This is a genomic window from Streptomyces sp. NPDC050164, from assembly GCF_044459945.1.
Taxonomy (GTDB): Bacteria; Actinomycetota; Actinomycetes; order Streptomycetales; family Streptomycetaceae; genus Streptomyces; species Streptomyces coeruleorubidus_A.
In genome coordinates, this window is the sequence record NZ_JBITJK010000023.1 from 29,647 (window position 1) to 87,317 (window position 57,671).

43 protein-coding genes, 2 tRNA genes and 4 pseudogenes are annotated in these 57,671 nt (G+C 71.7%); 31 read left to right on the forward strand and 18 right to left on the reverse strand.

The window, feature by feature from the left end:
• Window positions 1–142: 142 nt before the first annotated feature.
• The 3 genes from ACIBNA_RS26950 to ACIBNA_RS26960 all read right to left on the reverse strand — a co-directional run bounded on the left by ACIBNA_RS26950 (window position 143) and on the right by ACIBNA_RS26960 (window position 1,585).
• On the reverse strand, window positions 143–370 hold the full coding sequence (locus ACIBNA_RS26950; protein WP_031114311.1) for a DUF3107 domain-containing protein: 228 nt from the start codon (window positions 368–370) through the stop codon (window positions 143–145).
• Between the two features lie 135 nt (window positions 371–505).
• Window positions 506–1,153: a TetR/AcrR family transcriptional regulator gene (locus tag ACIBNA_RS26955; RefSeq protein WP_351410959.1), complete on the reverse strand. Its 648-nt coding sequence runs from the start codon at window positions 1,151–1,153 to the stop codon at window positions 506–508.
• A 207-nt stretch (window positions 1,154–1,360) separates the two neighbouring features.
• Window positions 1,361–1,585, reverse strand: a complete 225-nt coding sequence (locus tag ACIBNA_RS26960; RefSeq protein ID WP_399167711.1) for a hypothetical protein — start codon at window positions 1,583–1,585, stop codon at window positions 1,361–1,363.
• Window positions 1,586–1,899: 314 nt separating this feature from the next.
• On the opposite strand from ACIBNA_RS26960, the gene ACIBNA_RS26965 reads away from it, so the two are divergent.
• From ACIBNA_RS26965 to moeZ, 7 genes are all read left to right on the forward strand, one after another.
• Window positions 1,900–2,946 carry an alpha/beta fold hydrolase gene (locus tag ACIBNA_RS26965; protein ID WP_399167713.1) on the forward strand — a complete coding sequence of 349 codons (1,047 nt, stop codon included), beginning with the start codon at window positions 1,900–1,902 and terminating at the stop codon, window positions 2,944–2,946.
• 8 nt (window positions 2,947–2,954) lie between these two features.
• The gene (locus ACIBNA_RS26970) at window positions 2,955–4,625 is read left to right on the forward strand and encodes a DUF3152 domain-containing protein (RefSeq protein ID WP_399167715.1); all 1,671 of its coding nucleotides are present in this window, start codon (window positions 2,955–2,957) and stop codon (window positions 4,623–4,625) included.
• 467 nt (window positions 4,626–5,092) lie between these two features.
• On the forward strand, window positions 5,093–6,814 hold the full coding sequence (locus tag ACIBNA_RS26975) for a DUF3492 domain-containing protein (RefSeq protein ID WP_399167717.1): 1,722 nt from the start codon (window positions 5,093–5,095) through the stop codon (window positions 6,812–6,814).
• Window positions 6,811–8,034, forward strand: coding sequence for a hypothetical protein (locus tag ACIBNA_RS26980; protein WP_399167718.1), 1,224 nt, complete (start codon window positions 6,811–6,813; stop codon window positions 8,032–8,034). The genes ACIBNA_RS26975 and ACIBNA_RS26980 overlap by 4 nt, the downstream gene beginning before the upstream one ends.
• A 120-nt stretch (window positions 8,035–8,154) precedes the next feature.
• Window positions 8,155–9,114, forward strand: a complete 960-nt coding sequence (locus tag ACIBNA_RS26985) for an NAD-dependent epimerase/dehydratase family protein (protein ID WP_399167720.1) — start codon at window positions 8,155–8,157, stop codon at window positions 9,112–9,114.
• On the forward strand, window positions 9,102–9,851 hold the full coding sequence (locus ACIBNA_RS26990; protein ID WP_399167722.1) for a spherulation-specific family 4 protein: 750 nt from the start codon (window positions 9,102–9,104) through the stop codon (window positions 9,849–9,851). Before ACIBNA_RS26985 ends, ACIBNA_RS26990 begins: the two co-directional genes overlap by 13 nt.
• 63 nt (window positions 9,852–9,914) lie before the next feature.
• Window positions 9,915–11,093, forward strand: a complete 1,179-nt coding sequence (gene moeZ / locus ACIBNA_RS26995) for an adenylyltransferase/sulfurtransferase MoeZ (RefSeq protein ID WP_399167724.1) — start codon at window positions 9,915–9,917, stop codon at window positions 11,091–11,093.
• A 92-nt stretch (window positions 11,094–11,185) separates the two neighbouring features.
• Here the strand turns inward: moeZ and ACIBNA_RS27000 are convergent, their stop codons facing one another.
• From ACIBNA_RS27000 to ACIBNA_RS27010, 3 genes are all read right to left on the reverse strand, one after another.
• The gene (locus ACIBNA_RS27000; protein WP_399167726.1) at window positions 11,186–12,655 is read right to left on the reverse strand and encodes an alpha/beta hydrolase; all 1,470 of its coding nucleotides are present in this window, start codon (window positions 12,653–12,655) and stop codon (window positions 11,186–11,188) included.
• Window positions 12,656–12,791: 136 nt separating this feature from the next.
• The gene (locus tag ACIBNA_RS27005; protein ID WP_399167728.1) at window positions 12,792–14,339 is read right to left on the reverse strand and encodes an alpha/beta hydrolase; all 1,548 of its coding nucleotides are present in this window, start codon (window positions 14,337–14,339) and stop codon (window positions 12,792–12,794) included.
• Window positions 14,340–14,412: 73 nt separating this feature from the next.
• Complete coding sequence (locus ACIBNA_RS27010; protein WP_399167730.1) at window positions 14,413–17,241, reverse strand: lysylphosphatidylglycerol synthase domain-containing protein; 2,829 nt, start codon at window positions 17,239–17,241, stop codon at window positions 14,413–14,415.
• A gap of 186 nt (window positions 17,242–17,427) precedes the next feature.
• On the opposite strand from ACIBNA_RS27010, the gene ACIBNA_RS27015 reads away from it, so the two are divergent.
• The 6 genes from ACIBNA_RS27015 to ACIBNA_RS27040 all read left to right on the forward strand — a co-directional run bounded on the left by ACIBNA_RS27015 (window position 17,428) and on the right by ACIBNA_RS27040 (window position 28,327).
• A complete protein-coding gene (locus ACIBNA_RS27015; protein ID WP_399167732.1) occupies window positions 17,428–17,850 on the forward strand; it encodes an MGMT family protein in 423 nt (140 codons plus the stop codon).
• Window positions 17,851–18,116: 266 nt separating this feature from the next.
• Window positions 18,117–21,533 (forward strand): ATP-dependent helicase, encoded by a 3,417-nt coding sequence (locus ACIBNA_RS27020; protein WP_399167734.1) that lies wholly within the window; start codon window positions 18,117–18,119, stop codon window positions 21,531–21,533.
• A gap of 91 nt (window positions 21,534–21,624) precedes the next feature.
• Window positions 21,625–25,170, forward strand: a complete 3,546-nt coding sequence (locus ACIBNA_RS27025; protein WP_399167736.1) for a UvrD-helicase domain-containing protein — start codon at window positions 21,625–21,627, stop codon at window positions 25,168–25,170.
• 10 nt (window positions 25,171–25,180) lie between these two features.
• Window positions 25,181–26,584 carry a dipeptidase gene (locus ACIBNA_RS27030; protein ID WP_399167738.1) on the forward strand — a complete coding sequence of 468 codons (1,404 nt, stop codon included), beginning with the start codon at window positions 25,181–25,183 and terminating at the stop codon, window positions 26,582–26,584.
• Between the two features lie 155 nt (window positions 26,585–26,739).
• On the forward strand, window positions 26,740–27,684 hold the full coding sequence (gene nudC, locus ACIBNA_RS27035) for an NAD(+) diphosphatase (RefSeq protein ID WP_399167740.1): 945 nt from the start codon (window positions 26,740–26,742) through the stop codon (window positions 27,682–27,684).
• A 13-nt stretch (window positions 27,685–27,697) separates the two neighbouring features.
• Entirely contained in the window at window positions 27,698–28,327 is a 630-nt protein-coding gene (locus ACIBNA_RS27040) for a class I SAM-dependent methyltransferase (protein ID WP_399167741.1), read from the forward strand.
• A 74-nt stretch (window positions 28,328–28,401) separates the two neighbouring features.
• On the opposite strand, the gene ACIBNA_RS27045 is transcribed toward ACIBNA_RS27040, so the two are convergent.
• Window positions 28,402–28,641: a mycoredoxin gene (locus ACIBNA_RS27045; protein ID WP_059417293.1), complete on the reverse strand. Its 240-nt coding sequence runs from the start codon at window positions 28,639–28,641 to the stop codon at window positions 28,402–28,404.
• Between the two features lie 127 nt (window positions 28,642–28,768).
• Between ACIBNA_RS27045 and ACIBNA_RS27050 the strand changes: the two genes are divergently transcribed.
• The 5 genes from ACIBNA_RS27050 (at window position 28,769) to ACIBNA_RS27070 (ending at window position 32,731) form a co-directional block, all read left to right on the forward strand.
• Complete coding sequence (locus tag ACIBNA_RS27050) at window positions 28,769–31,021, forward strand: ATP-dependent DNA helicase UvrD2 (RefSeq protein WP_399167743.1); 2,253 nt, start codon at window positions 28,769–28,771, stop codon at window positions 31,019–31,021.
• A gap of 164 nt (window positions 31,022–31,185) precedes the next feature.
• A complete protein-coding gene (locus ACIBNA_RS27055; protein WP_399167745.1) occupies window positions 31,186–31,512 on the forward strand; it encodes a hypothetical protein in 327 nt (108 codons plus the stop codon).
• 174 nt (window positions 31,513–31,686) lie between these two features.
• Entirely contained in the window at window positions 31,687–32,055 is a 369-nt protein-coding gene (locus ACIBNA_RS27060; RefSeq protein ID WP_010047663.1) for a WhiB family transcriptional regulator, read from the forward strand.
• A complete protein-coding gene (locus ACIBNA_RS27065; RefSeq protein WP_399167747.1) occupies window positions 32,052–32,375 on the forward strand; it encodes a hypothetical protein in 324 nt (107 codons plus the stop codon). Before ACIBNA_RS27060 ends, ACIBNA_RS27065 begins: the two co-directional genes overlap by 4 nt.
• A 137-nt stretch (window positions 32,376–32,512) precedes the next feature.
• Entirely contained in the window at window positions 32,513–32,731 is a 219-nt protein-coding gene (locus tag ACIBNA_RS27070) for a hypothetical protein (protein WP_399167749.1), read from the forward strand.
• 38 nt (window positions 32,732–32,769) lie between these two features.
• Here ACIBNA_RS27070 and ACIBNA_RS27075 read toward each other — a convergent pair whose 3' ends face one another.
• Both ACIBNA_RS27075 and ACIBNA_RS27080 read right to left on the reverse strand, forming a co-directional pair.
• Window positions 32,770–34,140, reverse strand: coding sequence for an ABC1 kinase family protein (locus ACIBNA_RS27075; RefSeq protein WP_399167751.1), 1,371 nt, complete (start codon window positions 34,138–34,140; stop codon window positions 32,770–32,772).
• Window positions 34,133–35,347: a TOMM precursor leader peptide-binding protein gene (locus ACIBNA_RS27080; protein ID WP_399167753.1), complete on the reverse strand. Its 1,215-nt coding sequence runs from the start codon at window positions 35,345–35,347 to the stop codon at window positions 34,133–34,135. The genes ACIBNA_RS27075 and ACIBNA_RS27080 overlap by 8 nt, the downstream gene beginning before the upstream one ends.
• Before the next feature lie 304 nt (window positions 35,348–35,651).
• On the opposite strand from ACIBNA_RS27080, the gene ACIBNA_RS27085 reads away from it, so the two are divergent.
• The 4 genes from ACIBNA_RS27085 to ACIBNA_RS27100 all read left to right on the forward strand — a co-directional run bounded on the left by ACIBNA_RS27085 (window position 35,652) and on the right by ACIBNA_RS27100 (window position 39,720).
• Entirely contained in the window at window positions 35,652–36,260 is a 609-nt protein-coding gene (locus ACIBNA_RS27085) for a M48 family metallopeptidase (RefSeq protein ID WP_399167754.1), read from the forward strand.
• 219 nt (window positions 36,261–36,479) lie between these two features.
• Complete coding sequence (locus ACIBNA_RS27090; RefSeq protein WP_399167756.1) at window positions 36,480–38,255, forward strand: TerD family protein; 1,776 nt, start codon at window positions 36,480–36,482, stop codon at window positions 38,253–38,255.
• A gap of 11 nt (window positions 38,256–38,266) precedes the next feature.
• Window positions 38,267–38,947, forward strand: a complete 681-nt coding sequence (locus tag ACIBNA_RS27095) for an AIM24 family protein (protein WP_399167758.1) — start codon at window positions 38,267–38,269, stop codon at window positions 38,945–38,947.
• A 17-nt stretch (window positions 38,948–38,964) separates the two neighbouring features.
• Window positions 38,965–39,720 carry an AIM24 family protein gene (locus ACIBNA_RS27100; protein WP_399167760.1) on the forward strand — a complete coding sequence of 252 codons (756 nt, stop codon included), beginning with the start codon at window positions 38,965–38,967 and terminating at the stop codon, window positions 39,718–39,720.
• 166 nt (window positions 39,721–39,886) lie between these two features.
• Here the strand turns inward: ACIBNA_RS27100 and ACIBNA_RS27105 are convergent, their stop codons facing one another.
• The gene (locus tag ACIBNA_RS27105; RefSeq protein WP_399167762.1) at window positions 39,887–40,414 is read right to left on the reverse strand and encodes an NUDIX hydrolase; all 528 of its coding nucleotides are present in this window, start codon (window positions 40,412–40,414) and stop codon (window positions 39,887–39,889) included.
• Complete coding sequence (locus ACIBNA_RS27110) at window positions 40,411–41,868, reverse strand: zinc-dependent metalloprotease (protein ID WP_399167764.1); 1,458 nt, start codon at window positions 41,866–41,868, stop codon at window positions 40,411–40,413. The genes ACIBNA_RS27105 and ACIBNA_RS27110 overlap by 4 nt, the downstream gene beginning before the upstream one ends.
• Before the next feature lie 192 nt (window positions 41,869–42,060).
• On the opposite strand from ACIBNA_RS27110, the gene ACIBNA_RS27115 reads away from it, so the two are divergent.
• From ACIBNA_RS27115 to ACIBNA_RS27130, 4 genes are all read left to right on the forward strand, one after another.
• On the forward strand, window positions 42,061–43,182 hold the full coding sequence (locus ACIBNA_RS27115; protein WP_399167766.1) for an SDR family oxidoreductase: 1,122 nt from the start codon (window positions 42,061–42,063) through the stop codon (window positions 43,180–43,182).
• 94 nt (window positions 43,183–43,276) lie between these two features.
• Window positions 43,277–43,735 (forward strand): molybdenum cofactor biosynthesis protein MoaE, encoded by a 459-nt coding sequence (locus ACIBNA_RS27120; RefSeq protein WP_399167768.1) that lies wholly within the window; start codon window positions 43,277–43,279, stop codon window positions 43,733–43,735.
• A 164-nt stretch (window positions 43,736–43,899) separates the two neighbouring features.
• Window positions 43,900–44,064: a hypothetical protein gene (locus ACIBNA_RS27125; RefSeq protein WP_190049437.1), complete on the forward strand. Its 165-nt coding sequence runs from the start codon at window positions 43,900–43,902 to the stop codon at window positions 44,062–44,064.
• A 102-nt stretch (window positions 44,065–44,166) separates the two neighbouring features.
• Window positions 44,167–45,258, forward strand: a complete 1,092-nt coding sequence (locus ACIBNA_RS27130; protein ID WP_399167770.1) for a PDZ domain-containing protein — start codon at window positions 44,167–44,169, stop codon at window positions 45,256–45,258.
• Window positions 45,259–45,300: 42 nt separating this feature from the next.
• Here ACIBNA_RS27130 and ACIBNA_RS27135 read toward each other — a convergent pair whose 3' ends face one another.
• Window positions 45,301–45,843, reverse strand: coding sequence for a PPA1309 family protein (locus ACIBNA_RS27135; protein WP_274819313.1), 543 nt, complete (start codon window positions 45,841–45,843; stop codon window positions 45,301–45,303).
• A gap of 163 nt (window positions 45,844–46,006) precedes the next feature.
• Here ACIBNA_RS27135 and ACIBNA_RS27140 point away from each other — a divergent pair.
• The 4 genes and pseudogenes from ACIBNA_RS27140 to ACIBNA_RS27155 all read left to right on the forward strand — a co-directional run bounded on the left by ACIBNA_RS27140 (window position 46,007) and on the right by ACIBNA_RS27155 (window position 51,307).
• Window positions 46,007–49,022 (forward strand): annotated as a pseudogene (locus ACIBNA_RS27140) (UPF0182 family protein).
• Window positions 49,000–49,073: transfer RNA gene (locus ACIBNA_RS27145), tRNA-Met, on the forward strand. Before ACIBNA_RS27140 ends, ACIBNA_RS27145 begins: the two are co-directional and overlap by 23 nt.
• A gap of 234 nt (window positions 49,074–49,307) precedes the next feature.
• The gene (locus ACIBNA_RS27150; RefSeq protein ID WP_399167772.1) at window positions 49,308–51,131 is read left to right on the forward strand and encodes a tetratricopeptide repeat protein; all 1,824 of its coding nucleotides are present in this window, start codon (window positions 49,308–49,310) and stop codon (window positions 51,129–51,131) included.
• A gap of 102 nt (window positions 51,132–51,233) precedes the next feature.
• Window positions 51,234–51,307 (forward strand) — tRNA-Met (locus ACIBNA_RS27155).
• A 48-nt stretch (window positions 51,308–51,355) separates the two neighbouring features.
• Here ACIBNA_RS27155 and ACIBNA_RS27160 read toward each other — a convergent pair.
• The 4 genes and pseudogenes from ACIBNA_RS27160 to ACIBNA_RS27175 form a co-directional block, all read right to left on the reverse strand.
• Window positions 51,356–52,495, reverse strand: a pseudogene (locus tag ACIBNA_RS27160) (ABC transporter substrate-binding protein).
• A pseudogene (locus tag ACIBNA_RS27165) lies at window positions 52,492–53,314 on the reverse strand (ABC transporter permease). The pseudogenes ACIBNA_RS27160 and ACIBNA_RS27165 overlap by 4 nt, the downstream one beginning before the upstream one ends.
• Window positions 53,311–54,107 (reverse strand): annotated as a pseudogene (locus ACIBNA_RS27170) (ABC transporter ATP-binding protein). The pseudogenes ACIBNA_RS27165 and ACIBNA_RS27170 overlap by 4 nt, the downstream one beginning before the upstream one ends.
• A 47-nt stretch (window positions 54,108–54,154) precedes the next feature.
• Window positions 54,155–54,571 carry a Fur family transcriptional regulator gene (locus tag ACIBNA_RS27175; RefSeq protein WP_399167774.1) on the reverse strand — a complete coding sequence of 139 codons (417 nt, stop codon included), beginning with the start codon at window positions 54,569–54,571 and terminating at the stop codon, window positions 54,155–54,157.
• Between the two features lie 127 nt (window positions 54,572–54,698).
• Between ACIBNA_RS27175 and ACIBNA_RS27180 the strand changes: the two genes are divergently transcribed.
• A complete protein-coding gene (locus ACIBNA_RS27180) occupies window positions 54,699–56,168 on the forward strand; it encodes a catalase (protein ID WP_399167776.1) in 1,470 nt (489 codons plus the stop codon).
• Window positions 56,169–56,239: 71 nt separating this feature from the next.
• Here the strand turns inward: ACIBNA_RS27180 and ACIBNA_RS27185 are convergent, their stop codons facing one another.
• Complete coding sequence (locus ACIBNA_RS27185) at window positions 56,240–56,632, reverse strand: cyclic nucleotide-binding/CBS domain-containing protein (protein ID WP_399167778.1); 393 nt, start codon at window positions 56,630–56,632, stop codon at window positions 56,240–56,242.
• A gap of 129 nt (window positions 56,633–56,761) precedes the next feature.
• A complete protein-coding gene (gene hisN, locus ACIBNA_RS27190; protein ID WP_399167780.1) occupies window positions 56,762–57,562 on the reverse strand; it encodes a histidinol-phosphatase in 801 nt (266 codons plus the stop codon).
• Window positions 57,563–57,671 lie beyond the last annotated feature (109 nt).

Genomic DNA, 57,671 nt, shown 5'->3' on the forward strand with positions numbered 1-57,671 from the left:
GTGCGTAACCAATCCCCTTGGGGGGGGCCAACGGGGGCCACTGGGGGGTGGAACCGGGGCGCCGCCGGGGGGGCCGCGCGCCGGGGGCGCGGGGGCGGGGGGGGGGGGGCCCCCCCCCCCCCCCCCCCGTCCGCACATGTGCCTACAGAGCGCCGAAGCCCACCTTGCGCGGGGCCGGCTCGCCGATCTCGACGTACGCGAGACGGTCGGCCGGGACCAGGACCTTGCGGCCGTGCTCGTCCACGAGGGTCAGCAGCGGCGACTTCCCGGCCAGCGCCTCGGACACCGCCCGCTCGACCTCCTCGGCACTCTGACCGCTCTCCAGAACGATCTCGCGGGGCGCGTGCTGCACGCCGATCTTGACCTCCACGGCTATGTCCCTCCGACGGTCAGTGATGTGCGCGACCTTCCGCGCCGTACGCAGCACACATTAGCCCGGTGAGGGGACCGGCATGCTCCGCCCGAGAACGCCACGAGCGAACAGCGGGCGGGAACAAAGCGGCCGTCAGTGGTGCTGCTGGTCGGTTCCGTGCAGCGGGAAGCCCGCGATGCCGCGCCACGCCAGCGAAGCGAGCAGCTGTACGGCCTGGTCGCGCGGCACGCTGCGGTCGCTGTTCAGCCAGGACCGGGCCACCACCTGGGCGAGGCCGCCGAGGCCCGAGGCGAGCAGCATCGACTCCGCGCGCGACAGGCCCGTGTCCTCGGCGATGACGTCGCGGATCGCCTCCGCGCACTCGTTGGTGACCTTGTCGACGCGCTCGCGCACGGCCGGCTCGTTCGTCAGGTCCGACTCGAAGACCAGGCGGAAGGCGCCGCCGTCGTCCTCGACGTAGGCGAAGTAGGCGTCCATCGTCGCCCGGACGCGCTGCTTGTTGTCGGTCGTCGACGCCAGCGCGTTGCGTACGGCCTGGATGAGTGACTCGCAGTGCTGGTCCAGCAGCGCCAGATAGAGGTCGAGCTTGCCCGGGAAGTGCTGGTAGAGCACCGGCTTGCTGACGCCGGCGCGCTCGGCGATGTCGTCCATCGCGGCCGCGTGGTAGCCCTGGGCCACGAAGACCTCCTGGGCGGCGCCCAGGAGCTGGTTCCGTCGGGCACGGCGTGGCAGGCGTGTGCCCCGCGGGCGAACCGCCTCTGTCTGCTCGATGGCTGTCACGCCGCCTCCCAAAGTCGTCCACGTGCGGATCTGGCCGCGTCGCCATCGTACTTTTCGGTAACCGTGGTGTGCGCGGTGAGAGCGCAGAATTTCACGGACCGGACGGTTACGAAAGCGGCTGAGAAGGTTTCAAACAGGGTCAGAGCGGGCAAAATGCGGCTCCTTTCCTGCTCGGTGATGCTCCTTGTCGCCACCCGGCGGCGTGCGTCACCGGTAGTCGTCCTCGTCGAGAGAGACGATCCGGGACTGCTCCACCAGGTCGGCCTCGTTGGCGCGGTCGGGGTCGACGCGGGTGAGCGGGTCGTCGCGGTTCGGTGCGACGTCCGTGTGCTGCTCGGCCGCGTCGACCTCGGGGGCCTCGACGTCGTACTCCGGCGTCTCCTGCGCCTCCTCGGCCTCGAACGTCTCCGGGTCTGTGGGGTCTACGGCCATGCTGGGCTCCCTTCCTACGAACGTCCCTGGGATGCAGGGACCACACGCGGGTGCCCTCTCTACGAGCCTAGGAGACACCCGATCCGGACGCTATGCGATCCGCGTCCGGGATGTGACGCAGCGCGCATCCCGTCGACTGCTTCTCATGTGCCCTGCCTTCATGTCCTGTCTTTCCCGGGTGCCTCGCCCTGCTCGGGTGGCTTTCCGTTCTCCGCGTCTTCCCCCGTGTCTGCCCCATGTGCCCGCCCCACATGGCCGATTCCTGTGACGGCGAACACACGGGCCACTACGTGATCGTCTCGTAACATTGCCGCATGTCTTCGACCGAGCTGCCGTTCGTGCCGCCCGCCAATGTGCTGCCGAAGGTGGGGACCGTCCGGGTCGCCGAGGGCGAGCGGCTCAGGTCGGTCGAGCTGCCCGGGGTCACGCTGACGGTGCGGTCGAGGCGCCCTGCGCGCAAGGGGGCGGCCCCCGCGCTGTACGTGCACGGGCTCGGAGGTTCCTCGCAGAACTGGTCGGCGCTGATGGCGCTGCTGGACGACGTCGTCGAGAGCGAGGCCCCCGATCTGCCGGGCTTCGGCGACTCCCCGCCGCCGGACGACGGCAACTACTCCGTGACGGGGCACGCGCGCGCGGTCATCCGGTACCTCGACGCCACCGGTCGTGGCCCCGTGCACCTGTTCGGGAACTCCCTCGGTGGCGCCATCACCACCCGTGTCGCCGCGGTACGGCCCGATCTGGTCCGTACGCTCACACTCGTGTCGCCTGCTTTGCCCGAAATCAGAGTGCAGCGCACCGCCGTGCCCACAGCGCTGCTGGCGGTGCCCGGTGTCGCCCCGCTCTTCACCCGGCTGACCCGGGAGTGGACGGCGGAGCAGCGCGTCCGTGGCGTGATGGCGCTGTGTTACGGGGATCCGGGGCGGGTGACGCCGGAAGGATTCAGCAACGCCGTGGAGGAGATGGAGCGGCGGCTGCGGCTGCCGTACTTCTGGGACGCGATGACGCGGTCCGCGCGCGGGATCGTCAACGCGTACACGCTGGGCGGCCAGCAGGGACTGTGGCGCCAGGCCGAACGGGTTCTCGCGCCGACCCTCCTCGTCTACGGTGGCCGTGACCAGCTCGTCGGCTTCCGGATGGCCCAGAGGGCGGCCCGGGCGTTCCGCGACTCGCGGCTGGTGACGTTGCCGGACGCGGGGCACGTGGCCATGATGGAGTACCCGGAGACGGTGGCCATGGCGTTTCGTGAACTCCTCGAAGATGCCGGGGAGTTGGGCGAACGACGAGCGAGGAAGGCTCGCGCGGACGAGGCCGTCGACGCAGCAGGCACCGGAGCAGACACCGACGAGAGCATGGGGGGCTGAGGCGCGACGTGGGACGCCACAGCCGCCGTGGGCCGGTCGCCAAGAGCGACACCGCGGACACAACCGCAGTACGGGACGGCCGGGCCGGGTCGGGACAGGGACCGGGGCAAGGGCAGGGACAGGCGCCGGACACGAGCCGGGGAGGCCGGACGGCCCCGCCCCGCGACGCGCCGCAGGGCGGCTGGCCGCCGCCTGGTGCCGGCCCTCGCCGGACGCCGGGGCCTCGGCCCGCGCCGGTGGACGGGACGCCCGCGCACGGGATGCCGCGTCTTCCGGACGGCTGGCTGCCGGACGGCACGCCCGTGCACGGCGTTCCGCGCCTGCCTGACGGCACCCCGGCGCGGGGGCTGCCCCGCTTTCCCGACGGCACGCCGGCGCGCGGTACTCCGCGGCTGCCGGATGGGACTCCCGGGCAGGGCGTTCCGAGGCTTCCTGACGGGACGCCGGCGCGGGGCGTTCCGCGGTTTCCGGACGGGACTCCGGCGCAGGGCTTTCCGCGACTTCCGGACGGTACCCCCGCGCGCGGAGTGCCGCGGTTGCCCGACGGCACTCCCGCGCACGGCTTCCCACAAGCGCGTGGAGGGCATCCCGAGCAGCGCGAAGCCGGGGGTGGCTGGGGCGAGTTGAGGGGCGGCGGTGCTCCCATACCGGGGCAGCGGCGGGCGTCCGTGCCCGGGCCGCGGCAGGAGTTTCTCGACGCCTTCGACGAGGAGGACGACGTCTTCGCACCCCGTACGCCCGCCTCCGCACACGCGGCGGACGCCTACGCCTCCGTCACGGACTGGAACGCCGGCGCCCCGGCAGGCATCCGCTCCGACGACGACGACGACGATGACGACGGCGCGGCGCCCACCGGCACGCCCGCGCCGGTCAAGGGCGCCAAGGGCCGTACGTTCACCGGCATCGCGGCCGCCGCCGTCACGACCGTGCTGGCCGTGGTCGTCGCCGGTCAGGTCACCGACGACCCCGGCGGCGCCGACGTGCAGTCGCGGTCCGCCACCGACCAGGCCCGCGACATCCGGGACCCCTCGGCCCACGCGGACGGGCGGGCACCCGCACCGGCTCCCGGCGCGAAGGCGCTGACGTACGACGAGAAGATGGGCAGGACGTACCCGCTCGGCGCCACGTTCAAGGGCTCGGGGAAGTTCGACGCCGTTCCCGGCATCGCCGAGGCGCCCGGTGCGGGGCAGAAGCTCACCTATCGCCTGGACGTGGAGCAGGGGCTCGGGCTCGACGCCGAGCTGTTCGCCGAGGCCGTGCACAAGACGCTCAACGACCAGCGCAGCTGGGCCCACAACGGCGCGCGCACCTTCGAGCGGATCCACTCCGGCACGCCCCGCTTCGTGATCACGCTCGCCAGCCCCGGCACGACCGCCGACTGGTGCGCCAAGTCCGGTCTGGACACCACCGTGGACAACGTCTCCTGCGACTCGGCCGCCACCGAACGCGTGATGATCAACGCCTACCGGTGGGCGCAGGGCTCGCAGACGTACGGCGACAAGATCCATGCCTACCGGCAGATGCTGATCAACCACGAGGTCGGCCACCGCCTCGGCTACGGCCACGTCACCTGCGACAAGGACGGCAGTCTGGCCCCGGTCATGCAGCAGCAGACCAAGTTCCTCGAGCGCGACGGCATCCGCTGCCGGGCCAACCCCTGGCCGTATCCCGGAAGTTGACAGGCACCACAGGGGTCGGCCCACGCAACGCGTCGACATGGCGACGAGTTCAGCGGCGGGCAGCGCCGACGCGTCGGTGTCGCCCGGGCGCTCGACCCGTACACCAGGCAGCCGCCGGCCGCCGTACCGGCGCTCGACCCGGAGGCCGTCGCGCGACGCCGGGCGGAGCGACGGGAGTTGGCCGCGGTATGACGATCCGTGTCCGGTTGCTCTCCTAGCGCGACGGAACGCGATCTGCACGGGAAAGTTACGACCGTTCACCCCTTTTGGTGGGGGGGGGGGGGGCGCGGCCCCCCCCCCCCCCCCCCGGCACCCCCCCCCCCCCCCCCCCCCCCCCCCCCCCCGCGGGGGGGGCCCCCCCCCCCCCCCCCCCCCCCCCCCCCCCACCGCCTTGTCCGCATACGTTCGTCCCGCTGCGAGCCGCCGGGCAACGGCGGCTCCTGATACGGGAGATCGGGGGTGCACTCGTGCGCATCGGACTGCTTACGGAGGGTGGCTATCCGTACGTGAGCGGTGACGCCAGGCTCTGGTGCGACCGGCTGGTGCGCGGGCTCGGACAGCACGAGTTCGACGTCTACGCGCTCAGCCGCAGCCAACACCAGGAGGACGAGGGCTGGATCCCGCTGCCGCCGAACGTCCGCAGGGTGCGCACCGCACCGTTGTGGATGGCCGAGGGCGACGAAGTGGTCCTGGGCCGCCGCGCGCGCCGGCGGTTCACCGAGTGCTTCGGCGAACTGGCAGCCGTGCTGAGCGGGTCGTCCGGGGGTGCGCCGACCGCCGCCGAAGGGCCTTCCGAGGGTACGTCGGCCCCTGAGGCGGACCGTTTCGGCAACGCTCTGTACGGGCTCGCCGAACTCGCCCGCGAGACGGGCGGGCTGGTAGGGGCACTCCGTTCCGAGACCGCCGTACGCACCCTGGAGCGCGCCTGTCGTGCGCCGGGCGCCCACCGCGCGGCGCGTGAGGCGCGCGTCCCGGATCTGCTCGCCGTTGCCGCACACCTGGAACGCGCCCTGCGCCCCCTCTCCCTCGACTGGTACGAGGACAACGGACTCGGCGCGGTCGACCTCTGCCACGCCGCCTCCGGCGGCCCGGCTGCCCTGCCGGGCCTGCTCGCCCGCCACTTCACCGGCGTGCCCCTGCTGGTCACCGAGTACGGCGTACGCCTGCGCACCCACTACCTGACCGCCCCGGGCGCCCCGCCCGCCGTACGGTCCCTGCTGGCGGCCTTCCAGGGCAGGCTCGCGGCCGAGGCCTACGCACGGGCCGAGGTCGTCACGGCCGGCAACACGCACGCCCGCCGCTGGCAGGAGCGCTGCGGCGCCGACCGCGAGAAGCTCCGCACGGTCTCCCCCGGCATGGACGCCCGGCCCTTCGCCGAGGTCGGCGAGTCCCCCGAGTGCGCCGACCCGGACACGCTCGTCTGGGTCGGACGCGTCGAGCCCGCCAAGGACCTGGTCTCGCTGCTCCACGCCTTCGCGCAGATCCGCAAGCGGCAGCCGAAGACCCGCCTGCGCATCGTCGGCGCCCCCGCCGGTGCCGAGGGCACGGCCTACCTCGGCCACTGCCGGACCCTGGCCGCACAGCTCTTCCCCGACGAGGCCGAGGGCCCGCACGCCGACGGCGACAACCCGGTGTCCTTCGAGGAGATCGGCGGTCCCGAGCTCCCGGCCCTCGCCGACGCCTACGCCTCGGGCGCCGTGACCGTCCTCTCCAGCGTCGTCGAGGGCTTCCCGATCAGCCTCGTCGAGGCCATGCTCTGCGGACGCGTGACGGTGTCGACGGACGTCGGCGCGGTCGTGGAGGTCATCGGCGGCACCGGGCTCGTCGTGCCGCCGCGCAACCCGCGGGCGCTCGCCGAGGCGTGCGTGGCGCTGCTGCGCGACCCCGAGCGCCGTGCGCGCCTGGGTGCCGCCGCCCGCGCCCGTGCCCTCGAGCTGTTCACGGTCGAGCAGAACATCAAGGCATTTCACGGCATCTACCTGGAGATCGTCTCGCGCACGCCGGTCCGCCGCGTGGTCCTCGACGAAGCGGGGGCGCCGCTGCCCTTCGCGGTTCCCGCCGAGGATCACGTCCCGATCCGCTGGGCCGCCCCGTCACCCAGCCTCGTCGCCCGCGGCGGCCCCGGCTGGGCGACGAGCAGACCCGTACGCGCGACCACTGCCGTCCCCGCCCCGGAGGGCGCGCGATGACCGGCTTGGGCGAACTGGACCGCCCGGAGACCCCGGCCGGCTCGGGGGCGGCGTGGGACGCCCGCTCGGAGCGGGCGCCGCGCACGCCCGCGCCCGCCCCGGAGGCGGCCGCCGACCGCAAGCCGTCCGCCCCACGGCGCGGTGCCGCCGACCCCGTGAAGGGGCTGATGCACCGTCACCGGGAGCTCTGCGACCGCGCGGTGGACCCCCTCGAGATCGCGGCGGGCCTGGAGGCGCACGGCATCACCGACCGGACCGCCGCCCGCTTCCGCCACCGGGACGTCTTCTCCCTCGCGGAGGAGATGTACGCGCGGGTCCCCCGGGACGCGGACGCACCCCCGCCCGCCGCGCCCGCCACGCCACGGGCACGCGTCGACTGGGCCCTGCTGACGCTCCTGCCGGGCACGCTGTGCGCCGCCGCCGTGGCCGCCGTGCACCTCACCCACGGCCGGTCGCGCCTGTTCGCGGCGGCAGCCGGCACCCTCGCCCTGGCCCTGGCCCTGCGCGCGGCCCTGCGCCGAGGCCCCCTGAGCAGACCCGACCGCACAGCCCCCGGCAGGGCCACGACCTGGACCACATGGCTCGTCGCCTACGCCGTCCTGGGCGACGGCCTGCTCGACAGCGCCGTCGCCGGAGGTCCCGACGGCCTGCCCACCGGCACGGCCGACGGCCCCTGGCCCCTTGCCGCCATCCCCGTCCTGGCCCTCGCCCTGGCCTGCGCGCCCGCCGCCTGGACCGCCCACCTCTTCACCGTGCGCGCCCGCCGCAAACTCGCGGCCAGCCGCGGCCTGGAGGACTTCGCCGCCGCCGTACGCCCCCTCCTGCTCGGCGCGTTCGCCCTGTTCCTGGGCGCCCTGGCGGCCCTGCTCACCCTCTGCGCCGCGGTCCTCGACGAACCCGCGGCCTACGCGCAGGCCCTCACCCTGGGCGCCCTCCTCTTCCTGGCCCGCCTCCTCACCACCCACGGTTTCGCCTACGCCCCGGCCGTGGTCCTCACCGCCACGGCCACGATCCAGGCAGCCGCCCTCGCCGCGGTCTTCACCTCCCGCCTCCCCGGCTGCGGCTTCCTGGCCACCCCCGTCGAAACCCTCGTCACCACCTGGGGCGCCGGCAGCGTCCCCACCCTCGCCTGCGGTGCGGCGGCCCTGGCCCTCCTGATCCACGCGATCCGCAAGCTGACCAGGGCCTCGGCCCACGCACCGCCGGAGCCCTCCCGGTGACCGCCGCTGCCACCGGCCCCGTCGCCGCCGGCAGTACCCGTCACATCCCTCCCTTCCCGCCTCAAGGAGAACCCGCATGACCACCCGCCCAGCAGCCCCGGCAGCCCCGGGAGCCGCGCGATGAGAGTCCTGCTGATCGGAGCCAACGGCTACATCGGGCGCTTCGTCGCCGACCGCCTGCTCGCCGACCCGGCCGTGCAGCTCACCGCCCTCGGCCGCGGCGACGACGCCGACGTCCGCTTCGACCTCGCGTCCGGCAGCCCCGGCGCCCTCACCCGCTTCCTGGACGCGGTCCACCCGGGCGTCGTCGTCAACTGCGCCGGTGCCACCAGGGGCGGTGCCCGCGAGCTCACCCGCCACAACACCGTCGCCGTGGCCACCGTCTGCGAGGCCCTGCGCCGCAGCGGCTGCGGCGCCCGTCTGGTGCAGATCGGGTGCAGCGCCGAGTACGGCCCGAGTCAGCCCGGCTCCTCCACGGCGGAGGACGCCGTCCCCCGGCCCGGCGGCCCGTACGGCGTCAGCAAACTCGCCGCCACCGAACTGGTCCTCGGCTCCGGCCTGGACGCCGTCGTCCTGCGCGTCTTCTCACCGGCCGGGCCCGGCACCCCCGCCGGCTCCCCGCTGGGCCGGCTCGCCGAGGCCATGCGCCGTGCCATGCAGTCCGGCGACGGCGAGCTGAAACTCGGCGGCCTCGGCGCCCAGCGCGACTTCGTCGACGTCCGGGACGTCGCCCGCGCCGTCCACGCCGCCTCGCTGTCCGCCGCGCAGGGCGTCATCAACATCGGCTCCGGCCGTGCCGTACGGCTGCGCGACGCCGCCGCGGTCCTCGCCCGCGTGGCCGGATACGGCGGCGCCCTCCACGAACTCGACGGCCCTCCCGGCGCTCTGCGCCCGGCCATCGGCCACCCCCGCCCCGACCCGGACCACGCGCACCCGGTCGCGTACCCGTACCCGGACGGCTGCGGCAGCTGGCAGCAGGCCGATGTGCGCACCGCCCGCGACCGGCTCGGCTGGCGCCCCAGGATCGGCCTGGAGGAGTCCCTCGCCGACATCTGGATGGAGGCGGCATGCCGCATCTGACCAGCACCCGACCACGCACCTCCGGCACGGAACTGCGCCCCGGCGTCGGCGTCCCCGGCTACGCGCACCCCCTCCTCGCCCCCACCGAATGGGGTGAACTCACCCGCCCCGGCACCCCGCTGCACTGGGTGGTCCTCAACGTGGCCGACGGCCCCGGCGCCCGCCCCGACCCGCACTGCCTGGAGGCGGCCGGCCGCCTGCGCAACGCGGGCATCCGCGTCCTCGGCCACCTCGACACCCGCTACGGCACCCGGAACTTCGGCGAGCTGATCTCCGATGCCCACCGGTTCGTCGACTGGTACCAGGTCGACGGCTTCCTGCTGGACCGCTGCCCGGCGGACCACGTCGGGCTGCCCGAGGTGCGCCGTACGGTCGCCACGCTCCGCGTGATCCGTGACGATGCCCACATCGTCCTCGGCCACGGCATCCACCCGCACCCCGGCTATGCCGAGCTCGCCGACCAGCTGGTCACCTTCTCCGGCCCGTGGAGCGACTACCGCTGGTCGCAGGTGGCCGAGTGGACCGCCGACCATCCGCCCGAGCGCTTCTGCCACTTCGTCCACGGAGTGCCCCGCCCGCACCTGGGGGAGGCGCTGCGCATCGCCCGCTGGCAGGGCGTCGCGACGGTCTGGTTCACCGACCACACGGACCACGGCGGCCGCACCGACCCCTGGGAGGCCATGCCCGGCTACTGGGACGACATCGTCTCGCTGGTCGGAACAGGTGTCTCGGAATGAAAAAGCACATGGCACTGTTACGGGGAGAACAACCGTAGTGATTGACCGACCAACGGAGTCCCCGTGTCGCTGCCACCCCTGGTCGAGCCGGCTTCCGAGCTCACCGTAGACGAGGTCCGCAGGTACTCCCGCCACCTGATCATCCCCGATGTCGGGATGGACGGGCAGAAGCGGCTGAAGAACGCCAAGGTGCTGTGTGTGGGCGCTGGCGGCCTGGGCTCGCCGGCGCTGATGTACCTGGCCGCCGCAGGCGTCGGCACCCTCGGCATCGTGGAGTTCGACGAGGTCGACGAGTCGAACCTGCAGCGTCAGATCATCCACAGCCAGGCCGACATCGGCCGCCCCAAGGCGGAGTCCGCCCGCGACAGCGTCAAGGGCATCAACCCGTACGTGAACGTGATCCTTCACGAGGAGCGGCTCGAGGCCGACAACGTGATGGACATCTTCAGCCAGTACGACCTGATCGTCGACGGCACGGACAACTTCGCGACCCGCTACCTGGTCAACGACGCCTGCGTGCTGCTGAACAAGCCGTACGTGTGGGGCTCGATCTACCGCTTCGACGGCCAGGCCTCCGTCTTCTGGTCCGAGCACGGCCCCTGCTACCGCTGCCTGTACCCGGAGCCCCCGCCCCCCGGCATGGTCCCCTCCTGCGCCGAGGGCGGCGTCCTGGGCGTGCTGTGCGCGTCCATCGGCTCCATCCAGGTCAACGAGGCCATCAAGCTGCTCGCCGGCATCGGTGAGCCGCTGGTCGGCCGACTGATGATCTACGACGCCCTGGAGATGCAGTACCGCCAGGTCAAGGTCCGCAAGGACCCCAACTGCGCGGTCTGCGGCGAGAACCCGACCGTCACCGAGCTCATCGACTACGAGGCCTTCTGCGGCGTCGTCTCCGAGGAGGCCCAGGCGGCGGCCGCCGACTCCACGATCACTCCCAAGCAGCTCAAGGAGTGGATCGACGACGGCGAGGGCATCGACATCATCGACGTCCGCGAGCCGAACGAGTACGAGATCGTCTCCATCCCGGGCGCCCGGCTGATCCCGAAGAACGAGTTCCTCATGGGCACCGCCCTGGAGAGCCTCCCGCAGGACAAGAAGATCGTCCTGCACTGCAAGACGGGTGTCCGCAGTGCGGAAGTCCTCGCGGTCCTGAAGTCCGCGGGCTTCTCGGACGCGGTCCACGTCGGTGGCGGCGTGATCGGCTGGGTCAACCAGATCGAGCCGGACAAGCCGGTGTACTGACCGGACGAGCCGGCATACCGAGCCGTATCCGGCCACCCTTCGCAAGCGGCGGGGGCTTCGCGCACCGCGGGTGCTCGGAGCCCCCGCCGTCGTCATGAGCAGACCTTGCCGTCCTTCGGCACCGTCCCGTCCAGCAGATACGCGTCCACCGCGGAGTCGACACAGTCGCTGCCACTGCCGTACGCGCCATGTCCCTCGCCCCGCCAGGTGAGCATCACTCCGACGCCCTTGCCCAGTTCGTCGGCCATCCTGCGGGCCCCCTCGTACGGGGTGGCCGGGTCGCCGGTGTTGCCGACCACCAGGACCGGTGCCGCGCCGGGGGCGCTCACCTCCGGGGTGTCGTGCTGACCGGGCACCGGCCAGTCGTGGCACCAGCCGGCCGTGTCCCAGCCGAGGAACGTCCCGAAGACCGGGGAGATCCTCTCGAACTCCGGCAGCAGCTTCCTGGTGGTCGCCGCGGTCGGCCGCTGCCTGTCGTCCAGGCACGATATGACCCGTTGCGCGTGGGTCGTCGTGCCGTAGCGTCCCGACGGATCACGCTCGTTGTAGCCGTCGGCGAGGACCAGCAGCTCCGATCCGTCTCCCCGCTCGGCCGCGTCGAGGGCGCTGGTCAGCGTCGGCCAGCTGTCCTTGCTGTACAGCGGCAGGATGATGCCGGTGGCCGCGAGCGTCTGCGTCAGCTTCCGCCCGGGCGTGCCCGTCGGCAGGGGCCGGGCGTCGATCCGCCGCAGCAGGTCCGCGATCTTCCGCGAGCCCTCCGCCGGGTCCTGGCCCGTGGACTCGAGGTAGCCGTTCAGCGCGCGCTGGAAGCCCCTGGCCTGGTTCTTGGCATGCCCCAACGTGTCGGCGCCGGGGTCGACGACCGCGTCCAGGGTCATCCGACCCACCTTCTTCGGGAACAGGTGCGCATATGTGCCGCCCAGTTCGGTTCCGTAGGAGATGCCGAAGTAGCGCATCTTCTCGTCGCCGAGGACCTCCCGGATGCGGTCCATGTCGCGGGCAGAGTCGGCGGTCGACACGTGTGCCATCAGCTTCCCGGCGTCCTTCTGGCAGCCCTTGCCGAAGTCGGCGGCGTCCTGGAAGTACACCTTCTCCTCGGCGGGCGTGTCCGGGGTGACGTCCACCGACTCTGCCGCCTGGATCTGTTTGTCGCCGCGGCAGCGAACGCCCTCGCTGGCGCCGACCCCGCGAGGGTCCCAGCTCACCAGGTCGTAGCGCTCACGCAGCCGGGAGACGGTCGGGGCGTACGACGGCATCATGGACACGCCCGAGGCGCCGGGGCCGCCGAAGTTGAACAGGAGCGAGCCGACGCGGTCGCCACCGCGGGCCTTGGCGCGGATCAGCGCCAGCCCGATCTTCTCGCCGTCCGGCTTCGACCAGTCCAGCGGCACCTTCAGCGTCGCGCACTGCCAGTCGCTGCTCGGCGCGGGGGCGTCGGCGGTGGCCTTGCAGCGGCCCCAGGAGAGCCCGCCCTTGTCGTCGTCCGACGAGCCGCCGCTGCATCCCGCGGCGAGCAGTGCCGAGGTGACCGCCAGAGCGGTCCACCGTGCGAAACGCGTCATGTGCCCATCCCCCCTCGTAGGCCGTCCGCACCGTGCCGCGGATGGCGGTCAGGCCATGGTAGGCAGATCCGGCGCCGGCCGTCGCAGCCTGTGGATAACCCTCTGACCTGTGCGTTTGCCAGACCACAGGCTGATCTCAGGTGCAGACGGTCCCTGCCCGCGGCACTTTTCCGTCCAGCAGATAGCCGTTCACCGCGTCCTGCACGCACTTGTTCTTGCTGTCGTACGCGCCGTGCCCCTGCCCCCGGTACGTCAGCTCGACGCCGACCCCCTTGCCCAGCGCCTCCGCCATCTGCCGCGCGCCCTCGTACGGGGTGGCCGGGTCGCCGGTGTTGCCGACCACCAGGATCGGCGCCGAGCCCGGCGCGCTCACGACCGGGTGGTCGGCGGCGCCCGGCACGGCCCAGTCGGTGCAGGCGATCATGCCCCAGGCCATGTAGTCGCCGAACAGGGGGGAGGCCGCCCGGAATTCGGGCAGCTTCCGCTCCACGAAGGCGGCGTCGTAGCGGGGCTTGTCGTCCGCGCAGTTGATGGCGGCGTTGGCGGCGGCGATGTTGCTGTACTCGCCGTTCTCCTTGCGTCCGTTCATCGAGTCGGACAGCAGCATCAGGATGCTGCCGTCGCCGTCGTACGCCTGTTGCAGGCCCTCGGTGAGGTACTCCCAGAAGTCCTGCGAGTACAGCGCCTGCAGGATGCCGCTGGTCGCCGCGGTCTGGGTCAGCTCGCGCGGGAAGACACCCGGGATCGGAGTGCGGTCGAGGTCCCTCAGCAGTCCGGCGATACGGTCCTTCACGTCCTGCGCGCTGTTGCCGACAGGGCATTCCTCGGCCTTCGACACGCAGTCCTCGGCGAAGTTGTCCAGCGCGAGCTGGAAGCCCTTGGTCTGCCCGAGCGAGCCCTGTTCGGCGTTCTGCGTGGGGTCGACGACGGCGTCGAACACGGCGCGGCCGACCCGCTCGGGGAACAGGTGGGCGTAGACGCCGCCGAGTTCGGTGCCGTAGGAGATGCCGAAGTAGTGCAGTTTCCCGTCGCCCAGGACCTGGCGCATCAGGTCCAGGTCGCGGGCCGCGTCGGTGGTGCGTACGTGCGGCAGGATCCGCTCGGAGTTCTGCTCGCAGGCTTCGTTGAACTCCATGGTGTTCTCCAGGAGTTCGGTGCGCTCGGCAGTGTCGTCGGGCGTGGCGTCCTGCTGGAAGTACGCGTCGAGCTGCTGGTCGTTCTGGCAGATCACGGGGGTGCTGCGGCCGACTCCGCGGGGGTCGAAGCTGACCAGGTCGTAGCGGGTGCGCAGGGTTTCGTAGTCCTCCGCGAAGGCCGGCAGCGAGGTGACGCCCGAGCCGCCGGGGCCGCCGAAGTTGAAGATGAGCGAGCCGATGCGTGCGCTGTCGTCGCCGCTGCTCCGGGCCCGGATCAGTTCGAGGCCTATGGTGTCGCCCTTGGGGTCGTCCCAGTCGAGCGGCGCCTTCATGGTGGCGCACTGCCACTCGCCGCCGTCCGGCAGCGGTGAGGGCGCGGCGCCCCCTCCCTGGGCATCGGACGGGGTCGGGCAGTCCTCCCAGCTCAGCTCCTGCTTCGTCAGGTCCTCGTCCTCGGCGTCGTCGTCACCGCAGCCGGCCAGCACGGTGGACAGCAGCACGGCGGTGGCGGTCAGTGCGGCGGCGCGCAGCCGGAGGAGGGATGGCATGGTTCCATCCTGCGGCGGTCCGGGGCGGGGCGCTCGGGACGCGTGCCGTACGAGGTAAGAGGGTTCAGTGAGGCTAAAGGGCCTGCTTGCGAGTCAGATGGTTGAAGGCCAGCCAGCCCGGCAGCACGGGCAGCCACAGCGTCAGCAGCCGGAACAGCAGGACCGCCGGTGCCGCGACCTCCTTCGGCAGCCCGACGGCGATCAGACCGACCGTCAGGGTCGCCTCGACCGCGCCCACACCACCCGGGGTCGGCGCCGCGGACCCCAGGGCGTTGCCCGCGAGGAAGACGACGGCGACACTGGCGAGGCTGATCGACGTGGACTCGTCGCCGAACGCGCGGATCGACGCGTCCAGGCACATCACGAAGCAGGCGGTCAGCAGCAGCATGCCGCCGATGCCGGTGACCAGCTTCTGCGGCCGCTGGAGCACGTCCAGCATGCGCGGCACGACACCCGCGAACAGCGACCTCACGCGCGTGACGACGAACTTCCGCAGGAACGGCACCGAGGTCACCACGAGCACGAGCACCGCCACCGTCAGCAGACCGGCGATGACGGTCCGGGACGGCGACAGCGACGGCGTCTTCTCGGTGCCGGTCAGATAGCCGAAGGCCAGCAGCATCAGGATGTGACAGCCGAGCCCGAACAGCTGCGACGCTCCGACGCTCGCCACCGCGAGCCCCGGCCGCACTCCCGCGCGCTGGAGGAAGCGCGTGTTGAGGGCGACACCGCCCACCGCCGCCGGGGCGACGATCTTCACGAACGACCCGGCGACCTGCGCCGCCACGGTCCGCACGAACGGCACCCGCTCGGGCACGAACCCCAGCAGAGCCATCGCCGCCGCCACGTAGCTGCCCATCGAGAACAGCACGGCCGCGGCGACCCAGCCCCATTCGGCGTTCGCGATGAGCGGCCCGAACTCGATGTGCGTGAGCTGCGTCAGCAGGAAGTACGCGCCGATCGCGCCCGCCATGAAACTGATCAGCGTGCGCGGCCGCACCCGCTCCAGCCGGGCCGGCTCGACCGGTGCCTGTGGCCTGATCCGCAGCACCTCGTGCCGGATCTGCGTGAGCAGGTCCTCCTCGCGCGCATCCTCGAGGGCCTCGTCGATGGCACGCTTCTCGGCCCGCTGCTCCGCCCGTACGGCCTTTTTGTCGAGTTTCTCCAGCACCGGCACGGCGTCGTCCGAGGCGTCCTCCAGGCGCGCCTGCTTGGCCTGCCGGGACGCTTCCAGGACCGCCTCGCGCTCGCGCTGTGCCCGCTCCCGGGCCAGTCTGCGCAGCGTCGCGCGCGTGGAGCGGCTGAGCGCGATGGGCTGGAGCATCGGCAGACAGTCCGCCACCGCGTCGGGGCCGAGCACTTCCACCGCCGAGGCGACCGCCCGCTCGGCGCCCACCCGGAGGCCGAGGGTCACCAGCAACTGGGACGTGTCCATGCGCAGCAGCAGGTCGCCGGCCGCGATCTCGCCGACGCGCAGGTCGGTGAGGATCACCGTGCCGGAACGATCCACCAGAATCGCGTCGCCGACCAGCCTGCGGTGCGCGATGCGCCGGGACTGGAGAGCCTTCACCTGGTGCCAGGTGTCGCTCAGCAGGTCGTCGGTGATCTCCTCGTCCGGCAGCGAGTCCAGGGTGCGGCCGCCGCTGTGCTCGTAGACGAGCATCACCGCGTCGGGACCGAGCTCGGAGGTGGCGATCAGCTTGGGCGCGTTGGCACCGGCCGCGATCGCCGCGTACGCCAGCAGCGCCTCCTGCTCCAGGGCCTGGCGCAGTGACTGGAGGCTGCTGCGGGTGGCGAAGCCGCGCAGGGTCAGATTGCGCCAGGTGCGGTAGAAGAAGCCCTGGGCCTGCTGCTCCCGGTCGACCACCGTCACGTCCAGCGGCGGGCCGTCCTCGAGCGTGACGAAGTAGCGGCGGCCCCGGTCACCGGTGTCCGGGTTGTCCGAGGTGTCCTCGCGGGACGCGCTGACCGGGCGGAAGCCCACGGTCCGCAGGCCCGCCATCAGTGTCTGCCCGGTGGGCCGGACGTTGGGCGAGCCGACCGCGTAGAGCGTGCCGTAGGCCACGGTCCAGCCGATCAGCACGGTCAGGATGATCGAGAACGGTGTCGTGTACCCCGTCACGAGCATCGAGAAGGCGTCGAGGAGCAGCACGACCCACAGCACCGTGCGCCATCTGGGTCTGCGCGACATGCCGACGGCCGTCATGTACGCGATGACCGGGGCCAGATAGCCGTGCACGGGGTCGGTCAGCGCGTGGATGTCGCCGGGGGAGGGCTGGGTGAGCGCCTCCTGGATCGAGCCGGGGGCGGCGCGGGCGACCCACAGGTCGGTGGCGAGGGTCACGCCGTGGGCCAGGACAGCCGCGAGCACGCCGTCGGCGATTCTGAGCCCGTCCCGTTTGATCAGCCGCTCGATGGCGAAGGCGACCGGCACCAGCAGGATCGCGATGCTGGAGGCCAGCCCCGCGATCTTGATGAGCAGGTCGGGCGCCTGGCCCGTGCCCTTGTTGATGTCCTGTTCGAGGCCCGAGGTGGTGCCGTGCGCGAACGCGGCGATGCCGATCAGCAGTGCGACGGCGAGCACGCCCACCAGGAGCCGCATCAGATCGGACGGGCGGTGCACGCGCGCGGGGAGCAGCGGTTCGTCGCCCTCCACCTCGTCGATGTACACAGTGTCCTCGTCCTCGGCTGCCGTCGGGGCCTTCTTGCCGGACTTCTCGGGTGCTGTCGGTGCCTTCTCGCCGGACCTCTCGGCTGCCGCCGGAGCCTTCTCGCCTGACCCCTCGGCGGCCGTCCTCGCCTGGTCAAGGGCCGGCTCCGGGCCGTCGTCCGGGGTGCCCGGGCGCGCTGAAGCGTCAGAGGTGCCCTCCACGTCCTCGGGGTGCGCACCCTGCTGCTTCATCGTCTCTTCTTGGTCTCGTATCACCGGTCACCGCCCGCACGATGGTGGCATGCCGCACCGACACACGGGGGCATCAGGGTGCACATGCGGGGGCGGACAGTCTGCCCGACGCGATCCTGCCGGACGAGGGAAACGCTCCGGAGCACGCCCGTCCCGTTGTCGGTGGGATGGGGCAGGATGGGGCGGATGAGTAAGGAGAGTCTTCCGGAGGACGCCGGCGCGCAGGACACCCACGCGGGGGACGACGACACCCGTGAGGAGCCCGGGGAAGCGCTGCCCGCGTACGCCGAGCGGGTCCTGGACGTGGCCGAACTGATCCCGCCGGGCCGTGTCATGACATACGGGGACGTCGCGGAGTGGCTGGAGGAGGGCGGTCCGCGGCAGGTCGGCCGCGTGATGTCTCTCTACGGCGGTGCCGTTGCGTGGTGGCGTGTCGTCCGCGCGGACGGCGTCCTGCTCCCGGGGCAGGAGCAGCGGGCGCTCGGCCACTACCGCGCGGAGGGCACGCCCTTGAAGGAGGCGAGCCGGGCCGCCGAGGGCCACCTGCCGCGCCTCGACATGAGACGGGCGCGCTGGGACGGCGGCGAACGCGCGGAGGGTCACACCTGACAGCTTCCGCCATCGGACGCCCTTGCGTGTGACCTGTGATCCGGACGGGGGAATCGGGGCACGCCGTCGGCATGACGTACGTTCGTGAGACGAGGGACACAAGTGCCCTGAGTGCCGCGGGTGACTGGCGGGAAGAAGGGGAAGCCCTGCTTCCGCCTCGCTCGTCGGCGTAGCGTCGGCTGCACGCGTCCCCGTCACCCCGCGGTCACCGCCCGCCACGCGCGGTGGCCCGTCAACCAGCACTTCCACCAGGACCGGCGAACCACGTGAGCTCCTCTTCCTCCATCAGCAGCCTGTCGCACCCCCGTGTGCGGCGGGGGAGCCGTGGCGCTTACCGACTGGTACGTACCCCTCCTGCCCGGGTGGACCCCCCTCTTTTGGACGTCTCGCAGCGCTCCGTGGTTGACCACACCACCGGCCCGCTGCTCGTTCTCGCAGGTCCGGGCACCGGCAAGACCACCACGCTCGTCGAGTCCGTGGCCGAGCGCATCGCCCGGGGCGGGGACCCCGAGCGCATCCTGGTGCTCACCTTCAGCCGCAGGGCTGCCGTCGAGTTGCGCGACCGCATGGCTCTGCGGAGCGGCGCGGCCAGCGCTCCCCAGGCGACCACCTTCCACTCGTTCTGCTACGCCCTGGTCCGCGCCCACCAGGACAGCGACCTGTTCGTGGAGCCGCTGCGGCTGCTGTCCGGCCCCGAGCAGGACGTATCGGTCCGGGAGTTGCTCGCCGGCCAGGTGGACCTGGAGCGGCTGGGCCTCGCGCACGTGCGCTGGCCGGACGAACTGCGCGCCTGCCTGACCACCCGTGGTTTCGCCGACGAGGTCCGCGCGGTCCTCGCCCGCACCCGTGAACTGGGTCTCGGCCCGGACGCCCTGGACGCCTTCGCCCGCCGCACGGGACGCCCCGACTGGCGCGCCGCCGCCGCCTTCCTCGCCGAGTACCTCGACGTGCTCGATCTGCAGGGTGTGATCGACTACGCGGAACTCGTTCACCGCGCGGTGCTCCTCGCCCGCCGGCCCGAGATCGCCGCGCGGCTCGCCGCCCGGTACGACGCCGTCTACGTGGACGAGTACCAGGACACCGATCCCGCTCAGGTGCGACTCCTGCACGCGCTGGCGGGCGGCGGCCGCACCCTCGTCGCCTTCGGTGACCCCGACCAGTCGATCTACGCGTTCCGTGGGGCGGACGTGAACGGCATCCTCGACTTCCCGCACGCCTTCCCGCGCGCGGACGGCCGCCCGGCCCCGGTCGCGGTGCTGCGCACGTCCCGCCGCTCCGGCGCCGCCCTGCTGGCCGCCACCCGGCTGCTGACCCAGCGCATGCCGCTGACCCGCCTGCCCGCCGAGAAGGTGCGCGCCCACCGCGAACTCGCCCCCGTACGGGACGGCGGCCGAGTCGAGGCGTACACGTACCCGACGCCCGGGACGGAGCTGGACAACATCGCCGACATCCTCCGCAGGGCCCACCTCGAAGACGGCGTCCCCTGGAGCGAGATGGCCGTACTGGTGCGCGCCGGCTCCCGGACCATCCCGACGGTCCGCCGCGCCCTCACGGCGGCCGGCGTACCCGTGGACGTCGACGGCGACGATGTGCCCCTGCGCCACGAACCGGCGGTGGCACCGCTGCTGACGGCGCTGCGGGCGGTGGCAACGGCGGAGGCGGGGACTTCCGAGACGGGATCTGCCGAGCCTCGGGACTCCGAGACGGGGCCTGCCGAGCCTCGGGACTCCGAGACGGTACCTGCCGAGCCTGGGGACTCCGAGAGGGACACCTCTTCCGAGGACGCCCCTTCCGCGCAGCCGGACACCTGCTGGCTCGACACCGAGACCGCCCTCACCCTCCTCAGCTCCCCGCTGGCGAGCATGGACGCCGCCGACCTGCGCCGCCTCGGCCGGGCCCTGCGCGACGAGGAACGAGCCGCGGGCAACCCGCTGCCGCCGCCCTCCGACGTGCTGCTCGCGCAGGCACTCGCCGAGCCGGAGCGCCTCGCCGTGCACGACCCCACGTACGCGCGTGGTGCCCAGCGTCTCGGCGCGCTGCTGCGCAAGGCCCGTGAGCGGCTGGCGGGCGGCGGCACGGCCGAGGAGGCCCTGTGGGACCTGTGGGCGGGCACGCCGTGGCCGACCCGGCTGGAGCGGGCCGCCCGCCGGGGCGGCGCGGCCGGGCGCAACGCGGACCGTGATCTGGACGCCGTCTGCGCGCTGTTCGCGACCGCGGCCCGTGCCGAGGAGCGCACCGGCGGCCGGGGCGCCCTCAACTTCCTGGAGGAGATCGAGGCCGAGGACATCGCCGCCGACACCCTCACACGCCGTGCCGTACGCCCCGACGCGGTCCGCCTGATGACCGCGCACCGCTCCAAGGGCCTGGAATGGCGCCTCGTGGTCGTCGCGGGCGTCCAGGAGGGCCTGTGGCCCGATCTGCGCCGCCGCGGCTCCCTGCTGGAGGCCGACCGCATCGGCCGCGACGGACTCGCCGAACCCCTCACCCCCGGCGCGCTGCTCGCCGAAGAGCGCCGTCTGTTCTACGTGGCCGCCACGCGCGCGCGTGAACGCCTCGTCGTGACCGCGGTCAAGGCCCCGGCGGACGACGGCGACCAGCCCTCCCGCTTCCTGACCGAACTCGGCGTCGAACCCAAGGACGTCACGGGACGCCCGCGCCGGCCCCTGTCCGTCGCCGCGCTCGTCGCCGAACTGCGCGCCACCACCGTCGACCCGCGCGTCTCCGACGCCCTCCGGGAGGCCGCCGCCCGCCGCCTCGCCCGGCTCGCCGCCCTCGCCGACGAGGACGGCCGCCCTTTGGTGCCGTCCGCGCACCCCTACCGCTGGTGGGGCATGTTCGAGCCGACAAAGTCCAAGGTGCCGCTGCGCGACCGCGACCAGCCCGTCGTGCTCTCCGGCAGCGCCCTCGACCAGCTCGCCAACACCTGCGCCCTGCAATGGTTCCTGGGCCGCGAGGTGAAGGCCGACGCGCCCGCGACCGCCGCCCAGGGCTTCGGCAACGTGGTGCACGTCCTGGCCGACGAGGTCGCCTCCGGGCACACCCCGGCCGACCTCTCCGTCCTGATGGAACGGCTCGACTCCGTGTGGAACGCCCTCGCCTTCGACGCGCCGTGGAAGTCGGACCAGGAGAAGGACAACGCGCGCGTGGCGCTCGAACGGTTCCTGAAGTGGCACGTCATGGACCGCACGGGGCGTACCCCGGTGGCCAGCGAGCACGACTTCGACGTCACCCTCGAAGCCGGTGACTACCAGGTGCGCATCCGCGGCCAGATGGACCGCGTGGAGGCGGACGGCGAGGGCCGTGCCTACGTGGTCGACTTCAAGACGGGCAAACAGGCGCCCACCGGCAAGGAGGTGGAGCGCCACCCGCAGCTCGCCGTCTACCAGCTGGCCGTCCGCGAGGGCGCCGTCGACGACCTCTTCGACGGTGTGCGACTCGAGCCGGGCGGCGCCGAACTCGTCCATCTGCGCCAGGGCGCCGCCCAGCGCGACGGCGGCGAGACCCTTCCCAAGGTGCAGGCCCAGGAGCCGCTGGAGGGGGAGTGGGTCGGCGACCTGCTGGCCACCGCGGCCGGCAAGGTCCTCGACGAGCGGTTCACACCGACCGCCGGCCAGCACTGCACGCACTGCGCGTTCCGGGCCTCGTGCAGCGCGCGGCAGGAGGGCCGCCATGTCGTCGAGTGACTTATCGCACCACCTGTGCTGACCTGCGCTTCTTCTGCCCCGGAAAGCGATCCCGCCGCCGCTGTCAGTGGCCGCCGCTAGCCTCTGTGACGTGCCAGCCCGTATCATCGATCCCGAACAGCTCAAAGAACTCCTCGGCATCCCCTTCACCCCGGAGCAGACGGCCTGCATCACCGCGCCGCCCGCCCCGCAGGTGATCGTGGCCGGAGCCGGCTCGGGCAAGACGACGGTGATGGCGGCACGCGTGGTGTGGCTGGTCGGCACCGGCCAGGTCGCACCCGAGCAGGTGCTCGGCCTCACCTTCACCAACAAGGCCGCCGCCGAACTCGCCGAGCGCGTCCGCAAGGCGCTCGTCAGGGCCGGCGTCACCGACCCGGACGCCATCGACCCGGACAACCCGCCGGGCGAGCCGGTGATCTCCACGTACCACGCCTTCGCGGGCCGCCTGCTCACCGACCACGGCCTGCGCATCGGTCTCGAGCCCACGTCCAGGCTGCTCGCCGACGCGACCCGTTTCCAGCTCGCCGCGCGCGTGCTGCGCGAGGCCCCGGGGACCTACCCGGCCCTGACCCGTTCCTTCCCGGACCTGGTCGGCGACCTCCTCGCCCTCGACGCCGAACTCTCCGAGCACCTCGTACGCCCCGAAGCGCTGCGCGCGTACGACGCCGAACTGCTGCTGACCCTGCGCGGCGCCAAGCTCACCAACGCCGACCTGCGCAAGGTCCCCGAGGCGGCCGCCGCCCGCCGCGAACTGGCCGAGCTGGTCACCCGCTACCGGGCCGCCAAGCGCGAGCGGGACCTGCTCGACTTCGGCGACCAGATCGCCCTCTCGGCCCGGCTCGCGAAGATGCCCGAAGTGGGCCGCGTGCTGCGCGACGAGTTCCGGGTGGTGCTGCTCGACGAGTACCAGGACACGTCTGTCGCCCAACGCGTCCTCCTGGCGGGCCTGTTCGGCGAGGGCACCGGCCACCCCGTCACCGCCGTCGGCGACCCCTGCCAGGCGATCTACGGCTGGCGGGGCGCCTCCGTCGCCAACCTCGACGACTTCCCCGAGCACTTCGCCCACGCCGACGGCCGCCCGGCGACCCGGCAGGCGCTCAGTGAGAACCGCCGCAGCGGCGGCCGCCTCCTCGACCTCGCCAACGGCCTCGCGGAGCCCCTGCGCGCCCTGCACGCGGGCGTGGAGGCCCTCCGCCCGGCCCCCGGCGCCGAGCGCGACGGGAAGGTGCGCTGCGCCCTGCTGCGCACCCACGCCGAGGAGATCGACTGGGCCGCCGACTCCGTCGCCCACCTCGTACGGACCGGGACGGCACCCGGCGAGATCGCCGTCCTGTGCCGCACGGCGACCGACTTCGCCGAGATCCAGGGCGCATTGGTCGCCCGGGACATCCCGGTCGAGGTCGTCGGCCTGTCCGGGCTGCTGCACCTGCCCGAGATCGCCGACCTCGTCGCCATCTGCGAGGTCCTCCAGGACCCTGGAGCCAACGCCTCCTTGGTGCGCCTGCTGACCGGTCCGCGCTGGCGCATCGGCCCGCGCGACCTCGCCCTGCTGGGGCGGCGCGCCCGGCTCCTCGTGTCCCACGCGCGCGTGGAGGGCGACGACGACCCGGACCGCCGGCTCGCCGAGGCCGTCGAGGGGGTCGACCCGGCCGAGGTGATCTCGCTCGCGGACGCCCTCGACACGTTCCTGGAGACGCCGCTGGACGGCCTAGGGGACGACGACGGACTGCCCTTCTCGCCGGACGCGCGCGTGCGCTTCGCCCGCCTGGCCACCGAGCTGCGCGAGCTGCGCCGCTGTCTGGCCGACCCGCTGATGGACGTCCTGCACCGTGTCCTCGCCGTCACCGGCCTGGAGGTCGAGCTGTCGGCGTCCCCGCACGCCCTGGCCGCGCGCCGCCGCGAGACCCTCTCCAACTTCCTGGACGTCTCCGCCTCCTTCGCCGCCGGCGACAACGAGGCCACTCTCCTCGCCTTCCTCGGCTTCCTGCGCACCGCAGCCCAGTACGAGAAGGGCCTCGACAACGCCCTCCCCGGTGGCGAGAACACCGTCAAGGTGCTCACCGCCCACAAGTCCAAGGGCCTGGAGTGGGACGTCGTGGTCGTCCCCGGCCTGGTCACCGGCACCTTCCCCAGCAGCCAGGGCCGCGAGAAGTGGACCTCCCAGGGCAAGGTCCTGCCGCACCGGCTGCGCGGCGACGCCGACACCCTGCCCGACGTGGAGTCCTGGGACCCCAGGGGCCTGAAGGCCTTCCACGAGGCCATGAAGGACCACCAGCACACCGAGGAACTCCGCCTCGGCTACGTCACCTTCACCCGCCCCCGGTCCCTGCTCCTGGGGTCAGGCCACTGGTGGGGACCCACCCAGAAGAAGCGCCGCGGACCGTCCGCGTTCCTCCAGGCCCTCCACGACCACTGCGCGGCCGGGTACGGCGAGATCGAGGCCTGGGCGGAGGAACCCGCCGAGGACGAGGAGAACCCGGCCCTGCACCAGGCCACCGCCGACCAGGTGTGGCCCCTGCCCCTGGACGAGGCGGCCCTGGCCCGCCGCCGTGCGGCCGCCGCGACCGTCCTGGCGCACCTGGAGGACCTCGCGTCCCACGAGGACGGACACCCCGCGGCCGTGCACGACCCGGACGGGGCCGAGGACCCGGAGTGGCCGCCGCCCCCTGAGGACGACGAGCCTCCGTACGACGAACCGGACCCGTTCGACGACGCTCCCGAACCGGACCCGTTCGACGACGCTCCCTTCGAGGGCGACGCCGTCGCGGAAGACCCGGCGGACCGGGACGAGTGGCCGGCCGGCCGCGACGAGTGGCCGGCGGGCCGCCCCACCGTCCCGCACCAGGCGGCCCCACTGGAACTTCCCGCCGCGCGCCCACACCCGACGACGCCGGAACACCCGCAGCTCACCCCCGAGGAAGCCCGCACCGTCGCCTCCTGGGACCGCGACCTCGACGCCCTCACCGGAGAGCTCCTGCGTGCCCGCGACAGCGTCACCGAGGTCCCCCTGCCCGCTGCGCTCACCGCGTCCCAGCTGCTGCGCCTGGCCGCCGACCCGGACGGCTTCGCGCAGGAACTGGCCCGCCCCATGCCCCGCCCGCCGCAGCCCGCCGCACGCCGCGGCACCCGCTTCCACGCCTGGGTCGAGGCCCGCTTCGAAGCGCTGACGCTGCCGTTCCTGGAGCCCGGGGAACTGCCCGGCAGCGACGCCGAGATCGCCGACGAACAGGACCTGGAAGCCCTCAAGGACGCCTTCGAACGCACCGGGTACGCGCACCGCACGCCCTACCGGGTGGAGGCCCCCTTCCAGCTGGAGATCGCCGGCCGCGTCGTACGGGGCCGCATCGACGCCGTCTACAAGGAGAGCGACGGGCAGGGGACGACATACGAGATCGTCGACTGGAAGACGAACCGCACCCGCACCGCCGACCCGCTCCAGCTGGCCGTCTACCGCCTCGCCTGGGCAGAGCAGCAGGGCGTGCCGCTGGAGTCGGTCACGGCCGCGTTCCTGTACGTGCGCAGCGGCGAGGTCGTACGGCCGGACGACCTGCCGGACCGGGCCGCGCTGGAGCGGCTGCTGCTCGAGGAGCCGTCCGGTGAGGAACCGCACTCCGAGGACGTCAGTGCGGGCCGATAGGCTCGTGACCATGAGCCAGACCCCGGACAGTGTCGTCCGTACGTACATCGAGCAGCATCGCGCCGCCTTCCTCGACGACCTCGCCGAGTGGCTGCGCATCCCGTCGGTGTCGGCCCAGCCGGACCACGCGCCCGACGTACGACGCAGTGCCGACTGGCTCGCCGCCAAGCTGAAGGAGACCGGTTTCCCGACGGCCGAGGTCTGGCAGACCCCGGGCGCGCCCGCCGTCTTCGCCGAGTGGCCCTGTGACGACCCGCAGGCCCCCACGGTGCTGGTCTACGGCCACCACGACGTGCAGCCCGCCGCCCGGGAGGACGGCTGGGACACCGACCCCTTCGAGCCGGTCGTCCGCGAGAACCGCCTCTACGCGCGCGGGGCGGCCGACGACAAGGGCCAGGTGTTCTTCCACACCCTGGGAGTCCGCGCCCACCTCGCCGTCACCGGCCGCGTCACCCCGGCGGTGCACCTGAAGCTGCTGATCGAGGGCGAGGAGGAGTCCGGCTCGCCGCACTTCCGGGGCCTCGTCGAGCAGCATGCCGAGCGGCTCGCCGCCGACGCCGTGATCGTCTCCGACACCGGCATGTGGTCCGAGGACACCCCCACGGTGTGCACCGGCATGCGCGGCCTCGCCGAGTGCGAGATACGGCTGCACGGCCCCGACCAGGACATCCACTCCGGCTCCTTCGGCGGCGCGGTGCCCAACCCGGCGACCGCCGCCGCCCGCCTCGTCGCCGCCCTGCACGACGAGCACGCGCGCGTGGCGATCCCGGGCTTCTACGACGGCGTGGTCGAACTCACCGACCGCGAGCGGGAACTCTTCGCCGAACTGCCCTTCGACGAGCGGCAGTGGCTGCGCGCTGCCAGGTCGTACGCCACCCAGGGCGAGGCCGGGTACACCACCCTGGAGCGCGTCTGGGCCCGCCCCACCGCGGAGGTCAACGGCATCGGCGGCGGCTATCAGGGCCCCGGCAGCAAGACCATCGTGCCGTCCTCCGCCATGGTGAAGCTGTCCTTCCGGCTCGTGGCGGGCCAGGACCCCGACCAGGTGGAGAAAGCGGTCCGGGCCTGGGCCGAGCAGCAGGTGCCCGCCGGGATCCGCTGCGAGATCACGTTCAGCGGGGCCACGCGCCCGTGCCTGACACCGCTGGACCACCCGGCCCTGAAATCGGTGGTCCGCGCGATGGGCCGGGCCTTCGAGAAGCCGGTCCGCTTCACGCGCGAGGGAGGCTCCGGACCGGCGGCGGACCTCCAGGACGTCCTCGGCGCACCCGTGCTCTTCCTCGGCATCTCCGTCCCGTCCGACGGCTGGCACGCCCCGAACGAGAAAGTCGAACTCGACCTGCTCCTCAAGGGCGTCGAGACCACCGCGTACCTGTGGGGCGACCTCGCCGAGCACTGGCGCCATGTGCCCTGAGCGTCCCGTGCCGTCCGGACCGGCAGCGCGCGCGGGGCACACTGGAAGAGCCGCCCCAGCACCGCGGAACCCCGCCGGACCGGTCGCCTCCCGTCGTACGTCCCGCTGATCAGCCCGCCGAACCCGACCGTTCCACCGGGGAGTTGGAAGCACCCGTGACCACCTGGACCGACCAGAACGCCGACCGACCCATCTCGCTCACCGCACCGAGCGGCATCGACCGGGCCGCGCACCACCGGCTCGACGAGGCCTGGCTCGCGGCGGCGTGGAGCCACCCCTCCACGCGCTGTTTCGTGGTCTCCGGCGGCCAGGTCCTCATCGACGAGACGGCGGACGGGCGCACCGAACTCGTCATGACGCCCTCCTTCGAGGCCCCCCTCACCGAGGCCCACCGCTACTTCCTCGGCATCGACGAGGACGGCGTCAGCTACTTCGCCATCCAGAAGGACTCCCTGCCCGGGCGTATGGACCAGTCCGCGCGGCCGGCGGGCCTGCGTGAGGCGGGCCTGCTCCTGTCCGCCCGGGACGTGGGCCTGATGGTGCACGCGGTGGGCCTGGAGAACTGGCAGCGCACCCACCGTTTCTGCTCGCGCTGCGGCGAGCGCACCGTCATCGCCGCGGCCGGTCACATCCGCCGCTGCCAGGCCTGCGGCGCGGAGCACTACCCGCGTACGGACCCCGCCGTGATCATGGCTGTGACCGACGAGGACGACCGCATCCTGCTCGGCCGCCAGGTGCACTGGCCCGAGGGCCGCTTCTCGACGCTCGCCGGTTTCGTGGAGCCGGGCGAGTCCATCGAGCAGTCGGTGCGCCGCGAGGTCCAGGAGGAGGTCGGCATCACCGTCGGCCAGGTCGAATACGTCGCCAGCCAGCCCTGGCCCTTCCCGTCCAGCCTCATGCTGGGCTTCCTGGCCCGCGCCACCTCGACCGAGATAGAGGTCGACGGTGACGAGATCCACGAGGCCCGCTGGTTCTCCCGCGACGAACTGCGCGCCGCCTTCGAGTCGGGCGAGGTGCTCCCGCCGTACGGCATCTCGATCGCGGCCCGCCTGATCGAGCTCTGGTACGGCAAGCCGCTTCCGACGAGAAGCGCCGTCTGACGGGACCGCCCGCGTGTCCGACCCGTACTGGAATCACAACGTCCACCACCACCCAGAGGTGCTCGACGCTGTCCCGTACGGCTGCGGCAAGGCCCTCGACGCGGGCTGCGGCGACGGCCTGCTCACCCGCAAGCTCGCGGTGCGGGCGGCATCCGTCACGGGCGTGGACCGCTCGCCGGAGATGATCAAGCTTGCCCGCGAGCACGCGCGCGTGCCCGGCAACGTCACGTACCTGGAGGCGGACTTCCTCGCCGGCGGGTCCCTGCCCGAGGGCGCCTACGACTTCGTCAGCGCGGTCGCCGTGGTCCACCACGCGCCGTTCGAGGAGGCGGTCACGCGCCTCCTCCGACTTACCGCGCCCGGCGGCCGTCTGGTGATCGTCGGCATGGCCGCCAACCGGACGGTCCTGGACTGGGTCATCAGCGCGTGCGGCGTGCCCGCGAGCCAGTGGCACGCCCGTCGGCACGGTGGCAAGCGGAGTCCGGCCGGGATGCCCATGGAAGACGTGCACATGTCGTGGGGAGAGACCCGGCAGGCGGTCCACCGACTGCTGCCCGGCTGCGACTTCCGCCGCACGCTGCTGTGGCGCTACGTCGTGGTGTGGGACAAACCATCGGGCAAACCACCAGAAGGCGGTCCCTGAGCCGTCTCAGGAACCGCCTTCCCGGCCAAACCGCGGCGAACAGGCGCCGATCTTGCTTCAGTCGATCTTCCGCCTCAGCCGATCTTCTGCTTCACCTGTGCCAGCGACGGGTTGGTGAGGGTGGAGCCGTCCGGGAACAGAACGGTGGGCACCGTCTGGTTTCCGCCATTCGCCTTCTCCACGAACGCGGCGGACTCCGGGTCCTGCTCGATGTTGATCTCGGTGTACGCGATGCCCTCGCGGTCCATCTGACTCTTCAGCCGACGGCAGTAGCCGCACCAGGTGGTGCTGTACATCGTCACAGTGCCCGGCATGTCTCTCGTGCTCCTTCGGTGGCTCGGGGACGGGTGGTCGCAGTGGTGGAACGTACGTGAAAGGGCAACCATTCCCGGGGTCCGTGCCCCGCCGGACGTGACGCCTGCCGCGTTAGTACGACTGGCAATGCCTGCCTGTGGACAGCCGGCACAGCCGTCTCGCGGGACCTGGCAGCATGGCGGTGTGACAGCAGCAACGCACTCCACCCTGTTCCCGCAGGTACCGGACTCGGCCGACGCGGTGCTCGACGGGCTCGACCCCGAGCAGCGCGAGGTGGCGACCGCCCTGCACGGCCCGGTGTGCGTCCTGGCGGGCGCCGGCACGGGCAAGACCCGGGCGATCACCCACCGCATCGCCTACGGAGTGCGCGCCGGCATCCTGCACCCCTCCAGCGTGCTCGCCGTCACGTTCACCAACCGCGCCGCCGGGGAAATGCGCGGCCGGCTGCGCCAGCTCGGCGCCGGCGGTGTCCAGGCGCGTACGTTCCACTCGGCGGCGCTGCGCCAGCTCCAGTACTTCTGGCCGAAAGCGATCGGCGGCTCCATGCCCCGGCTCGTCGACCGCAAGGCCCAGCTCGTCGCCGACGCGGCCGCCGCCTGCCGCATCCGGCTCGACCGTGGCGAGCTGCGGGACGTCACCGCCGAGATCGAGTGGTCCAAGGTCACCCAGACGGTCCCCGCCGACTACGCGCCAGCCGCCGCCAAGGCCGGCCGCGAGACCCCCCGCGACCCTGCCGAGATCGCCCAGCTCTACGCCGCCTACGAGGACGTCAAGCGCGAGCGCGCCGTCATCGACTTCGAGGACGTGCTGCTGCTGACCGTGGCCGTCCTCCAGGACCGGCACGACATCGCCGAGCAGGTCCGCGCCCAGTACCAGCACTTCGTGGTCGACGAGTACCAGGACGTCAGCCCCCTCCAGCAGCGCCTGCTGGAACTGTGGCTGGGCGACCGGGACAACCTGTGCGTGGTCGGCGACGCCAGCCAGACCATCTACTCCTTCACCGGCGCGACACCGGACCACCTGCTGGATTTCCGTACCCGCCACCCCGGCGCCACCGTCGTCAAGCTGGTCCGCGACTACCGCTCCACCCCCCAGGTCGTCCACCTCGCCAACGGCCTGCTCGCCCAGGCGAAGGGCCGTGCCGCCGACCACCGCCTGGAGCTCGTCTCCCAGCGCGCCCCGGGGCCAGAGCCGGTCTACACCGAGTACACGGACGAGCCCGCCGAGGCAGAGGGCGCGGCCCGCCGCATCCGCGAGCTCATGGACTCGGGAGTCCCGGCCGCCGAGATCGCCGTCCTGTTCCGGACCAACGCGCAGTCCGAGACCTATGAACAGGCCCTCGCCGACGCCGGGGTGCCCTACCAGCTGCGCGGCGCCGAGCGGTTCTTCGACCGCCCGGAGGTGCGCAAGGCGGGCGTCGCCCTGCGCGGCGCGGCCCGCTTCGGCGGCAACGACTCCCTTCTGGACGACGCCGTCGACCTGCCCTCCCAGGTTCGCGCCGTGCTGTCGGGGGACGGCTGGACGCCGCAGCCACCGGCCGGCTCCGGCGCCGTGAGAGAACGCTGGGAGTCCCTGGCCGCCCTGGTGAACCTCGCCCAGGACTTCGCCGCCGCCAAACCCGGCGCCACCCTGGCAGACCTCGTCGCCGAACTCGACGAACGGGCGAACGCCCAGCACGCCCCCACCGTGCAGGGCGTCACCCTCGCCTCCCTGCACTCGGCCAAGGGCCTGGAGTGGGACGTCGTCTTCCTGGTCGGCGTCGCCGAGGGCATGATGCCGATCACCTACGCCAAGACCGACGAACAGATCGAGGAGGAGCGCCGCCTCCTCTACGTCGGCGTCACCCGCGCGCGGGAACGACTCCACGTCTCCTGGGCCCTCTCCCGTTCCCCTGGCGGCCGCCCCAACCGGCGCCCCAGCCGCTTCCTCGACGGACTGCGCCCGGGTTCGACGGCCACCACGGGCCGTACCGCCGCCGGCAGCGCGGGCGGCATCGAGCGCGGAATCCCCGGAACAAGGGGTTCCGCCCCGATACGGGTCCAGCGAACGCCCGCCCGCTGCAGAGTCTGCGGACGCACGCTGACCGACGCGGGCGAGATGAAGCTGATGCGCTGCGACGGCTGCCCCTCCGACATGAACGAGGGCCTCTACGAACGGCTGCGCGAGTGGCGTGCCGACCAGGCGCGACGCAGCGGCCAGCCCGCCTTCTGCGTCTTCACCGACAGGACCCTGATGGCGATCGCCGAGACCGCGCCCGACGACGAGCACGAACTGGCGCGCATCCCGGGCGTGGGGATGCGCAAGCTCAACCGCTACGGAGCCGACGTACTGGCCATCTGCGCAGGCCAGTTCGCCGAAGGGGACACAGATCAGGACTGACACGAACTCGTCGAAAAAATAGTTTGCGCATGCCCCGGCAATCCCCATAGGTTCTTAGGCACGAGAGCAGCGGCCTTCTCGGAGGCCCTGATTCCGTGTTGTACTTGCATATCCGTCGGACTGGTTCACCCGGTCCCCCGAGACGCCGAGAGGAGGCGAGTCCAGTGATCAGCATCAACACCAGCTCCATCAGCATCGTGAAAATGACCGATCGCTCGGCCGTCTCCGCGTGCATGCTCGGCGTTTCGAACCTGGGCACCGGTCTGTCCGGCATTCGTGCCGCGCGTCCGGCGTCCTCCTCCGTTGTCCCCGCGGGCCTTCCCATCCGTGAGCGCAATGAGCGACCGACCAAGGCACTGGAAGCGGCAGTAGTGGCACAGGCGCAGGCCTATGCCTTTACGGCGACCGGTGCCGGATTCCGGAAGCAGACGACGCAGCACCACCTGATGTGGGCCTTCCGTGGGCCAGAACCCTGGAGTGATCCAGCCTGATCGTCGATCAGGCCGGCGCCTTCAGGGCCGCGGAACCCCATCCGGGATCCGCGGCCCTTTCGTTTGTCCCCGACCAGGGACGACGGACCGAAGGAGCCTCGGGACAAGAAAAGAACCCGGTACCAGCCGCCCCTCGGCCAACAGGCCGGAACGACCAGACGAGGAAGACGAACCGTGCAACTCGAAGCGCACGCCCCGTCCGTACCGCCTTCCGAAACGATCCCCAAGCCCGGCTCCACGGAGGACTCCGCCTTGACCCCGCTCACCGCGCTCACCGCGCTCGACGACGCCATCGAGAACCTCGGCGTACCCGTCCCGTGCCGTTCCTACGACCCGGAGGTCTTCTTCGCCGAGTCGCCGGCGGACGTCGAGTACGCCAAGTCCCTGTGCCGCACCTGCCCGCTGGTCGAGGCCTGCCTCGCCGGTGCCAAGGAGCGGCGTGAGCCCTGGGGCGTCTGGGGTGGCGAGCTGTTCGTGCAGGGTGTCGTCGTCGCCCGGAAGCGGCCGCGTGGCCGCCCGCGCAAGAACCCGGTCACAGCATGAACACCGCAGGAACGATCGACCGCCCCCTCACGCACGACCCCCAGAAGCAGGCCCCGATGAAGCCGTCCACTTACGAGCCCGCAGGCTCCGCGAACCAAGACTTCACCCCCAGCGGCGCGAAGGACTCGCGTCAGAACAGGACCCGAGAGATGCAACTCATCCCAGAAGCCATGGCTCGTGCGCATATGCGCGAGCGACTGCAAGAGGCGGAGCGGGAACGCCCGGCCGTGCGCCTTGCGACCGCCCGCCGGATGCAGCGCAGGGCGGAGCGCGCCTCACGGCGTGCCCGCCGGGCGCTCGCCATGGCGGTCATGCAGTAACCGACCTCACCTGAAGCGGTGGCCTCCCGAGCCCGGGAGGCCGACCTCTCCCCGGGGGCCGGTCCGTGTCGAACGGACCGGCCCCCGCGGTGCGTTGTACCACCGGAAACCGTCGGACACGGCGATATCGTCGCCGGGTGACGAGTCCTCCCGCCGGCAGAGACGACGGCTCCGCCGCAGATCCCCAGCCGCTCGTGTGCGACCGCTGCGGCACGCCGGCCGGCGCCCTGGCCGACGGCCCGCCACTCACCTGGACCTGCTTTGTGGAGAACGGCGTCCGCCGCTACTTCTGCGAGAGCTGCTCCCGGGAGAACCTCAGGTCGATCGAGGGGCGCCTGGACTCGGACTGGTGGTGAGGCGCGGGCACCCGGTCATCCGCGGTGCCCGCTGAGGCTCATGCCTCCGCCACCGAATCCTCGCCGTCCGCCGGATCCTCCGGCACGAACCCCGGCAGCCACTCCTCCAACTCATCGCGCAGACGCACCGTCGCCCCCAGCTGGCACAGCACGCCGATCGTGCTCAGCGTCACCCGGTGGATCAGCAGATACGACGGGGGCAGGTTGAGCTGCTTGCCCAGCTGGTAGGCGGGGGAGCGCGGGTCCGCGACGCGGGCCGCCTGGCTGCGCATCCAGCCGCGCGTGAACGTGAACTCCTCGACCTCGGCCGGTTCGATGATCGGCAGCAGATAGTCCAGGACCGCGTCGGGATCGAGCTCTATGGTCTCCTTCACGAACCCCTCCGCGCACAGGAGCTCGTAGACCGCCTCGGCCTCCCCGTCGAGGGTCATGCGCAGGGACTCGCCGATGGTGGCCGGCAGCCCGCCCGGGAGACGGTCGACCGTGCCGAAGTCCAGGACGCCCAGGCGCCAGTCGTCCTCACCGTCCGGGCCGCCGGGCAGCAGCCGGAAGTTGCCCGGGTGCGGATCGGCGTGCAGCAGGCCGGTGCGGGCGGGGCCGGAGAACAGGAAGCGGGCCAGGAGCTGGCCGGCCCGGTCGCGCTGCTCCTGGGAGCCGTCCGAGATGATCTCCGACAGCGGGATGCCGTCGATCCACTCGGTGATCAGGACCTGGTCGGACTGGTGCACCACCTGCGGCACGATCACGTCCGGGTCGTCCGTGAACTCCTCGGCGTGGGCCTGCTGGGCCTGGGCCTCCAGGCCGTAGTCCAGCTCCTCCGAGACGCGGTCCTTCAGCTCCGTGATCAGCGGCTTGATGTCCATGCCGGGGATCAGCGGGCCGAGCAGGCGGGAGAAGCGGCTCAGCTGGTTCAGATCGGACAGCAGGGCCTCACCGGCGCCCGGGTACTGCACCTTGACCGCCACCTCGCGGCCGTCATGCCACACTCCTCGGTGCACCTGGCCGATCGAGGCCGCCGCGGCGGGCTTGTCCTCGAACTCCAGGAACAGCTCGTGCCAGCCCTCGCCGAGACGCTCCTCGAGCACCGCGTGCACGGTGCGCGTCGGCATCGGCGGCGCCGCCTCCTGGAGCTTGGTCAGCGCGGCCCGGTAGGGGCCGGCGACCTCCTCGGGCAGCGCCGACTCGAAGACGGACAGGGCCTGGCCGAACTTCATCGCGCCGCCCTTGAGCTCGCCGAGCACCTTGAACAGCTGGTCGGCCGTGCGCTGTTGGAGTTCGCGGCCGACGAGCTCCGCGGACTCGCCGACGATTCGCTTGCCGAATCCCCAGGTCGCCCGCCCGGCGATGCCGAGCGGGAGCGCGGCGAGCTTGGCGGTCCGGGTGACCGCCTTCCGGGGAAGATCAGACATGCGCCCTCCAAGTCCCAGCCGGCCGCTTCGCCGCTGCCTCACGGCACTGCGCCGACGGCCGTTGCACCGCCATTGTCTCGTGTGACTCCCCATCCTCCGAGGGGTGCTCCCCCTTTCCTCTCTCCGCCGCCCCACAGGGGCATGCCGGATGCGCCCAGACCGGCCGCGCATGCCAGTGGAGATCGGGCACGGAGACCTCCCAGCGTGCCCCGGCGCTCGACGGAACCCGGCCGTCCAGGAAGGCGAGCGCGTGGGCGGCGGCCAGTCCGGCCACCGTAGTGGCCAGCGTCAGGTCGCAGGGCCGCACCTGTCGTTGCCTGCCGGAGCGCCACTGGGCGACCAGGCGCGGCCAGGTCGGATCCCGGTCGGTGCGGCTCTCGTGCAGGCACCCCGCGCAGCCCGTCTCCCCGGGCAGGACGAGCGGGCCGACCACCCCGGTCCCCTCCACGACCCCGGCGTACAGATGGGGTGTCCCGGAGGACATCAGGGGCTCGGCGGCCGACGCGTCGGGCGCGTGCACGGCGACATCGTCGCGCGGGGCGACGATCACCAGCGAGAAGCCCGGGTCACCATCCTCCGGGGATGCCTGGGCTGCCGCGCGGCGCGGCAGCCGGTCCGGGGCCGCCCGGCGCACGGCCTGGCGGGCCGACTCGTCCCTGCGGTCGCCGACGGCCTGCGCGGGCAGCCCGCCCGGAGCGACGTCCCACGGCTCCACCCGGCCGCCGTCGCGCACGTCGACCTCGCCCACACCGGCCCCCGACAGCAGTGACGCCAGCACGGCACCCACCCGGCCCGCGCCTCGCACCTGCACGCGCTGAGAGCGCCGGGCGGCCAGCTGCCGCATCGCGTCGCCCGGTGCCGAGGTGGTCAGGGACAGCGAAGCAAGGTCGGGACGCAGCCGGTCGAGGACCTCCTTCTTCTGTCGCAGGGTGTCGGCGGCCAGTCCGCCGCCCCGTGCGTCGTCCAGGAGCCCGGCCCGGGCGAGCCGCCGCACCAGCCCGTCGACATGGCCGTCGGGCAGATCCGTACGGCGTCCCTCCTCGCGCAGCAGCTCCAGCCCTCGTGTGCCGTTCAGCAGGTCGAGGAAGCTGCCCGTCGCCAGGTCCATCGGGCCGAGCGTCATCGCATGCGCCGGTGTCATCCCGAACTGCACGGTGTTGAGGTCGCGCCAACCGCGCCTGAGCGCGGGTTTCACCATCGGATGCATGACAGGCCCCCGTATGTCATAGATCGTCCTCGTATGCCGGTTGAGCGTGACGGCAGCCCAGCACCCGGCCGCACGCCGAACTCTGCCGCACGCCGAACCCGGTCACAGGCCGGCCTGATCCCGGGCCGGGCCTGCTCGCCGCTTCGCCGACAAGAGCCAGCATGCCCAAACGCGTCCCCGGCTGCCGAAAGTTGTCCACAGGCGCGGGCATTCGTCGTACAAATCCGGCGGCCGATGGGAAGGTATCGGCATCGAACCCTCTCGGAGCCGGGACTTCCCCGGGTGCAGCGGGTAACGTCGGGGCGTGCCCGCCGACCCACTGCACCGCGCCGGAAAGCCACAGCGCAGCACGACGAGCCAGCCGCCGAGCGGCTCGGGGGCGAGCTCGATCGAGGTCCGCAGGAGCGCCCGCCGACGCAGAACGGTCTCCGCGTACCGAGAGGGCGATCGCACCGTCGTGCTCATCCCCGCCCGGATGTCCGAGGCGGAGGAGCAGCGCTGGGTGAACGTCATGCTCGACAAGCTGGCCGCGCAGGAGAGCAAGCGGGCCCTCGGCGACGCCGAGCTGGCCGAGCGGGCCCGGCGCCTGTCGGACCAGTACTTCGGCGGGCGGGCCCGGCCCGCTTCGGTGCGCTGGGTGTCCAACCAGAACACGCGCTGGGGATCCTGCACCCCGTCCGAGGGCAGCATCCGCCTGTCGCACCGCCTCCAGGGCATGCCCGAGTACGTCGTCGACTACGTACTCGTCCACGAACTCGCCCATCTGCTCGTGCCCGGACACGGCCCCCGCTTCTGGGAGCTGCTGGAGGCCTATCCGCGGACGGAACGGGCCCGGGGCTACCTCGAAGGCGTGGTCGCGGCGGAGCGGCTGCCCCATGTGCCCGGTGCGCGGGGCGAGAGTCCCGCGGGCTGAGCGCGCGGCACGAGCGCCAGTGGTGAGCGCCCGGTGTGAGCGCCTGTGGTGAACGCCCGGTGTGAGTTCCGGGGTGAGTGACCGCTTTCCGCGCGAGAGCAGCCGATACGGCCGAGCGCGGGTTCTGTACCGGGTCTGTACCGACTTCGTCCGGTGTCCGAGTTTGCCATTAGCCTGGCGCGACGCAATCACGTTCTGGATGGGGGACGGTCGTTACGCATGGCCAGGGAATTCCAACGCGGCCACAAGGCCAGGATCAGTGACCTCACCGCGGGCACGGATCTGTACGTAGGCGTGCAGATCTCCGGCCCCGGACTGAGCTTCGACATCAGCTGCTTCGGCCTCGACGCCGACGAACGGCTCTCGGACGACCGGTACTTCGTCTTCTACAACCAGCCGAAGTCCCCCGAGGAGGCCCTTCAGCTCCTGGGTGCCCAGGCGGGCGACACGGAGTCCTTCCGCGTGACGCTCGACCGGATCCCGCCGCAGATCCAGAAACTGTCCTTCACGGCGACGATCGACGGCGCCGGGCAGATGTCACAGATCGCCCCCGGCTACATCCGCATCGTCGCGGGTGGCGAGGAAGTGGCCCGCTACCCCTTCACCGGCTCGGAGTTCTCCACCGAACGGGCCGTGATGCTCGGCGACTTCTACCTGAAGGACGTCTGGCGGTTCGCCGCCGTCGGACAGGGCTTCGACGGTGGTCTCGACGCGCTGCTGAAGAACTTCGGCGGCGAAGTGGCCGAGGAGGAGACGCCCGCGCCGCCCGCGCCCCCCGCGCAGCAGCCGCAGTCCGGCGCCGCCCCGGCCTTCGCGCCGCCCGCGTTCGGTGTCCCCGGCACTCCGGAACCCGCCCCGGCTCCCGCCCCCGCTTCGGCACCGGCAGCGCCCCCGGCCCCCGCACCCGCCCCCCAGCCCGCCGCGCAGGGCTTCGCGCCCCCGCCCGGCGCCACTCCGCCTCCGGCCCCGGCGCCCGCGCCCCAGGTGCACGCCGCCCCGACCATCGTCGCGCCCGTGAACACCCCGCCGGGCAGCTCCCCGGTGCCGCCCCCGGCCCCGGCGCCCGCGCCGTACGGCCAGCCGGGCCAGCAGCAGCCGCCGTACGGCCAGGTCCCCGGCCAGACGGCCCCGCCGCCCCCCGGCTACGGCCAGCCCCACGCACCGCAGGCACCTCAGGCCCCGGCCCCGCCGCCCGGCTACGGCCAGCCCACACCGCCCCCTGGCTACGGCCAGCAGCCGCCCTTCGGGCAGCAGACCGGGCAAGCCCCTTACGGAGCGCCCCAAGGAGCACCCCTAGGAGCGCCTCAAGGCGCTGCCCAGGGAGCTCCCCAGGGCCCCGGGGTCGCCGCCGCGCTCCAGCAGTTCAAGGAGACCCCCACCGGGCAGCGCTGGACGCAGCAGAACAAGAAGCTCGTCCGCGTCGACCTCGGCATCGGCGGGCAGCCCGTGCTGGCCCGGCAGGGCAGCATGGTGCTCTACCAGGGCAAGGTCGACTTCGGTTACAAGGGCGCCGGCTTCGCCGGCCGGATCGTGGGCAACGCGACCGGCCAGGAGATGCAGCTGATGCGCTGTACCGGCCAGGGACAGGTGTTCCTCGCCGAGGACTCCACGATGCTGCACCCCATCGAGCTCCAGGGCGACGGCATCTGCGTCTCCGCCGAGAACGTCCTCGCCTTCGACGAGGGCCTCCAGTACGAGGTGCGCCGCATCGAGGGACACGGCATCCCCGGTGGCGCGCTGTTCACGATGCAGTTCACGGGCAGCGGCACGATCGTCGTGAAGACCCACGGCACGCCCGTGGTCCTGCCGGTCACGCCCACCACGTTCGCCGACTGCAACGCGGTGGTCGCCTGGTCGGCCGCCGCCCAGGTCGTCGTCTCCAGCCAGGTGCGGATGCGCCGCAACGCCTACCCGGGTGACACCGGGGAGAGCGTGAACCTCCAGTTCCGGGGAGCGCCCGGGAACTTCATCGTCGTCCAGCCGTACGAGGTCTGAGGGAGCCCGTCATGACACAGCAGCTCGCGGGCCACGCCCCCGCGCCCGTCACCGCCCGCATGGAGAACCACGGCAACCACATGCTGAAGGTCGCCATGCAGACCGGGAACGACCTCCTCGCGCGCGTGGGGTCGATGGTCGCCTACGAAGGGTTCGTGCAGTACGAGCCCAACCCGCCGGCCGTGCGCCAGATCGCGAAGGACTGGATGACCGGCGAGGGCGCACCCCTGATGAAGTGCTCCGGCGACGGCCTGCTCTACCTCTCCGACTACGGGGCGAACGTCGTCGTCATCAACCTGGGCGGCGACGGCATCTCCGTCAACGCCACCAACCTGCTCGCCTTCGACGCCCACCTGACGTGGGGCGTCGAGCGGGTCAAGGGCCTGGCGAAGTTCGCCGGACAGGGCCTGTGGAACACCAGGATCTCCGGTCAGGGCTGGGTCGCGCTGACCTCCCGGGGCAAGCCCATCGTCGTCGACTGCGGAGGCGGCGAGGACGAGACGTACGTCGACCCCGACGCCCTGGTCGCCTGGTCCCCGAACCTCAAGGTGAAGGGCAAGCGCAGTTTCCGGGCGCAGTCGCTGATCGGCCGTGGCAGCGGCGAGGCCTACCAGATGGCCTTCTCCGGTCAGGGCATCGTCGTCGTCCAGCCCAGCGAGGACAGCACCGACCGCCTCCGGGCCCGGGGCTGAGGGGGAGCCAGAAAGCCATGCAGAGCCCGATTTTCGCCTACAACGAGCAGCAGGCCCAGGACCGCTGGAGTCTGCAGAACAAGCAGATGCTGCGCGTCGCCCTGGAGGGCCACGACGACATCCTGGCCCGCAAGGGCACCATGGTCGCCTACCAGGGACTCGTCGAGTTCGACGCCGAGTACCAGAGCAACGACCAGGCCCGCTCGCGTGCGCACACCGGTGAGGGACTCGACCTGATGCGCTGCCACGGGCAGGGCACGGTCTACCTCGCCAACCTCAAGCAGCACGTCCACGTCATGGAGGTGGAGCAGGACGGTCTCACGGTCGACAGCAGCTATGTGCTGGCGATGGACTCCTCCCTGCACCACGAGGTCATCGCCGTCGACAGCCTCTACGGCATCTCCGGTTCCGGGAAGTACCAGCTCAACATCACCGGCCGGGGCAAGGTCGCCCTGATGACCTCGGGCATGCCGCTGCTGCTGCAGGTGACGCCCGACAAGTACGTCAACTGCGACGCCGACGCGATCGTCGCCTGGTCGACGAGCCTGCGGGTGCAGATGCAGGCCCAGACGCACTCCTCCGGGGTGTGGCGGCGCCGCGGCAGCACCGGCGAGGGCTGGGAGCTGAGCTTCATGGGCACCGGCTTCGCGCTCGTCCAGCCCAGTGAACTGCTGCCGCCGCAGAACGCCCAGATCGGCTCGGGCCTCGCCGCGCAGTACGGCATGGGCCAGCAGGGAGCACGCGGGCAGAACCAGGGCAACGTCTGGAACTGATCGCTCCGGGGTTCGGCCGATTGGGGCCGGGGGGCGTGCGGTCTGGCTCAGTCCGCCGGCCGTCTGTGGCCGGTCGCGCAGTTCCCCGCGCCCCTGAGGGGGCGCAGCCCACCGTCAGTACCGAATGTAAGGGGCAGCCGCGCAGGCGGTCGCCCCTTACACATGCTCAGGCCGCGAGTCTCGCGCGCGTGGCCTCCAGCAGGCGTACGACCGACTCGTCGGCCACCTCCGCGACCTCGGCGTAGCCGAACCAGCGCACGTCGAGCGACTCGTCGCTGATCTCGTGCGTGGCGTCCGGCGGCGCCAGGGCCGCGTACTGGACGTCGAAGTGGCAGTGACACGGCGGCGGGATCGGGTGCCGGTCCAGGCGCACCGGGCCGCCCGGCAGCAGCGAGAGCCCAAAGACGCCGGACTCCTCCGTCGCCTCACGCAGGGCCACGGCCGCCAGGGACCTGTCGCCCGGCTCGCAGTGGCCGCCCATCTGGAGCCACTTCCGCAGCTTCCTGTGCAGGGTCAGCAGGACCCGGCCGGCCTCCGGGTCGATCACCAGGGCGCTCGCCGTGATGTGACCCGAGTGGCACGCCTTCCACAGGCCGTCCGGGTGCTCCGCCAGATGGTCGAGGTAGGCCTGGCGCAGGTCCGTCTGGTCCTCGTACCCCTTGAGCACGAGGACCGCGTCGTCGTACAGGCTCACCCGGCGTCGTTACCCTTGCCGTCGTCCTCGTCCTTGTCCTTGTCCTTCTTCCTGAGGTCGGGCTTGTCCGCCGCCTCGCCGAGCATCTTGTCCAGCTCGGAGAAGTCGATCTGCTCGCGGTGCACGAAGCCGTCCGGGTCGTCCAGGTCGGTGGCCGTCGGCAGCATGTCCGGGTGGTGCCACAGGGCGTCCCGGCCGTCCACACCGCGCGCGTCCGTGAGCGAGGCCCACAGGCGGGAGGCGTCACGCAGGCGGCGCGGGCGCAGCTCCAGACCGATCAGCGTGGCGAACGTCTGCTCGGCCGGGCCGCCCGAGGCGCGGCGGCGGCGCAGCGTCTCGCGCAGGGCGTCGGCGGACGACAGACGGGGCTTCGCGGCGGCGTGGACCACCGCGTCGACCCAGCCCTCCACGAGCGCCAGAGCCGTCTCCAGACGCGCCAGGGCTGCCTTCTGCTCGGGCGTGTCCTCGGGCTGGAACATGCCCTGCTGCAGGGCCTCCTGGAGCTGCTCGGGGTTCTGCGGGTCGAACTGGCCGACCACGTCCTCCAGCTTGGCCGTGTCGACCTTGATCCCGCGGGCGTAGCCGTCGACCGCGCCGAACAGATGCGAGCGCAGCCACGGCACGTGCGCGAAGAGCCGCTGGTGGGCGGCCTCGCGCAGGGCGAGATACAGCCGCACCTCCTCCTGCGGGACGCTCAGGTCCTTGCCGAACGTCTCGATGTTCACCGGCAGCAGCGCGGCCTTGCCGGCCGGGCCCAGCGGCAGGCCGATGTCGGACGAACCGACGACCTCGCCGGCGAGCACGCCGACGGCCTGCCCGATCTGCGTACCGAACATGGCGCCGCCCATCGAGCGCATCATGCCGATCAGCGGGCCGGCCATGGCCTGCATCTCCTCCGGCAGGACGTCGCCCATGGCGGTGCCGACGCGCTCGGCGACCGGGTCGACGAGCTCCTTCCAGGCGGGCAGGGTCGCCTCGACCCACTCGGCGCGGCTCCAGGCCACGGCCGAGCCGGCGCCGGACGGCAGGGACGTGGCGTCGTCGAGCCACAGGTCGGCGAGGCGGACGGCCTCCTCGACGGCCTTGCGCTCGGCGGGGCCGACGCTGGTGTCCTTGGTGCCGTCAGGGCTGCCCTGGGACACCGTCTGGCGGGCGATCTGCTTGGCCATGTCCCAGTTCACCGGGCCGCCCTCGTAGGAGAGCATCTGGCCCAGTTGCTGGAACGCGGCGCCCAGGTCGTTGGGATTCAGGGAGCCGAACATGGCTGCGAACGGATTGTCCGCACCGGGGCCGCCGGGGCCGCCGCCAAATCCTCCGGCTCCGGGCAGGCCGCCGAAACCGAACGGATTGGCCGGTCCCTGACCACCACCGCTCTGCTGGTCCTTCTTCTTGCCCTCGTCGCCGTCGTCCGGCTCCTCCGGCGGAAGGCCGAATCCGAATGGGGTGTCACTCACGGGATTCCTCGGCTGGTAGGGCCGCCGGTTCTTTCCGGCGGCACGGCTGCCCGACAACACCACCCAGCGTAGACACCTGGGGCGGATCGGGCCTCGGTGCTTCGCCGACTGACAGCCTGCGGCAGGATGGATGCCACCTGGTACGCACGCGTCGCTCGCGCTCGTACTGAAGACAACCGCTGGAGACGCCCGGTGAGTTCCCCAGATCCGCAGGTTCGCGCAGCGCGAAACCAGTCAACCAGTTCCGCGAGTCCCGCGGCACGCGGACCCGTCGTCGCGGTCACCGGTGCCGCGTACGGCGTCGGCGCCCTGCTCACCGAGCAGCTCGCCGCGTCCGACGAGGTCAAGCAGGTCGTGGCCATCGACGAGCGGCGCGGCGAGTGTGCCGCGGCGCAGTGGCACATCCTGGACGTCCGGGATCCGGCCATCGCGGAGAAGCTGCGGGGCGCCGACGTGGTGGTGCACCTGGCGCTGGATCTCGACCTGGAGACCGACGCCGCCGCCCGAACGGCCTACAACGTACGGGGGACACAGACCGTCCTGACGGCGGCCGCGGCGGCCGGAGTGCACCGGGTCGTGCTGTGCACCTCGGCGATGGTCTACGGGGCGCTGCCGGACAACGAGCTGCCGCTCTCCGAGGACGCGGAGCTGCGGGCCACGGCCGAGGCGACGGGCGTCGGCGACCTGCTGGAGATCGAGCGGCTGGCGCGGCGGGCGCCTCGGGCACACCCGGGGCTCAACGTCACCGTGGTGCGGCCGGCCATCCTGGTGGGAGGCACGGACACGGCGCTGACCAGGTACTTCGAGTCTCCTCGGCTGCTCGTCGTCGCCGGGTCGCGGCCCGCGTGGCAGTTCTGCCACGTCGAGGACCTGTGCGGCGCGCTGGAGTACGCCGTCCTGGAGAAGGTCGACGGGGAACTGACCGTCGGGTGCGACGGGTGGCTGGAGCAGGAGGAGGTCGAGGAGCTCAGCGGCATCCGGCGGATGGAGCTGCCGTCGGCGGTCGCGCTGGGTGCGGCGGCGCGCCTGCACCGCATCGGGCTCACGCCGTCTCCGGCCGGGGACCTGGCGTACACGATGTACCCCTGGGTGGTGAGCGGCAGCCGGTTGCACGATGCCGGGTGGCGGCCGCGGTACACCAACGAGGAGGTGCTGGCGGAGCTGCTGGAGGAGGTCTCCGGCCGGCACACGGTGGCCGGTCGGCGACTGGGCCGCAAGGACGCGACGGCCGCGGGTGCCGCGGGAGCGACGGTGGCACTGCTGGGCGCGGCCGCGGTGGTGCGGCGAGCGCGGAAGGCGCGGCGACGGATCTGACAGACGCCCCTGTAGGAGACTCCAAAGGCGCACGCGCGCGTGCCGGTCGATAGCTCTATTCCGCGCCGTCGGTCGCGTACGGCACGATGGAGGCATGGCATCCACGAGTGATCACCCGGGTGAGCAGGCCGCGCAGGATCCGATCAGACTGATCGGGATCCGGGAAACGGCCCTTTCCGTGGAGGAGGTGTTCCGGGCCGTCGGGGACGACGCGGCCGGCGGCACGGCGCTCTTCGTGGGCACCGTGCGCAACCACGACGGGGGTGCCGACGTGGCGGAGCTGGGGTACTCCTGCCACCCCAGTGCCGAGGCCGAGATGAGGCGGATCGCCGAGAAGGTCGTCGCCGAGTTCCCGGTGCGGGCGCTGGCGGCCGTGCACCGCGTGGGGGACCTCCGGGTCGGTGACCTCGCCGTGGTCGTCGCCGTCTCGTGTCCGCACAGGGGAGAGGCCTTCGAGGCCTGCCGGAAGCTGATCGACGACCTCAAGCACGAAGTGCCCATCTGGAAGCACCAGCAGTTCTCCGACGGCACCCAAGAATGGGTCGGCGCGTAGCGCCGTCGTTGAGGGATGGCGGTCGGGCGACGGGAGGGCGCCTGCTGAATCCGGGACGCAGCCTTCCGGTTGCGTAACCGGACCCCTGGCGTGAGCGTTGTCACTGCGGATGGTTAATCTGCTGATCAGTCAGTTGCGGACGCTCAATGGGGTTGGAGGTCGGCATGGCGGCGCTCGCCTGGTTGCTGATTCCGCTTGTGGCTGCGATCGGCGCGGGCCTCTGGGGCAGTTGGGCCAACCGGACCCGCAAGGTCCGTGGCGACGGCCCGGAACTCATCGGTTACGCCCGCTTCCGCGAGGCCATGGAGAAGCCCCGGCCGGGTAGCTGACGGCCAGGAAAACAGCAGGTCACAGGCGTTTGAGCCCACAGGGCCGCCCCGGACGGGCGGCCCTGACGGTGCGCTGACAGGACCGTCCCGTACTGTCGAGTCATGCCACGCCGCACTGCGACGATGCTCGCCTCCACCCTGATGCTGATCGCGCTCCTGTGCGCGGGAGTGTTCATCCCCGTGCCGTATTCGGAGATGTCCCCGGGGCCGACGGTGAACACGCTGGGCGATCACGGCGGCGAGCCGGTGCTCCAGATCTCGGGGCGGAAGACATATGCGACCAGTGGCCATCTGAACATGACGACGGTCCGGGTCACCAGCGCCGACTACCGGATGAACCTGGTGGAGGCCGTCTACGGCTGGCTCGCACATGACAACAAGGTGGTGCCGCGCGAGACGCTCTACCCGGACGGCAAGACCGAGGAGCAGTCCACGCAGGAGAACGCCGAGGAGTTCAGCCAGTCCCAGGAGAGCGCCAAGGTCGCCGCGCTGAAGGAACTCGACGTTCCGGTGAAGTCGTGGGTCATCGTCTCGACGGTCGTCAAGGGATCCCCGGCCGAGGGCAAGCTGCACGCCGGGGACGTGATCAAGGCCGTCGACGGTACGGCGGTCAAGGAGCCGGCCGACGTCGCGAAGCTCGTCACGAAGCACAAGCCGGGCCAGGACGTCCGCTTCACGATCGTGCCCGCCAAGGAGCAGGCCGCCGCGGAGAAGGAGAAGCGGACGCCGACGAAGACGCAGGACATCACCATCACCACGACGACCTCGGACGACACCGGCGAGAAGCGGGCCATCGTGGGGATCTCCGCGGGGACCGACCATACGTTCCCGTTCACCATCGACATCAAGCTGGCCGACGTCGGCGGGCCGAGCGCCGGTCTGATGTTCGCGCTCGGCATCTACGACAAGCTCACGCCGGGCAGCCTGACCGGGGGCAAGTTCGTGGCCGGTACGGGGACGATCGACGACGAGGGCAAGGTCGGTCCGATCGGCGGCATCGAGATGAAGACCGTGGGGGCGCGGGCCAAGGGCGCGCAGTACTTCCTGACGCCCGCGGACAACTGCGAGGCCGCCGCCAAGGACACCCCCGAGGGCCTCACCCTCATCAAGGTGAACACCATCGACGACGCCCTCGGCGCTCTCGAGGACCTCCGCAGCGGCGACACCGCCGATCTGCCGACGTGCGGTAAGTAGTCCGCCGGCCCGGGGACCGGCCCGGGCCGCGCGGCCGCCCGGCTACTCCTCGAACGTCGCCGCCAATGCCTCCGCCAGGCCCGGTACCAGGTCGGAGCCGGTGAGAACCTCAGTCGGGGAGTCCTTCTCGCGCAGGCGCAGGGCCGACTCGCGGGTGCCGTCCCGCAGGACCGCGACCGTCATACGGACCTCCTGGCGGTCCGGGTGGTCCGCCACCCACTTCGACAGCGCGGCTTCGTCCAGGCCCTGCGGAACCTGGGCCTCCGCGGACGGCGGCAGCATCAGGCGTTCCACGGCGAGGGCACAGCCGGCCACCGAGTCGGGCCAGGCGATGGTGGCGAGGAACTCGTCGAGCGGCTTGCCCGTTGGAACTTCGTCCTGCTCGATCGGGGTGAGGCCGGAGTTCTCCGACTCGTCGCCCAGACCGAGCCGGTCCGCGAGCGAGGGCTGTTCGGCCCGGAGCCGGGCGGTGTCGACGAGTGCGAAGAGGCGGGCGGGCTGGTCCCAGCCGAGGCCGGAGACGTACTCGTCGATCTCGAGCACGGCCCGGGTGAGCGGGCTCGCCGCCATGGGAGTGTTGGACATGGTCACAATCCTGCCTCGTTCCCGACCGGAATCGGGAACCGAGTAAACGGTGAGTAAGTTGCATAGGTGGGGGCCCACGATCACGGGGGCCGCAGACGGTCCGTGAAGACGCGGGCCTGACGAATCAACAGCGAACTTCGAGGTGCGCACCTTGGCTTTCCAGATGCCGGACCGCGGCGGAGGCCCTTCGGGGCCGCGGATCAGAGTGGGCCGCCCGTCCCGGCGTGTCCGGACCCTGCTCATGACACTGGGCGTCCTGGCCGTCCTCGGCATGGTGTTCACCATGTTCGCGGGCTTTTGGACGGACTGGCTCTGGTACCGGTCGGTGAACTACTCGTCGGTCTTCACCACCACCCTGTGGACCAAGATCGGGCTCTTCTTCGTCTTCGGTCTGCTCATGGCCCTCGCGGTCGGCTTCAACATCTGGCTGGCGCACCGGCTTCGGCCGCCGCTGAGCGCCATGTCGATGGAGCAGCAGAACCTCGACCGCTACCGGATGAGCATCGCGCCCTACAAGAAGTGGCTGCTGCTCGGGATCACGGCCCTGGTGGGCCTGATCGCCGGCGCCTCCGCGTCCGGCCAGTGGCGGACGTGGCTGATGTGGATCAACGGCGTGCCCTTCGGCCAGAAGGACCCCCAGTTCAAGCTGGACGTCGCCTTCTACGCCTTCGATCTGCCCTGGTACCGCTTCCTGCTCGGCTTCGGCTTCGCCGCCGCGATCCTGTCCGTGATCGCCGCCGCGCTCACGCACTACCTGTACGGCGGCCTGCGTGTCACCAGCCCCGGCGCCCGCGCCACGGCGGCGGCCACCGGGCACCTGTCGGTGCTCATCGGCATCTTCGTGGCCCTCAAGGCGGTCGCGTACTGGCTCGACCGGTACGGACTCGCGGTCAAGTCCAGCGACTTCAGGGCGACCGACAACTGGACGGGCCTGAGGTACGTCGACGCCAACGCATACTTGCCGGCCAAGACGATCCTGTTCTGCATCGCCGTCATCTGCGCGCTGCTGTTCTTCGCCACCATCTGGCGGCGCACCTGGCAGCTGCCCGTGATCGGCTTCGGCCTGATGGTGCTCTCCGCGATCCTCATCGGCGGCCTGTACCCGGCGATCGTGCAGAAGTTCCAGGTCCAGCCGAACGAGCAGGCCAAGGAAGCGCCGTACGTCGAGAAGAACCTCGAGGCGACGCGCAAGGCCTACGGCATCGACGGCACCAAGGTCACCGACTACACGGGCACGAGCAAGACCGAGGACAAGACCACGCTCCGCGATGACGTCGGCTCCACGGCGAGCATCCGGATCATGGACCCGAACATCGTCTCGCCGACGTTCCAGCAGCTCCAGCAGATCAGGAACTACTACGCGTTCCCGAACAACCTGGACGTCGACCGGTACTCCAAGGACGGCAAGGAGCAGGACACCGTCCTCGGCCTGCGTGAGATCAACCTCGCCGGCATCCCGAAGAAGAACTGGATCAACAACCACTTCCGTTACACCCACGGATACGGAGTGGTCGCCGCCGAGGGCACCAGCGCCGACGCGCAGGGACGCCCGGTCTTCACGGAGTCCGACCTGCCCTCCAAGGGCGACCTCGGCACGTACGAGCAGCGGGTCTACTACGGCGAGAAGACCACCACGTACTCGATCGTCGGCGGTCCCCAGAAGGAGATCGACTACTCCGACGACAACGGTGAGAAGACCACCAGCTACAAGGGCGACAGCGGGGTCAACCTCTCCAACCCGGTCAACCGGGCCGCGTACGCGGTGGCGTTCGGCGAACCGCAGATCCTGTACTCGGGCGCCATCGGCGAAGGTTCGAGGATCCTGTACAACCGCACGCCCAAGGAGCGCGTCGAGGCGGTCGCCCCCTGGCTGACCATCGACGGCGACGCCTACCCCGCGGTCGTGGACGGCCGTATCCAGTGGATCGTGGACGCGTACACGACGACGAACGGATATCCGTACTCCTCGCGTACGACCCTCGGTGACACGACGGCCGACTCGCTGACCGCCGCCAACAACAACCGCGCGGTGGTGGCCCAGCAGAACCAGGTCAACTACATCCGCAACTCGGTGAAGGCGACCGTCGACGCGTACACCGGCAAGGTCAAGCTCTACCAGTGGGACACCAAGGACCCGGTCCTGAAGACCTGGATGAAGGCCTTCCCGGACACGGTGGAGCCCAAGAGCGACATCTCCAAGTCGCTGATGGACCATCTGCGCTATCCCCAGGACCTGTTCAAGGTCCAGCGGGAGCTGCTCACGCGCTACCACGTGAGGGACGCGACGACGTTCCTCAGCGGCAGCGAGGTGTGGCAGGTGCCGGACGACCCGACGAACCGGTCGGGCAACGCGGTGCCGCCGTACTACCTGAGCATGAAGATGCCCGACCAGAAGTCCCAGTCGTTCTCGCTGACGACGACCTTCACGCCCAACGGCCGGGACAACCTCAGTGCCTTCATGGCGGTCGACGCCGAGGCGGGCACCAGTGACTACGGCAAGATCAGAATCCTGAAACTCCCGACGAACACGACGGTCAACGGGCCCCAGCAGGTCCAGAGCCAGTTCAACTCGCAAGAGGAGATCGCCGAGTCCATCAGGCTCCTGAGAGGCGGCGACTCCGAAGTCGAGTACGGCAACCTGCTGACGGTGCCGCTCGACGGCGGGCTGCTCTACGTGGAGCCGGTCTACGTACGCGGTGGTGGACTGAAGTACCCGCTGCTGCGGAAGGTGCTGGTCACCTACGGAGGCCAGACCGCCTTCGAGAACACGCTCGATGAGGCCCTCAACAAGATCTTCGGGACGGAGGGACAGGCCCCGGAGCCACCGGACGAGGGTGACACCACGACGCCACCGCCGACGTCCGACAACCCGACGGTCCAACAGGCCCTGGAGGACGCCCAGAAGGCGTTCGACGCGGGTCAGGAGGCCCTGAAGGGGAACGACTGGGAGGCGTACGGCCGGGCGCAGAAGGACCTCGAGGACGCTCTGCAGCGGGCCGAGGACGCGCAGGCCCAAGCCGGCCGCGGAGGTGCCGGGGGCGGCGAGAGCAAGCCCGGCGCCGGCCCGAGCGGCAGTCCGAGCCCGAAGCCGAGCAGTTAGGGCCTGGCCTGGTCAAACGCCCACCCCGCGCCGTGATACGGTTGTGAACACAACGGCGCGGGGTGGAGCAGCTCGGTAGCTCGCTGGGCTCATAACCCAGAGGTCGCAGGTTCAAATCCTGTCCCCGCTACTGAAAACGCGAAGTCCGAGTGACGGAGCGACCACGAAGGCCCGGATTCCATACAGGAATCCGGGCCTTCGTGATGTGTGAACGCATGTGCTGGTGCGGGCTGCGGCCGCGCCGCCGGGGGGAGTTGGGAAAACTGTGTTTGACTTGTCTCTCTGTGGGCATGTCGACAAAACGCTGTAGTGACCTCACTGGCTGCGGTATACCAGGTGTACCCAGGTTGCAGGTGGTGCGACGATGGACGTTATGGGGGACAAGGCAACTCTGTTCGAGACAGGGCGTTTTGTGCAGCCTTCCAACCGGGAGGACACCGACACCCCGGACGAGGCCGGGGAGATCGCCGACGAGGCGGCCGAGGAGCTGCGCCAGCGGCTCGCTGCGGAGGCCGGCGACGTCGAGGCGATGAGTGTCCTCGGGGCCATGCTGCTGCGCCGTGGCGATCTCGACGGTGCCGAACCCCACCTGCGTGCCGCCACCGCCGCGGGCGACCGGGCCGCCGCCAACAACCTGGGAGTCCTGCTCCACCAGCGGGGGTACGCCGACGAGGCCGCAGGCTGGTGGCGTATCGCCGCCGTCGCCGGATCCGCGGCGGCGGCGCACGCCCTCGGGCGGCACCACCGCGAGCGCGGCGACGAACCCGCCGCCGAGTACTGGCTGCGCCAGTCCGCGGAACAGGGACACACCCTGGGCGCGTACGCCCTCGCCGACCTGCTGGAGCACCGCGGCGACGCCGGGGCCGAGAAGTGGATGCGGGTGGCGGCCGAGCGCGGGCACCGGGAGGCGGCGTACCGCCTGGCCCGGGCGCTGGACCGGAAGGCGGCGTGGGAGGCCGACGGTGACGACGGTGTCCAGGTGCTGGACGAGGTCGAGCAGTGGTACCGGCAGGCCGCCGCGCGCGGCCACCGGCGCGCCGCGCTGCACCTCGGGACGATCCTGGAGAAGCGCGGCGAGCTCAAGGAGGCCGGACGCTGGTACCTGACGTCCGCCAAGGACGGCGAGGCGCGGGCCGCCTGCGCGCTCGGCTTCCTGCTGCGTGACGCGGGCGACACCGAGAACGCCGCCGTGTGGTGGCTGCGGGCCGCCCAGGACGGCGACGGCAACGCGGCGAACGCGCTGGGCGCGCTGCACGCCGAGCGGGGCGAGACCCAGACCGCCGAGCGCTGGTACCGGGCCGCGATGGACGCGGGCGACGTGAACGGCGCCTACAACCTCGGACTGCTCTGCGCCGAGCAGGGGCGCACGGCTCAGGCCGAGCAGTGGTACCGGCGCGCGGCCTACGCCGGGCACCGGGAGGCCGCGAACGCACTGGCGATCCTGCTGCTGCGGGGCGGGGACGAGACGGGCGCGGAGCCGTGGTTCTCCAAGGCCGCGGAGGCCGGGAGCGTGGACGCCGCCTTCAACCTGGGCATCCTGCATGCCGGCCGGGGCGAGGAGCAGGCCGCGCTGCGCTGGTACGAGCGGGCCGCGGCCGCCGGGCACACCGAGGCGGCGCTCCAGGTCGGCATGGCCCGGCTGCGGGACGGCGACGAACAGGAGGCCGAGCGGCATCTGCGGTGTGCGGCCGGGGGCGGCAGCGCCGAGGCCGCGTACCGGCTGGCGACCGTGCTCGACGCGCGCCGTCCGCCGGAGCCCGCGCACGAGCTCGGGGAGCCGGTGCACCGGCGAAGCGAGTGCGAGGAGTGGTACGAGAGAGCGGCCTCGCAGGGGCACCGGCGGGCGCAGGTGCGAGTGGGCATGCTCGCGGCGGCCCGGGGGGACGTCGTCGAGGCGGCTCGGTGGTACCGGGAGGCCGCCGAGGCCGGGTCCCGCAACGGCGCGTTCAATCTCGGGCTGCTGCTGGCCCGGGAGGGGAGTGAGCCCGAGGCGGCGGTGTGGTGGACGCGGGCGGCTGACGCCGGGCACGGGCGGGCGGCGTTGCGGCTGGCCCTGGTCTACGCGCGTCGGGGAGAGCTGGCGGAGGGGCAGCGGTGGGCCGATCGGGCGGTGGCGCTGGGGCCGGGGTCCGTGACGGAGCGGGCGACTCGGTTGCGGGATGCGCTCAGGCAGGAACTGTCGGCGTGAGGCCCGCTGCGCCCACCCGTGCCGCCCAAGCGGGCGACTGCCCGCAGCTGGGTAAGCGATTTGCATCCGTCCTGCGCCTTGACGTAACGTTGCATTCATCGACGCGGGGTGGAGCAGCTCGGTAGCTCGCTGGGCTCATAACCCAGAGGTCGCAGGTTCAAATCCTGTCCCCGCTACTGAAGACCGAGGGCCGGAATCCGAAAGGGTTCCGGCCCTCGGTGTGTCTACCGGCGGTGCCCTACCGCCTCCTCGTAGAGGGAGCGGTTCACTGTCTGGGACTGGGGGAGCGAGTCGCCTTCCGCTGCGCCCTGGGCGCGGTAGGCGGACTGGAGGCGGTCGGTCGTGCCGGTGCGGATTTCCCAGTCCATGCGGAGCGACGGTGTCGAGCGCGGGACCGTCTCGTCCGTCTTCAGGAGCTTCGCCAGGTATGTGACGAAGATCTCGTCCTTCTTGTAGTCGGTCGTGAAGTACGTGTTCACCGTGCGGATGTACGCCCGCAGCAGGGCCACACCCGCGTCCACGTCGTCGTTCAGCAGGCTCGGGCCGTAGAGCATGCCGCCCAGGGGCTCGCCGGGGGGCTGGCCGCCCAGGAGGGCGTAGCCGGGTTCGCCGTCGCCCCGGCGCCATACCGGGTCGAGCAGCCACGCGGAGTCGACGCCGCCGTTCTCCAGGGCCGTGAGGGCGTCGGCGGAGCCCAGTTGCTAGTAGCGGATCCGGTCGAGGCCGCTGCCGTGCCGCTCCAAGGCCTGCTCCATGGGGTAGGCGATCACGGAGCCCTTGCCGATCATCGTGCCGAGCTTCCGCTCGGCCATCCGGACGGCGGTCGCCGTCTCGCCGTCCTTCAGCCGGACCCACAGGCCGCTCTTGGACTCGGGGTCGGGCGAGAAGTTCCCCGCGACCCAGCGGATGGTGAAGCCGCCGCGGATGCCGTTCATGACGGCTGCCTCCGGTGCCGCCCAGAGCGCGTCGACCTCGTCTTTGGCCAGCAGCGGGAGGGCCCCGGGCGTCGGCAGCACCTTCAGCGTGACGTCCAGGCCCTCCTCGCCGAACTCGCCCTTGTCGAGGGCCACGCGCAGGGGCGCGACGTACTCGGCGCCGAGTGTGCCCGTCGCGATGGTCAGCCTGCGGGGCTCTGGGAGCCTCTGGGCGGGCGGGGAGCCCGGGTGGCAGCGGGCCGGGGTGCGGTCGGGGGCGAGGTCGGCGGGGTCCGTCCAGGAGCCGGCGCCGTAGCCCTCGACCGGGCGGACCGTGCGCGTTCCGGCGTCCGCTTTCGGCGTGGAGGTCCCGGATGACGACGACGAGCAGGCCGCCGAGACCAGTAGCGCGGTCGCGAGCAGGGCTGGACCGTACGTACGTCCCCTCATGACTGCCCCCGTCCCCGGTCGCGCGGAGCCCACGGGGTGAGCAGCCGGCCGACGAAGCGGACCAGCTCGGAGAAGGGCACGCCCAGGACGGCGACGCAGACGATGCCGACGAACATCACGTCGTTCTGGAAGGGGGCGCGGGAGTCGAAGACCAGATGGCCGAGGCCGTCGCTCGCGGCGATCTGTTCCGAGGCGACGATCACCAGGACCGCCACACCCGCCGCGATCCGCGCGCCGACCAGGACGGCGGGCAGGGAGGCCGGGAGCAGGACGTGGCGGAACATCTACCAGGGGGAGGCGCCGAAGACCCGCCCGGCGTCGCGGTGGCCGTCGGGGACCGCCATGACCGCCGACATCGTCGAGATCCAGACGAAGAAGAAGACCGTGGCCGTCACCAGGGCCACCCTGCGGGCCCTCGCCCAGGCCGAACATGTTCCGGAAGACGGGGAGCAGGGCCGGCTTCGGTACGACGTACAGGGCGTCCAGGAGCGGTTCCAGGGGGCCCGTGCCAGCGACAGCGAACCCATCAGTAAGCCCAGGAGGTGGCCCGCCGCAGTGCCGAGGGTGTAGCCGGCCAGGACACGCTTGAGCGTCGCCCACACGTCGGGCCACAGGTCACCGGCCGCGGCCCGGTCCCAGCCGTCGGCGAGGATCGTGGACGGCGCCGGGTAGACGCGGTCGTCGATCCAGCCCGGACCGCCGCCAGCTGCCAGAGCAGCACCAGAAGGAGGGGTACGGCCGCCGCGCACCGGCGACGTCGCGGGGGCCCAGGCGGCGGATCGGGACCGACGCCCTCGTCTCGGGAGCGACCGTGGTCATGCGGACACCGCCTCCTTGCGCAGCAGGTCCCACAGCTCGCTCTTCAGCGCGGTGAACTCGGGGGTGGCGCGGACGTCGCCGGTGCGCGGGCGCGGGAAGGGCGGGCGGTGTGCGGCGATGATCCGGCCCGGGCGGGCGGACATCACCAGGACGCGGTCGCCGAGGACGATCGCCTCCTCCAGGCTGTGGGTGATGAACAGGGTCGTGGTGCGCAGCGCCTGGGTGATCTCCAGCAGCGGCCAGGGCGCGGGCGATGGCGACGCGTTGCCGCATGCCGCCGGAGAGGGCCGCCGGGTAGGCGTGCGCGAAGTCGGCGAGGCCTGTGGGCCAGCCAGTCGGCGGCGCGGGCGTTCGCCTCCCGGCGTGGGACGCGCTGGACGTCGAGACCGAAGCGGACGTTGGCCTGGACGGTCTTTCAGTCGTAGATGCCGTAGTCCTGAAAGATCATGGCCGCCGGGCGCGGACTGGACGTGCGGATCTCCAGCGTGCCGGTGCTGGGCCGGAGCAGACCGGCGGCGATGCGCAGCAGGGTGGACTTGCCGCAGCCCGAGGGGCCGACGAGGCAGACGAACTCGCCCGGCGCGACGGTCAGGTCGAGGGGGCCGAGGGCGCCGCCCGCGCGAGGGCCCCGGCCGAAGGTGCGTGACAGGTCATGGGCGGTGACTTTCGGATACGGCTCTCCCGCTTCGGTCTCCTCGCGGAGTGCGGAACGGACTGGTGGGTGCCGCTGACCATATGACGACTCGTCAGATACGGGAAGTGTGCGGGCAGTGGGCCTGGCATGTGCGGGCATCGGGAAGCCCCGGCACCCATCGGTGCCGGGGCTCTCGCGTGCGAAGACTAGGCGGCCACGCAGTTCGGGCAGACGCCGCGGTACGTCACCTCGACGTCCGAGACCGTGAAGCCGAAGCGCTCCGAGTCGGGGAGGTCCGCCAGCGGGTTGCCCACCGGGTGCACGTCACGGATCGCGCCGCACTGGGCGCAGACCAGGTGGTGGTGCGGCTGGTGGGCGTTCGGGTCGTACCGCTTGGCGCGCTGGTCCGTGGAGACCTCGAGCACCTCGCCGAGCGACACGAGCTCGCCGAGTGTGTTGTAGACGGTCGCCCGGGAGATCTCGGGCAGCTTGGCGACGGCCCGGGCGTGGACCTCGTCGGCCGTCAGGTGGACGTGTTCGCCGTCGAGGACCTCGGCCACGACGCGCCGCTGCGCGGTCATCCGCCATCCGCGTCCGCGCAGCCGTTCCAGAAGGTCACTCATGGCCAACAGCCTAACAGCAAAGGGGACCAGGTCGCGAACAGGTGTGAAGTTAGAGTCCTACTTGTTTTAGACAATGTCTATTGTGGGATCGAGGATGACTTTGGCCGAGGGGCAGGAACGTTCAGGAATGGCACAGGAGGCACACGTGACGCAGGGACCGCTCACCACGGAGGCCGGTGCTCCGGTCGCCGACAACCAGAACAGCGAGACCGCGGGTGTGGGCGGCCCGGTGCTGGTCCAGGACCAGCTCCTGTTGGAGAAGCTCGCCCACTTCAACCGCGAGCGCATCCCGGAGCGTGTCGTGCACGCCCGTGGCGCCGGGGCCTACGGCACCTTCACGGTGACCGCCGACGTCACCCCGTACACGCGTGCCGCGTTCCTCTCCGGGACCGGCAAGCAGACCGAGGTCTTCCTGCGCTTTTCGACCGTGGCCGGCAACCTGGGGGCGGCGGACGCCGTCCGCGACCCGCGCGGCTTCGCGCTGAAGTTCTACACCGAGGAGGGCAACTACGACCTCGTCGGCAACAACACCCCGGTGTTCTTCATCAAGGACGCCATCAAGTTCCCGGACTTCATCCACACCCAGAAGCGCGACCCGTACACCGGCTCGACGGAGGCGGACAACGTCTGGGACTTCTGGAGCCTGTCGCCCGAGTCCACGCACCAGGTGACCTGGCTGTTCGGCGACCGCGGCATCCCCGCCTCGTACCGCCACATGGACGGCTTCGGCTCGCACACCTTCCAGTGGCGGAACGTGGCCGGTGAGGTCTTCTGGGTCAAGTACCACTTCAAGACCGACCAGGGCATCAAGAACCTCACGCAGGCCGAGGCCAACCGGCTGGCCGGTGAGGACCCCGACTCCCACCAGCGCGATCTGCGCGAGGCCATCGAGCGCGGTGAGTTCCCGTCCTGGACCGTGCAGGTGCAGATCATGCCGGAGGCGGACGCGGCGACGTACCGCTTCAACCCGTTCGACCTGACCAAGGTGTGGCCACACGCCGACTACCCGCCGATCGAGATCGGCAAGCTGGAGCTCAACCGCAACCCGGAGAACATCTTCGCCGAGGTCGAGCAGTCGATCTTCAGCCCCGCACACTTCGTGCCGGGCATCGGCCCGTCCCCGGACAAGATGCTCCAGGGCCGCCTCTTCGCGTACGGCGACGCCCACCGCTACCGCGTCGGCATCAATGCCGACCACCTGCCGGTGAACCGCCCGCACGCCACTGTGGCGCGCACCAACTCCCGTGACGGTCACCTCTACGACGGCCGCCACAAGGGCGCGAAGAACTACGAGCCGAACAGCTTCGGCGGCCCGTTCCAGACGGACCGTCCGCTGTGGTCCGCCACGGCCGTGAGCGGCGTGACGGGCAACCACCCGGCCCCGGTGCACGCCGAGGACGACGACTTCGTGCAGGCGGGCAACCTCTACCGGCTGATGGGCGAGGACGAGAAGGGACGCCTGATCGCCAACCTGGCGGGATTCATCGCCAAGGTCTCGCGGGACGACATCGTCGAGCGGGCGATCGACAACTTCCGTCAGGCCGACGGGGACTACGGAAAGCGGCTGGAGGTCGCGGTCCAGGCCCTGCGCGGCTGAACTCCAGCGCTGGACCGCTTGGGGCAGGGACGGCCCGGGCCCCTTCGGGGGCCTCCGGGCCGTCCCTGCTGTCAGGCGGGCACCTGCTGACGCGCCGGTGCCCAGCAGCGGATGATGTCGCGGACCGAGACGATGCCGGCGGGCTCGTCGCGGTCCAGCACGATGAGGTGACGGAAACCGCCGTGCGCCATGGCGCCGGCCGCCTCCTCCAGGGTCCAGGTCGGAGCGGCGAACACGACGTCGGTGGTGGTGTGGGCGTGGGCGCGTTCCGTGTCCGGATCCTGGCCCTGGCCCACGGAGATGAGGATGTCGCGTTCGGTGAGGATGCCGATGCCGCCGGCGTCGGGGTCGTGGACGATGGCCGCGCCGACCTTGCGGGCGGACATCAGCGCGGCGGCCTGGCGGAGGGTGTGGGTCGGGCCGATGGTGAGGACGACGGTGGTCATGGCGTCACGGACGAGCATGGATGGAGCCACCTCCTGGGAGTGTCCCGCCGTTTGTTCATGTTTTCACAAGTTCACAAGCGGGCGGACTCTCAGAGTGGCAGGCAAAGAGAGGGGCAACAAGGGGGCGCTCGGTAACAGCGGGCCTGTTCAGTAGCGCTGGTTGAGGTACCCCAGCAACTCGTCGTGCAGCAGGCCGTTCGACGCGGCCGCGTTGCCGCTGTGCGGGCCCGGGCGGGCGTCGAGTCCGGTGAAGGTGCCGCCGGCCTCCGTGACGATGATCGCGTTGGCGGCCATGTCCCAGAGCGACAGCTCCGGCTCGGCGCACATGTCGACGGCGCCCTCGGCGACCATCATGTACGGCCAGAAGTCGCCGTACGCGCGCGTGCGCCACACCTCGCGGGTGAGGTCCAGGAAGCCGTCCAGGCGGCCCTGCTCCTCCCAGCCGCTGAGCGAGGAGTACGCGAAGGAGGCGTCGGCGAGTTTTCCGACGCGGGAGACCTGGAGGCGGGTCGCCTTCGTGAGGCTGCGGCCGGAGAACGCGCCGTAGCCCTTCGCGGCCCACCAGCGGCGGCCGAGGGCGGGGGCGGAGACGACGCCGACGACGGGCTGGAAGCCGCCCTCGCCGGCTTCCATCAGGGAGATGAGGGTGGCCCAGACCGGGACGCCGCGTACGTAGTTCTTGGTGCCGTCGATCGGGTCGATCACCCAGCGGCGGGGGCCGGTGCCCTCGACGCCGTACTCCTCGCCGAGGATCGCGTCTCTGGGGCGGGCGCGGGCGAGCTGGCCGCGGATGAGTTCTTCGGCGGCCTTGTCCGCTTCGCTCACCGGGGTCAAGTCCGGTTTGGTCTCGACCTTGAGGTCGAGGGCCTTGAACCGGTCCGTCGTCGCGGCGTCGGCGGCGTCGGCGAGGACGTGGGCGAGACGCAGGTCGTCGAGATAGTCGGGCATGTAACGAACCTATCTGCCGAGGTGGGGGTGGGGCTACAGGGGGCTTGTGGGCCAAGCGGCACGACTGCCCGCAGTGACGCGGCCTGCGGCAGCGGAACGGCGACCCGGC

Coding starts and splice junctions, on each gene's coding strand:
- ACIBNA_RS26960 (WP_399167711.1), bottom strand. CDS start 1,585: ATGGCCGTAGACCCCACAGACCCGGAGACGTTCGAGGCCGAGGAGGCG.
- ACIBNA_RS26965 (WP_399167713.1), top strand. CDS start 1,900: ATGTCTTCGACCGAGCTGCCGTTCGTGCCGCCCGCCAATGTGCTGCCG.
- ACIBNA_RS26980 (WP_399167718.1), top strand. CDS start 6,811: ATGACCGGCTTGGGCGAACTGGACCGCCCGGAGACCCCGGCCGGCTCG.
- ACIBNA_RS26985 (WP_399167720.1), top strand. CDS start 8,155: ATGAGAGTCCTGCTGATCGGAGCCAACGGCTACATCGGGCGCTTCGTC.
- ACIBNA_RS26990 (WP_399167722.1), top strand. CDS start 9,102: ATGCCGCATCTGACCAGCACCCGACCACGCACCTCCGGCACGGAACTG.
- ACIBNA_RS27000 (WP_399167726.1), bottom strand. CDS start 12,655: ATGACGCGTTTCGCACGGTGGACCGCTCTGGCGGTCACCTCGGCACTG.
- ACIBNA_RS27005 (WP_399167728.1), bottom strand. CDS start 14,339: ATGCCATCCCTCCTCCGGCTGCGCGCCGCCGCACTGACCGCCACCGCC.
- ACIBNA_RS27010 (WP_399167730.1), bottom strand. CDS start 17,241: ATGAAGCAGCAGGGTGCGCACCCCGAGGACGTGGAGGGCACCTCTGAC.
- ACIBNA_RS27015 (WP_399167732.1), top strand. CDS start 17,428: ATGAGTAAGGAGAGTCTTCCGGAGGACGCCGGCGCGCAGGACACCCAC.
- ACIBNA_RS27030 (WP_399167738.1), top strand. CDS start 25,181: ATGAGCCAGACCCCGGACAGTGTCGTCCGTACGTACATCGAGCAGCAT.
- ACIBNA_RS27045 (WP_059417293.1), bottom strand. CDS start 28,641: ATGCCGGGCACTGTGACGATGTACAGCACCACCTGGTGCGGCTACTGC.
- ACIBNA_RS27050 (WP_399167743.1), top strand. CDS start 28,769: ATGCCTGCCTGTGGACAGCCGGCACAGCCGTCTCGCGGGACCTGGCAG.
- ACIBNA_RS27065 (WP_399167747.1), top strand. CDS start 32,052: ATGAACACCGCAGGAACGATCGACCGCCCCCTCACGCACGACCCCCAG.
- ACIBNA_RS27075 (WP_399167751.1), bottom strand. CDS start 34,140: ATGTCTGATCTTCCCCGGAAGGCGGTCACCCGGACCGCCAAGCTCGCC.
- ACIBNA_RS27080 (WP_399167753.1), bottom strand. CDS start 35,347: ATGCATCCGATGGTGAAACCCGCGCTCAGGCGCGGTTGGCGCGACCTC.
- ACIBNA_RS27090 (WP_399167756.1), top strand. CDS start 36,480: ATGGCCAGGGAATTCCAACGCGGCCACAAGGCCAGGATCAGTGACCTC.
- ACIBNA_RS27095 (WP_399167758.1), top strand. CDS start 38,267: ATGACACAGCAGCTCGCGGGCCACGCCCCCGCGCCCGTCACCGCCCGC.
- ACIBNA_RS27100 (WP_399167760.1), top strand. CDS start 38,965: ATGCAGAGCCCGATTTTCGCCTACAACGAGCAGCAGGCCCAGGACCGC.
- ACIBNA_RS27120 (WP_399167768.1), top strand. CDS start 43,277: ATGGCATCCACGAGTGATCACCCGGGTGAGCAGGCCGCGCAGGATCCG.
- ACIBNA_RS27125 (WP_190049437.1), top strand. CDS start 43,900: ATGGCGGCGCTCGCCTGGTTGCTGATTCCGCTTGTGGCTGCGATCGGC.
- ACIBNA_RS27130 (WP_399167770.1), top strand. CDS start 44,167: ATGCCACGCCGCACTGCGACGATGCTCGCCTCCACCCTGATGCTGATC.
- ACIBNA_RS27135 (WP_274819313.1), bottom strand. CDS start 45,843: ATGTCCAACACTCCCATGGCGGCGAGCCCGCTCACCCGGGCCGTGCTC.
- ACIBNA_RS27150 (WP_399167772.1), top strand. CDS start 49,308: ATGGACGTTATGGGGGACAAGGCAACTCTGTTCGAGACAGGGCGTTTT.
- ACIBNA_RS27175 (WP_399167774.1), bottom strand. CDS start 54,571: ATGAGTGACCTTCTGGAACGGCTGCGCGGACGCGGATGGCGGATGACC.
- ACIBNA_RS27180 (WP_399167776.1), top strand. CDS start 54,699: ATGGCACAGGAGGCACACGTGACGCAGGGACCGCTCACCACGGAGGCC.
- ACIBNA_RS27185 (WP_399167778.1), bottom strand. CDS start 56,632: ATGCTCGTCCGTGACGCCATGACCACCGTCGTCCTCACCATCGGCCCG.
- hisN (WP_399167780.1), bottom strand. CDS start 57,562: ATGCCCGACTATCTCGACGACCTGCGTCTCGCCCACGTCCTCGCCGAC.